At 55.5% G+C, this 47,086-nt stretch carries 29 protein-coding genes, 1 tRNA gene and 20 pseudogenes; 30 read left to right on the forward strand and 20 right to left on the reverse strand.

Features of this window, described 5'->3' with window-relative positions; genetic code table 11:
• Positions 1–661 (reverse strand): annotated as a pseudogene (locus tag ACTBDU_RS06035) (transposase); the annotation flags it as partial.
• Positions 662–1,022: 361 nt separating this feature from the next.
• On the opposite strand from ACTBDU_RS06035, the pseudogene ACTBDU_RS06040 reads away from it, so the two are divergent.
• The 3 genes and pseudogenes from ACTBDU_RS06040 (at position 1,023) to ACTBDU_RS06050 (ending at position 2,143) form a co-directional block, all read left to right on the forward strand.
• Positions 1,023–1,345 (forward strand): annotated as a pseudogene (locus tag ACTBDU_RS06040) (YqcC family protein).
• A pseudogene (locus ACTBDU_RS06045) lies at positions 1,338–1,514 on the forward strand (tRNA pseudouridine(65) synthase TruC); the annotation flags it as partial. The pseudogenes ACTBDU_RS06040 and ACTBDU_RS06045, both read left to right, overlap by 8 nt.
• A 182-nt stretch (positions 1,515–1,696) precedes the next feature.
• Entirely contained in the window at positions 1,697–2,143 is a 447-nt protein-coding gene (locus ACTBDU_RS06050; protein WP_438805873.1) for a flavodoxin, read from the forward strand.
• Between the two features lie 268 nt (positions 2,144–2,411).
• Here ACTBDU_RS06050 and ACTBDU_RS06055 read toward each other — a convergent pair whose 3' ends face one another.
• The 4 genes and pseudogenes from ACTBDU_RS06055 to map all read right to left on the reverse strand — a co-directional run bounded on the left by ACTBDU_RS06055 (position 2,412) and on the right by map (position 7,243).
• Complete coding sequence (locus tag ACTBDU_RS06055) at positions 2,412–2,801, reverse strand: DUF3461 family protein (protein ID WP_438805874.1); 390 nt, start codon at positions 2,799–2,801, stop codon at positions 2,412–2,414.
• A 124-nt stretch (positions 2,802–2,925) separates the two neighbouring features.
• Positions 2,926–3,750 carry a 2,3,4,5-tetrahydropyridine-2,6-dicarboxylate N-succinyltransferase gene (dapD, locus tag ACTBDU_RS06060; protein ID WP_438805875.1) on the reverse strand — a complete coding sequence of 275 codons (825 nt, stop codon included), beginning with the start codon at positions 3,748–3,750 and terminating at the stop codon, positions 2,926–2,928.
• Positions 3,751–3,796: 46 nt separating this feature from the next.
• Positions 3,797–6,334, reverse strand: a pseudogene (gene glnD, locus ACTBDU_RS06065) ([protein-PII] uridylyltransferase).
• 114 nt (positions 6,335–6,448) lie between these two features.
• Positions 6,449–7,243 (reverse strand): type I methionyl aminopeptidase, encoded by a 795-nt coding sequence (gene map, locus ACTBDU_RS06070; RefSeq protein WP_438805900.1) that lies wholly within the window; start codon positions 7,241–7,243, stop codon positions 6,449–6,451.
• A 338-nt stretch (positions 7,244–7,581) separates the two neighbouring features.
• On the opposite strand from map, the gene rpsB reads away from it, so the two are divergent.
• The 9 genes and pseudogenes from rpsB (at position 7,582) to bamA (ending at position 17,623) form a co-directional block, all read left to right on the forward strand.
• The gene (gene rpsB / locus ACTBDU_RS06075) at positions 7,582–8,307 is read left to right on the forward strand and encodes a 30S ribosomal protein S2 (RefSeq protein WP_438805876.1); all 726 of its coding nucleotides are present in this window, start codon (positions 7,582–7,584) and stop codon (positions 8,305–8,307) included.
• Positions 8,308–8,422: 115 nt separating this feature from the next.
• Positions 8,423–9,280 (forward strand): translation elongation factor Ts, encoded by an 858-nt coding sequence (gene tsf, locus ACTBDU_RS06080; protein WP_438805877.1) that lies wholly within the window; start codon positions 8,423–8,425, stop codon positions 9,278–9,280.
• Between the two features lie 140 nt (positions 9,281–9,420).
• Positions 9,421–10,146 (forward strand): UMP kinase, encoded by a 726-nt coding sequence (gene pyrH / locus ACTBDU_RS06085; protein ID WP_438805878.1) that lies wholly within the window; start codon positions 9,421–9,423, stop codon positions 10,144–10,146.
• Between the two features lie 68 nt (positions 10,147–10,214).
• Positions 10,215–10,777, forward strand: a pseudogene (frr, locus tag ACTBDU_RS06090) (ribosome recycling factor).
• 79 nt (positions 10,778–10,856) lie between these two features.
• Positions 10,857–11,957: pseudogene (gene dxr, locus ACTBDU_RS06095) on the forward strand (1-deoxy-D-xylulose-5-phosphate reductoisomerase).
• Positions 11,958–12,152: 195 nt separating this feature from the next.
• Positions 12,153–12,914 carry a (2E,6E)-farnesyl-diphosphate-specific ditrans,polycis-undecaprenyl-diphosphate synthase gene (ispU, locus tag ACTBDU_RS06100; protein WP_438805879.1) on the forward strand — a complete coding sequence of 254 codons (762 nt, stop codon included), beginning with the start codon at positions 12,153–12,155 and terminating at the stop codon, positions 12,912–12,914.
• 12 nt (positions 12,915–12,926) lie between these two features.
• Positions 12,927–13,784 (forward strand): phosphatidate cytidylyltransferase, encoded by an 858-nt coding sequence (gene cdsA / locus ACTBDU_RS06105; protein ID WP_438805880.1) that lies wholly within the window; start codon positions 12,927–12,929, stop codon positions 13,782–13,784.
• A 19-nt stretch (positions 13,785–13,803) separates the two neighbouring features.
• On the forward strand, positions 13,804–15,162 hold the full coding sequence (gene rseP / locus ACTBDU_RS06110) for a sigma E protease regulator RseP (protein ID WP_438805881.1): 1,359 nt from the start codon (positions 13,804–13,806) through the stop codon (positions 15,160–15,162).
• A gap of 34 nt (positions 15,163–15,196) precedes the next feature.
• On the forward strand, positions 15,197–17,623 hold the full coding sequence (bamA, locus tag ACTBDU_RS06115) for an outer membrane protein assembly factor BamA (RefSeq protein ID WP_438805882.1): 2,427 nt from the start codon (positions 15,197–15,199) through the stop codon (positions 17,621–17,623).
• 28 nt (positions 17,624–17,651) lie between these two features.
• Here bamA and ACTBDU_RS06120 read toward each other — a convergent pair.
• From ACTBDU_RS06120 to ACTBDU_RS06135, 4 genes and pseudogenes are all read right to left on the reverse strand, one after another.
• Positions 17,652–18,772, reverse strand: a pseudogene (locus ACTBDU_RS06120) (IS3 family transposase).
• Positions 18,773–18,890: 118 nt separating this feature from the next.
• Positions 18,891–19,283 (reverse strand): annotated as a pseudogene (locus ACTBDU_RS06125) (UDP-forming cellulose synthase catalytic subunit); the annotation flags it as partial.
• Between the two features lie 19 nt (positions 19,284–19,302).
• Positions 19,303–20,102: pseudogene (locus ACTBDU_RS06130) on the reverse strand (cellulose synthase operon protein YhjQ/BcsQ).
• Positions 20,103–20,774: 672 nt separating this feature from the next.
• On the reverse strand, positions 20,775–21,002 hold the full coding sequence (locus ACTBDU_RS06135) for a hypothetical protein (protein ID WP_438805883.1): 228 nt from the start codon (positions 21,000–21,002) through the stop codon (positions 20,775–20,777).
• Positions 21,003–22,028: 1,026 nt separating this feature from the next.
• Here ACTBDU_RS06135 and ACTBDU_RS06140 point away from each other — a divergent pair.
• The 5 genes and pseudogenes from ACTBDU_RS06140 to ACTBDU_RS06160 all read left to right on the forward strand — a co-directional run bounded on the left by ACTBDU_RS06140 (position 22,029) and on the right by ACTBDU_RS06160 (position 25,529).
• Positions 22,029–22,148, forward strand: a complete 120-nt coding sequence (locus ACTBDU_RS06140; RefSeq protein ID WP_438805901.1) for a hypothetical protein — start codon at positions 22,029–22,031, stop codon at positions 22,146–22,148.
• 148 nt (positions 22,149–22,296) lie between these two features.
• On the forward strand, positions 22,297–22,527 hold the full coding sequence (locus ACTBDU_RS06145; RefSeq protein WP_438805884.1) for a hypothetical protein: 231 nt from the start codon (positions 22,297–22,299) through the stop codon (positions 22,525–22,527).
• Between the two features lie 148 nt (positions 22,528–22,675).
• Positions 22,676–23,242 (forward strand): hypothetical protein, encoded by a 567-nt coding sequence (locus ACTBDU_RS06150; protein WP_438805885.1) that lies wholly within the window; start codon positions 22,676–22,678, stop codon positions 23,240–23,242.
• Positions 23,243–23,302: 60 nt separating this feature from the next.
• Positions 23,303–23,803 carry an EAL domain-containing protein gene (locus tag ACTBDU_RS06155; RefSeq protein ID WP_438805886.1) on the forward strand — a complete coding sequence of 167 codons (501 nt, stop codon included), beginning with the start codon at positions 23,303–23,305 and terminating at the stop codon, positions 23,801–23,803.
• Positions 23,804–24,083: 280 nt separating this feature from the next.
• Positions 24,084–25,529 (forward strand): annotated as a pseudogene (locus ACTBDU_RS06160) (insulinase family protein).
• A 22-nt stretch (positions 25,530–25,551) separates the two neighbouring features.
• Here ACTBDU_RS06160 and ACTBDU_RS06165 read toward each other — a convergent pair.
• Positions 25,552–26,035: pseudogene (locus tag ACTBDU_RS06165) on the reverse strand (PfkB family carbohydrate kinase); the annotation flags it as partial.
• A 287-nt stretch (positions 26,036–26,322) separates the two neighbouring features.
• On the opposite strand from ACTBDU_RS06165, the pseudogene ACTBDU_RS06170 reads away from it, so the two are divergent.
• Positions 26,323–28,078: pseudogene (locus ACTBDU_RS06170) on the forward strand (AsmA family protein); the annotation flags it as partial.
• Positions 28,079–28,124: 46 nt separating this feature from the next.
• Here ACTBDU_RS06170 and ACTBDU_RS06175 read toward each other — a convergent pair.
• The 5 genes and pseudogenes from ACTBDU_RS06175 to ACTBDU_RS06195 all read right to left on the reverse strand — a co-directional run bounded on the left by ACTBDU_RS06175 (position 28,125) and on the right by ACTBDU_RS06195 (position 33,993).
• Complete coding sequence (locus tag ACTBDU_RS06175; protein WP_438805887.1) at positions 28,125–28,901, reverse strand: CDP-diacylglycerol diphosphatase; 777 nt, start codon at positions 28,899–28,901, stop codon at positions 28,125–28,127.
• A gap of 116 nt (positions 28,902–29,017) precedes the next feature.
• A pseudogene (locus tag ACTBDU_RS06180) lies at positions 29,018–30,345 on the reverse strand (MFS transporter).
• Positions 30,346–30,888: 543 nt separating this feature from the next.
• Positions 30,889–31,538 (reverse strand): annotated as a pseudogene (yhjD, locus tag ACTBDU_RS06185) (inner membrane protein YhjD); the annotation flags it as partial.
• A gap of 182 nt (positions 31,539–31,720) precedes the next feature.
• Positions 31,721–33,064: a glutathione-disulfide reductase gene (gene gorA / locus ACTBDU_RS06190; protein ID WP_438805888.1), complete on the reverse strand. Its 1,344-nt coding sequence runs from the start codon at positions 33,062–33,064 to the stop codon at positions 31,721–31,723.
• A gap of 98 nt (positions 33,065–33,162) precedes the next feature.
• A pseudogene (locus ACTBDU_RS06195) lies at positions 33,163–33,993 on the reverse strand (23S rRNA (adenine(2030)-N(6))-methyltransferase RlmJ).
• Positions 33,994–35,066: 1,073 nt separating this feature from the next.
• Between ACTBDU_RS06195 and ACTBDU_RS06200 the strand changes: the two are divergent.
• Positions 35,067–36,230, forward strand: a complete 1,164-nt coding sequence (locus tag ACTBDU_RS06200; protein WP_438805889.1) for a purine-cytosine permease family protein — start codon at positions 35,067–35,069, stop codon at positions 36,228–36,230.
• Positions 36,231–36,267: 37 nt separating this feature from the next.
• Here ACTBDU_RS06200 and ACTBDU_RS06205 read toward each other — a convergent pair whose 3' ends face one another.
• Positions 36,268–36,936 carry a MarC family NAAT transporter gene (locus tag ACTBDU_RS06205; protein WP_438805890.1) on the reverse strand — a complete coding sequence of 223 codons (669 nt, stop codon included), beginning with the start codon at positions 36,934–36,936 and terminating at the stop codon, positions 36,268–36,270.
• Positions 36,937–37,112: 176 nt separating this feature from the next.
• Between ACTBDU_RS06205 and ACTBDU_RS06210 the strand changes: the two genes are divergently transcribed.
• The 3 genes from ACTBDU_RS06210 to ACTBDU_RS06220 are packed head-to-tail and all read left to right on the forward strand — an operon-like array spanning position 37,113 to position 38,130.
• On the forward strand, positions 37,113–37,493 hold the full coding sequence (locus ACTBDU_RS06210; RefSeq protein WP_438805891.1) for a hypothetical protein: 381 nt from the start codon (positions 37,113–37,115) through the stop codon (positions 37,491–37,493).
• Positions 37,494–37,498: 5 nt separating this feature from the next.
• Positions 37,499–37,711, forward strand: a complete 213-nt coding sequence (locus ACTBDU_RS06215; RefSeq protein ID WP_438805892.1) for a hypothetical protein — start codon at positions 37,499–37,501, stop codon at positions 37,709–37,711.
• A gap of 44 nt (positions 37,712–37,755) precedes the next feature.
• A complete protein-coding gene (locus ACTBDU_RS06220) occupies positions 37,756–38,130 on the forward strand; it encodes a hypothetical protein (RefSeq protein ID WP_438805893.1) in 375 nt (124 codons plus the stop codon).
• A gap of 142 nt (positions 38,131–38,272) precedes the next feature.
• On the opposite strand, the pseudogene ACTBDU_RS06225 reads toward ACTBDU_RS06220, so the two are convergent.
• A pseudogene (locus ACTBDU_RS06225) lies at positions 38,273–38,690 on the reverse strand (DoxX family protein).
• Between the two features lie 284 nt (positions 38,691–38,974).
• On the opposite strand from ACTBDU_RS06225, the gene prlC reads away from it, so the two are divergent.
• Genes prlC through ACTBDU_RS06245 form a run of 4 tightly spaced genes read left to right on the forward strand, consistent with a single transcriptional unit; the run spans position 38,975 to position 41,687 of the window.
• Positions 38,975–41,017 carry an oligopeptidase A gene (gene prlC, locus ACTBDU_RS06230; RefSeq protein WP_438805894.1) on the forward strand — a complete coding sequence of 681 codons (2,043 nt, stop codon included), beginning with the start codon at positions 38,975–38,977 and terminating at the stop codon, positions 41,015–41,017.
• Between the two features lie 5 nt (positions 41,018–41,022).
• Positions 41,023–41,151 (forward strand): hypothetical protein, encoded by a 129-nt coding sequence (locus ACTBDU_RS06235; RefSeq protein WP_438805895.1) that lies wholly within the window; start codon positions 41,023–41,025, stop codon positions 41,149–41,151.
• Positions 41,152–41,154: 3 nt separating this feature from the next.
• On the forward strand, positions 41,155–41,430 hold the full coding sequence (locus ACTBDU_RS06240) for a class I SAM-dependent methyltransferase (RefSeq protein WP_438805896.1): 276 nt from the start codon (positions 41,155–41,157) through the stop codon (positions 41,428–41,430).
• Positions 41,431–41,474: 44 nt separating this feature from the next.
• Positions 41,475–41,687 carry a class I SAM-dependent methyltransferase gene (locus ACTBDU_RS06245; protein ID WP_438805897.1) on the forward strand — a complete coding sequence of 71 codons (213 nt, stop codon included), beginning with the start codon at positions 41,475–41,477 and terminating at the stop codon, positions 41,685–41,687.
• Between the two features lie 686 nt (positions 41,688–42,373).
• On the opposite strand, the gene uspA is transcribed toward ACTBDU_RS06245, so the two are convergent.
• The gene (uspA, locus tag ACTBDU_RS06250; protein WP_438805898.1) at positions 42,374–42,835 is read right to left on the reverse strand and encodes a universal stress protein UspA; all 462 of its coding nucleotides are present in this window, start codon (positions 42,833–42,835) and stop codon (positions 42,374–42,376) included.
• A gap of 441 nt (positions 42,836–43,276) precedes the next feature.
• Between uspA and uspB the strand changes: the two are divergent.
• Positions 43,277–43,614, forward strand: a pseudogene (gene uspB / locus ACTBDU_RS06255) (universal stress protein UspB).
• A 54-nt stretch (positions 43,615–43,668) separates the two neighbouring features.
• Here uspB and pitA read toward each other — a convergent pair.
• Positions 43,669–45,282 carry an inorganic phosphate transporter PitA gene (gene pitA / locus ACTBDU_RS06260; protein ID WP_438805899.1) on the reverse strand — a complete coding sequence of 538 codons (1,614 nt, stop codon included), beginning with the start codon at positions 45,280–45,282 and terminating at the stop codon, positions 43,669–43,671.
• 272 nt (positions 45,283–45,554) lie between these two features.
• Here pitA and ACTBDU_RS06265 point away from each other — a divergent pair.
• Together ACTBDU_RS06265 and ACTBDU_RS06270 are read left to right on the forward strand one after the other, a co-directional pair.
• A pseudogene (locus ACTBDU_RS06265) lies at positions 45,555–45,719 on the forward strand (NAD(P)/FAD-dependent oxidoreductase); the annotation flags it as partial.
• 74 nt (positions 45,720–45,793) lie between these two features.
• Positions 45,794–46,229: pseudogene (locus ACTBDU_RS06270) on the forward strand (transposase); the annotation flags it as partial.
• 414 nt (positions 46,230–46,643) lie between these two features.
• Here the strand turns inward: ACTBDU_RS06270 and ACTBDU_RS06275 are convergent.
• Positions 46,644–46,719 (reverse strand) — tRNA-Lys (locus ACTBDU_RS06275).
• 117 nt (positions 46,720–46,836) lie between these two features.
• Between ACTBDU_RS06275 and ACTBDU_RS06280 the strand changes: the two are divergent.
• Positions 46,837–47,086, forward strand: a pseudogene (locus ACTBDU_RS06280) (transposase); the annotation flags it as partial.

The raw sequence follows: 47,086 nt of genomic DNA on the forward strand, positions 1-47,086 counted from the left end.
GTTTGGCTCCGTTACAGCGAACTGGCGCTCAAGATAATTCGGGATCGCAACATCCTCCTGACCGCCACGCTTATACCTGTGCGTCGGCTGCTGACAACTGACCAGCCCCAGCTCTTTCATGAGCCTGCCTGCGAGCCAGCGCCCCATCTGGAAGCCTCTCTGGGTTGCCATGGTGGCGATACTTCTCGCGCCAGCTGCACCATGGCGATACTGTGCAGTTTATGAACCTGACTGCGCAATACCGTTCGCCTGCCGTCTGGCCTGTCAGGCCGACTTTCCCAGTATTTGTAACTGCTGCGATAAACCCTGAACACGTGGCAAAGTGTGGCCACAGGATAACGCGCTCTAAGTTTCCCGATTAACGAGAACTATTCAGGGAGTCTGACATCAAAAGCGCTGTAGCCTTTTTTAATATTTCGTTTTCCATTTTAATGCGTTGTACCTTCTTCTTGAGCTCACGTATTTCGATTTGTGCCGGGGTTATGGGAGAGGCTTTTGGCGTTTTCCCCTGTCGCTCATCATGCAGTTGTTTTACCCATTTCGTCATCGTAGAAAGGCCGACGTCCATGGCTTTTGCTGCTGGCGCGGCAGTGTAATTTTGGTCGACAACCAGTTGAGCGGATTCGCGTTTGAATTTAGGACTAAAATTTCTTCTTTTCATTGGTGCACCCGTGTTGTTCTGAGGTGAGCATATCACCTCTGTTCAGGTGGGCAAATTCAGTGCGCCACTACACCCCTTTTCTTTGACGCCGTTTCCGGTGAAAGAAGGGTAAAATGGGGCCGTCATGGCGCCGACACGTGCGTAAGCAAAGCGCGGTAGCAGGGAATCGCTGGGGTGAATAACGCGGCCGTTTTTCCCAAAGAAATCATCACTCTTGACAATAAAACTGTTTGCGTTCTGTCAACGAGTTTTCCTCTCTTGCGCGTTTTGCGACCATAATTAGCACTGGCACCGCGGTGATGATATTCTTTGCGGCTTTGCATTGACGGCGCCGGCGGGTCCGGCGCCGGGGGAGGATCAGATGATGTTACATCAACAGGTTCGTCAGCGGCTGTTCGACATTGAGCAGGCCATGCACGACGCTGAAATATGGCAGCCCACAGCCACCGGAGCGCGCGGCCTTCGACAGCGTGAAGCCGTTCTGCATCGACACCATGGAAGCACAGCAGTGGCTGCAATGGGTTTTGCTGCCGCGCATGCATGCGCTCCTGGATCGCGACGCGCCATTGCCGGAACGTTTCCCCCCTGACGCCGTATTTTGAAGAGGCACTGCCCGAGGCAATCGCATTATTGATGCAATTACGCCAGCTTGATTGTTTGCTGGGCGGTGACGCGCATAATTGAGATATGTTACCAGGATCAGTACCTGGTGGCGGTCAATAAACCGGCCGGCTGGCTGGTCCACCGCAGTTGGCTAGATCACAAGGAAAAAGTGGTGGTGATGCAGACGGTGCGCGACATGCTGGGGCGGCACATGTTTACCGTGCACCGGCTGGATCGCCCACAGGCTGGCGCATCCGGTTACCGGCAAGCCGCTGGTCATTAATGCTCGCTGGGACGACAGTTGGCAGCAATTAATGGAACAATTCGGCTGGCGCGGCCTTCTCCCTGCATATGAAAGGGTTGAGTTTGCCGGGCCTTCGAGTCAGGATAAAACCCTTGATTACACGACATAGGTTAGGGGAGTCGAGCGCTATGGCGCAGATAGGTATTTTTGTCGGTACGGTTTACGGTAACGCGTTGTTGACCGCTGAAGAAGTGGAGTCGGTTCTGACAGAGCAGGGCCATCAGGTGACGCTGTTTGAGGATAGCGCCCTTGAGCAGTGGCAGGCGTATGCCGAACGGGTGATCCTCATTATTACTTCCACCACCGGACAGGGAAGATTGCCGGACAATATCGTACCGCTATTTCAGCAGGTGAAGGATAAGCTGGGGCATCAGCCGGCGCTGCGCTATGGCGTTATTGCGCTGGGCAACAGTAGTTATGATACCTTTTGCGGCGCAGGGCACGCCTTTGATGCGCTGCTACAGGAGCAGGGGGCCAGGCGGGTGGGCAGTCTGCTGGAGATCGATACCGTGGAGTATCCCGAGCCGGAAACGCTGGCCTGTCGCTGGGCGGCGGAGTGGGGCGCATTGTTATAGGCGCTCACGCCGGGCGGCTGTGCTATACCGGCATGCATCGTGCTGTGGCGAGAGCAACGCGGCAGTAGGCGTTGTGTTACGGCGGGAGGGCATTGGGCGGTAAACCGATGCAGACCTGTAGCCCGATGCCGCCCGTTAAATAACGGGCGGCGATGCCGTGTCGATTACCGCGAGCAGGGATGCGGTACCGGGTACCCAGGCTTGGGTACCGGCGCCGGCGGCGCCCTCTATGGTCCCTGACGCGCGCGAGTGCCGCCCGTACGGCTAGTTATTTCTGCCGGGTCAATTTTTCCAGATCGGCCTCGATCTCGGCAATTTTATTGGACACCACGCTTTCCAGGTGGCGCAAGTCATCCAAGATCTTGTTCTTCAAATCCACTTCGGTCTGATCGCACAGACAAATTTGATCCAGCTCGTCGATCACATCGCGCAGATTGGGGCTGATTTCATTGATTTCCCGGTAGCCTTCCGCCGCGTTGTCCGACACCACGGTTTTACGTTGCCGGGGATATTTGAATTTGACGCTTTTGGCGAAAAATTCCCCTTTGTCACGGCGGAAATAAATTTTCAGGATGTCGTTATTGGCTTCCTGGCGCAGGCTGTAGCGGTCGATATCGTCCGGATGATTAACGCCAAGGCTTTTCAGATTATCGTACATGCTCGTCCCCTGGTGATGTGCGGTATGGGTAAAATTATGACGCCGTCAGGCGTCATAAGCTGTGACTTACGGCCGGATTTACCGCCGTACTGACCGGGCGCGAACGCTACCGCCGTGGGTAATATTAGTCGATAGTACGTAATAACTCATTGATACCCACCTTACCGCGGGTTTTAATGTCGACCTTTTTCACTATTACCGTGCAATAAAGGCTATAACGCCCGTCTTTGGAGAGTAAATTGCCAGATACGACCACCGACCCGGCCGGTACGCGGCCATAATGCACTTCGCCGGTCTCGCGATCGTAGATCTTGGTACTCTGGCCGATGAACACGCCCATGGAAATGACTGAACCTTCCTCCACAATAACCCCTTCAACCACTTCGGAGCGGGCGCCGATAAAACAGTTATCTTCGATAATGGTCGGGTTGGCCTGTAGCGGCTCCAACACGCCGCCGATGCCCACGCCGCCGGACAGGTGAACGTTTTTGCCAATCTGCGCGCAGGAGCCGACGGTGGCCCAGGTATCCACCATGGTGCCTTCATCCACATAGGCGCCGATATTGACATAGGAGGGCATTAACACCGTGTTGCGGGCAATGTAGGCGCCCTGACGCACGCTGGCCGGGGGCACGACGCGGAAGCCTTCGCGCTGGAAGCGTTCGCTGTCCCAGCCGGCAAACTTCATTGGCACTTTATCGAAAAAGCGCGTTTCGCCGTTCTCGATCAGCTGATTGTCGGCGACGCGAAATGAGAGCAGTACCGCTTTTTTCAGCCACTGATGGGTGACCCATTCACCGTTGATTTTTTCCGCGACGCGCAACGCGCCGCTGTCGAGGGCGGCGATAACCTGATTCACCGCGTCGCGGGTGGCGGCGTCGACGTTAGCCGGCGTAATTGCCGCGCGTTGCTCAAAGGTGGTTTCAATAATCTGCTGTAATGACTGCATCCTGTCCTGTCTGTCGGCTCAATAGGAGTTCATAACGTTACTTGTATCACACTTTATCGTTTGGGTTGAGCGCCTCTGTCAAGCGTCGCCGTCTGCCAGAATGAACAAGTCCACCACCCGTTCGCCGATGGTGGAAATGCGCGCGCCTGCAGCGAAATGCCCAGATCGACGAAGACTTCGCTGACGCGGCTCAGCAACCCGGGCTGAGCAAGCGCCGTCAGCTCCAGGTAGCTGCGACGTTCGGTCGGCGAAGGCAGAAACACCACCGAGGTGTCCACGTTGAAATGACGCAGCTCGGAGGACGGGCAGCGCACCCGCGGGTGGGCGGTAGTCCCCCGCCTGCAGGATTTGCAGCAGCGCCTGACGGGTGACCGGGTGACGATCCGACGACAATAAACTGCCGTCTGGCTCAAGTACCACGAAGGTGTCCAGCGCCATACCGTCCCGCTTGGTAAAAATCTGCGCGTCGTGCACGCTGAGATTGCGGCGATCCAGCTCGCCCGTGACCGCGGCGAACAGATAAGGGCGATCCTGGTTGCGGATGAAAATTTCGGTGCCACCGCGGGTGTCCCAGCGGGCTTATCAACACTAACGGCTCCATATTTCTTGCAGGCGCTGTTCGTCGTTGCCCTCCATACGCAACAGCGCCAACGCCTGACGGCGGTTGTGGCGTACCCGCTCGCGCACGTCCGGCGATACGTGCATACCGCGGCGCCGCTGCTTCTCGGTGGCGAAGAACAGCTCGCGCAGCAGGCTTTGTTTCCAGCTGTTCCATAGCGTCTCGTTGGTGGCGCAAATATCCGCCACCATCAGGCATAGCAGGTAGTGCAGGCGGCTCTCGCTCTGCAGCTCGCCGGCGAACTGAACCAGCACGTCCGGATTCTGAATATCCCGCCGCTGGGCGGTGACCGACATGACGAGATGACTTTCCACCAGCCACGCCACCAGTTAGGCATCCTCGGCAGGCAAATCGCGCAGCGCCGCAAATTCCAGCACGTCGCGGGCGCCAAGCTGGGAGTGATCGCCGCCGCGGCTTTTGGCGATATCATGAAACAGCGCCGCCACCAGCAATAAATGCCGCTGGCCCAAACGCGGAAACAGCTCGACGCACAGCGGATGGTACGGCCGCTGGCTTTCGTCGGCGAAGCTTTTCAGCTTCAGCAATACCCGAATGGTGTGCTCATCGACAGTATACGCATGGAACAGGTCAAATTGCATCTGGCCGACGATATTGCGCCACTGCGGCATGTAGGCCCACAGCACGCTGTGTCGGTGCATCGGCAGCAGGGCATGTTTTACCGCGCCCGGCTGATGCAGAATCCGCATGAACAGCATCCGCGCCTCGGGGATCGTGCACAGCGGCGCCGTCAGGTGCCGACGGGCGTAGCGTAGCTGGCGCAGGGTGGCCGAATAAATGCCCTCGATATGTTGGTTGCGCACCATTTGCCAGAACAGGCGTAAAATGGCCTCCTGTTGTCGGCTAAACAACGTCTCGTCGCGCAAATCAATCAGGTTGCCGCGCAGCTGAAACTTGTCGTCCAGCGGCTGGGGTTTTTCATCGGGCGCCAGGGCGAGGATCGCCTCATCGAACAACTGCAACAGCATTTAGTTCAGCTCGCTGACGCGGCGGGTGACGCGGAAAAAATCCTTCATCATCCGCTCCACCGGCAGGTTGCCTTCCCCCTGGTAGCGTAGCAGCTGCGCCACGTCCTGCTGGCGGTCGAACAGCAGCCGATTATCGTAGCGATTTAGCACCAAATGCAGGGCGAAGCGGATGCGCCACAGAAAGCTCTGGCATTCGTTGAGTTCATCCTGCTCGGCGCGGGTTATAAAGCCAAAACCCACCATTTCATCCATCAAGGTGGCGCCGAAATGGCGATGCGCGACCCAAAGCAGGGTATGGATATCTCGCAGGCCAGGCCGCCGCGGCTGCTTTTGATATCCGGCTCGAGATTATAGCTGGTACCGTGATAGCGCGAATGGCATTCCTGCTGCTCGGCGAGCTTGGCGGGAAAAAACGCCTGCGAGGGCTAAAAATCATCGCTGAACACCTGTTTTTGCAGGGTCAGAAACCGCGCCAGATCACCGCAAATCAAGCGCGATTCGATGAGATTGGTCGCGACCGTCAGATCGGCGCGCCCCTCTTCCAGACACTCGGCAATACTGCGCACGCTGTGGCCGACTTCCAGCTTGAGATCCCATAACAGCGTCAGCAGCTCGCTGATATGCTGCTGTTGCGGCGGCGTCTGCGGCGCCTGGCTTAGCACCAGCACATTGATATCGGATAACGGATGCAGTTCGCCGCGGCCGTAGACCCACACCGCCACCAGCGCGGTATGAGGTGCGTGGGCGAGGCCGTGGTAGTGCCAGAGCTCGGTAAAAGCTGATCGATATACAGCGTGCGGGCGTCTACCAGCATTTCAGCCGTCTCGCCGGGATCGAAAGCGTCGGCCAGCCAGCGGTGGAATTCGTCCAGCCGTTCTTTCAGAAAAGGGCGGTTGAGGGCGTCGTCCGGCCAGGTGAGGGGAGATGAGGGTTTGACCGACGGCTGGCGCAGCACCGGCAGATGGGTAAATTGAAGAATTTAGTTCGGCATGGGGTCGCCCTGCATAGTAGGGCAGCCTGGCGTGCCAGCTGGCTTACCGGGGCTGCCCGCGAAATTAACGCTCGCCTGCGTCCGGCCAGGCGGCAAGCGGTTTTAGGCCAGGTGGTGGATTACTGTCGGCAAGGTATCATCGGCGCACAGCGTCATGATCTCACAACCGCCCTCGGTCACCACGATCGTATGCTCATACTGTGCCGACAGGCTACGATCCTTGGTTTTTACCGTCCAGCCGTCTTTCATGGTCCGGATGCGGTAGTCGCCGGCATTGACCATGGGCTCAATGGTGAACGCCATTCCCGGTTGCAATACCACACCGCCGTCGTCGGCGTCATAATGCAGCACCTGCGGCTCTTCATGAAAGCCTTCGCCGATACCGTGGCCACAATACTCCCGCACCACCGAGAAGCTTTCTGCTTCAACGAACTGTTGAATCGCTTTACCCAGCGTGCGCAGGCGGATGCCCGGCCGGACCATGCGGATTGCCAGATACAGACTTTCTTTCGTCACCCGGCATAGCCGTTCGCCGAGGATAATCGGTTTGCCGACAATGAACATCTTTGAGGTATCGCCGTGGAAGCCGTCTTTGATAACGGTGACGTCAATATTCAGAATATCGCCCTCTTTAAGCTTTTTTTCATCGCTCGGGATACCGTGACACACGACTTCATTGACCGAAATACACACCGATTTCGGAAAACCGTGGTAGCCGAGCGACGCGGAAACGGCGTGCTGTTTCTCGGTGATATGCTGATGGCACAACCGGTCCAATTCGCCGGTACTAACGCCGGGTTTGATATAAGGTTCAATGATTTCCAGCACCTCGGCGGCCAGCCGGCCGGCAACGCGCATCTTTGCAATATCGTCTGCTGTTTTGATAGGAATGGCCATGTAGAGATCCACAGTCGGCACCAAGGTCGACAATAATAATATAAGCTAAATTAGCGAGTGGGATTAATGGTATCAGTACGGCTGGGCACTGCCCAATTATTATTTTCCCGCAAGCTTCGGAAAACATTTGGTGGAGTCCGTGCGTGGTTTATGGTAAAAAGCGCGCCGACGGTAGGCGCCAGGATTTTTCAAGCCGCGCGTCGATCGCTACAACGAAACTCAATTGTGTTATTACACACACGTATCGGCACATGCGCCGGGGTGCTCTGACCACAAGGTCGGGGTCGGCCGTATGGGATACGTGGAGGCATAACCCCAAACAGACATAGAGGTTTATCATGGCAACTGTTTCCATGCGTGACATGCTCCAGGCCGGCGTGCATTTCGGTCACCAGACCCGTTACTGGAACCCGAAAATGAAGCCCTTCATCTTCGGCGCCCGTAACAAGGTTCACATCATCAACCTGGAACAAACCGTACCCTTGTTCAACGACGCCTTGGCCGAGCTGAACAAAATCGCCTCGCGTAAAGGTAAAATCCTGTTTGTCGGCACCAAACGCGCCGCAAGCGAAGCGGTAAAAGAAGCGGCCAACAGCTGCGATCAATTCTTCGTCAACCATCGCTGGTTGGGTGGGATGTTGACCAACTGGAAAACGGTTCGTCAGTCCATCAAGCGTTTAAAAGACCTGGAAACCCAGTCTCAGGACGGTACGTTTGAGAAGCTGACCAAGAAAGAGGCGCTGATGCGCACTCGTGAACTGGACAAGCTGGAAAACAGCCTGGGCGGTATCAAAGATATGGGCGGTCTGCCGGACGCGCTGTTTGTTATCGATGCGGAACATGAGCACATCGCTATCAATGAAGCCAACAATCTGGGTATTCCGGTTTTCGCTATAGTTGACACCAACTCCGATCCGGACGGCGTAGACTTCATTATCCCGGGTAATGACGACGCCATCCGCGCAATCAACCTGTACCTGACTGCCGTTGCCACCACCGTGCGCGAAGGCCGTTCTCAGGATCTGGCGGAACAGGCTGAAGAAAGCTTTGTGGAAGCTGAATAATAAGGCATGCTCTCAGGAGCCCTTATTAACCAAGTTTTAAATATGTTGGTTAGAGGGCCTGTCATCAGGCCCTCTTTTTTACCTATCTCCAACACGGAATAACGAGGAAAAGATAATGGCTGATATTACCGCCGCCCTGGTTAAAGAACTGCGCGAACGTACCGGCGCAGGCATGATGAAATGCAAAAAAGCGCTGGTTGAAGCTCAGGGCGATATCGAACTGGCTATCGACAACATGCGTAAGTCCGGCCAGGCCAAAGCCGCTAAGAAAGCGGGGCGCGTCGCGGCAGAAGGCGTCACTCTGACCAAAATCGCCCAAGACGGCAAATACGGTGTCATCATCGAGCTGAACTGTGAAACCGATTTTGTTGCCAAAGACGGCGGCTTCAAAGCCTTTGGCGACGAGGTCATCAACGCCGCGCTGAACGAACGCATCACCGACGTCGAAGCGCTGAAGGCCAAATTTGAAGAACAGCGCATCGCGCTGATAGCCAAAATTGGTGAAAACATCAATATCCGCCGCCTCGGCGTTCTGGAAGGCGACGTGCTCGGTTCTTACCTGCACAGCGCGCGCATTGGCGTCATGGTTTCCGCCGCCGGCGCCGACGAGGAACTGGTGAAGCAGGTCGCCATGCACATTGCCGCCAGCAAACCGGAATACGTCAATGCGGATGATATCCCGGCCGACGTAGTCGCCCGAGAGCATCAAATCCAGCTCGACATCGCCATGCAGTCCGGCAAACCGCATGAAATCGCTGAGAAGATGGTGGAAGGCCGTATGCGCAAGTTCACCGGTGAAATTTCTCTGACCGGCCAGCACTTCGTGATGGACCCGAGCAAGACCGTTGATCAGCTACTGGGCGAACACGGTGCTAAAATCAACAGCTTCATCCGTTTTGAAGTGGGCGAAGGCATTGAGAAAGCTGAAGTCGATTTCGCCGCCGAAGTGGCCGCGATGGGTAAGCAGTTTTAATTAAGTTGTTCGGAACCGCCTGCTGGCGGTTCCGCTTTAATGAGCTGGAATAATGTCAGACGACGTGTGCCGCACTCATCAGCCGGGCGCGGCACCAGGTCAATTCCATCCCATCAAATCGCTCTCAAGGAACAGATCAAATGGTAACCAACGCAAAACCCATTTACCGGCGTATCCTGCTCAAATTGAGCGGCGAAGCCCTGCAGGGCGCCGACGGTTTCGGTATCGACGCCAGCGTGCTGGACCGCATAGCCCAGGAAGTGAAAGAACTGGTGGAGCTGGGTATTCAGGTGGGCGTGGTCATCGGCGGCGGCAACTTGTTCCGCGGTGCGGGTCTGGCGAAGGCCGGTATGAACCGCGTGGTGGGCGATCATATGGGAATGTTAGCAACCGTGATGAACGGTCTGGCGATGCGCGACGCATTGCACCGCGCCTATATTAACGCCCACCTGATGTCGGCGATTCCGCTGAACGGCGTCTGCGATAATTACAGCTGGGCCGAAGCCATCAGTCTGTTGCGCAATAACCGCGTCGTGATTTTCGCCGCCGGTACCGGCAATCCCTTCTTCACCACCGATTCCGCTGCCTGTCTGCGCGGCATTGAAATCAAAGCCGAAGCCGCGCTGAAAGCGACGAAAGTGGATGGCGTCTTTTCTGCCGATCCGGTAAAACATCTGGATGCTACACTTTACGATCAGCTGAGCTATCAGGATGTGCTGGAGAAAGAATTGAAAATCATGGATCTGGCCGCCTTCACTCTGGCGCGGGATCACAATCTGCCGATACGCGTGTTCAATATGAACAAGCCTGGCGCGCTACGGCGGGTGGTCATGGGTGATAAAGAAGGCACCTTGATTACCAAGTAATGCATAACGGGGCCTGGCAACCAACGGCCACGGTCCGCCCGGATAACCAAGTCTCAAGGGTCCGCAACGTGATTAATGAAATTCGTAAAGATGCCGAGATTCGCATGGAAAAATGCGTCGACGCGTTCAAAAGCCACATCAGCAAAGTCCGTACGGGCCGCGCTTCCCCGAGCCTGCTTGACGGTATTCAGATCGACTATTACGGCTCGCTGACGCCGCTGCGCCAGCTGGCCAATATTATTGCCGAGGATTCCCGTACCCTAGCCATCACGGTCTTTGACCGCACACTGGCACCGGCGGGGTGGAAAAGGCCATCGTGGCCTCCGATCTGGTGCTCAATCCGTCTTCCGCCGGCACGGTGATTCGCGTACCGCTGCCGCCGCTGCCCGAAGAGCGCCGCCGCGACCTGATAAAGGTCGTGCGCGCCGGGGCGGAACAGGGCAGGGTATCGGTGCGCAATGTCCGCCGCGATGCCAACGACAAGGTGAAGGCACTGTTGAAAGACAAAACCATCGGTGAAGATGAAGACCGTCGTTCCCAGGACGAGATCCAGAAGCTGACCGCCGCCTGGATTAAAAAGCTTGATAGCGTCCTGGCGAGGTGCTGTCGCTGCGGCGCTTTTTTTGTGTAAGCCGCCATAGACAAAACGGCGCCATCGTCTCAGACTAGACGTTTCCTTCATATTTCAACGCGGTATAAAAAGTAACTTCATGCGGCATTTGACGATTCTAGGCAGTACCGGCTTCATTGGCACCAGTACGCTGGAGGTGGTAAAGCACAATCCCGATCAATACACCGTGCACGCGCTGGTGGCGGGCAATAACGTTGCCTTGATGACCGAGCAGTGCCTGGCTTTCGGTCCCGCCTACGCTTGTATGGCTGATGACGCCGCGGCGGGGGCGCTCAAGGCTAATCTGGCCGCGGCGGGCGTCGCCACCGCCGTACTGTCGGGGGCGGCGGCAAGCGGGTTTTGCTGGCCAATAAAGAGTCGCTCGTCACCTGCGGTCGGCTGTTCATGAACGAAGCGCGTCGCCATCATGCCCAGCTACTGCCGGTGGACAGCGAACACAACGCAATTTTTCAGAGTTTACCTGAACCACTTCAGCGTGAGTTGGGTTACGCTTCCCTGGCGGAACATGGGGTGTCGCGTATCCTGTTGACGGGCTCCGGCGGCCCCTTTCTTTCGCCAGACGCTGCTGGCGGCGCTGGCCACGATGACGCTGGAGAAGGCCTGCGCGCATCCTAATTGGTCGATGGGCCACAAGATTTCAGTGGACTCCGCCACCATGATGAACAAAGATCTGGAATATATCAAAGCGCGCTGGTTGTTCAATGCCGCGGCAGAGCAGATGGAAGTGCTGCTGCATCCCCAGTCCATCATTCACTCCATGGTGCGCTACACCGACGGCAGCGTGCCGGCGCAATTGAGATCCCCCGATATGCGCACGCCCATCGCTCACTCGATGGCGTACCCCAAACGAGTGCCGTCCGGCGTCGCGCCGCTGGATTTTTTACGCGTCGGCACGCTGAGCTTTGCGCAGCCGGACGCCGCACGCTATCCCTGCCTGCAACTGCCTGTCGACGCCAGCCAGCAGGGGCAGTCGGCGACGACCACGCTCAATGCCGCCAATGAAATCGTGGTGGCGGCGTTTTTGCACGGCGATATTCGTTTTACCGATATTGCCGCCGTGAATCAGCGGGTGCTGGAACAGATCAATCTGCCTGAACCGGACAGCGTGGAAGAAGTGCTGGCCATCGACAGCCAGGCGCGGGAAAAGGCCCGCCAGAGCGTTATTCATTTTGGACGGTGAGGCGCCGGAGCGCCGCGATGGCTGATTTGTTCGTTGACCGGCAAAATGATATAGTCTGCGCCACTTATCCCGTCGATGAAGGCCAGCCGGGCAAAATCAGTTACAGGGCGTGTATGCACACGGCTTTTTTGCGCGTTCGGGGCCCTTTGTTCCGGTAAGACAGTGGTATTCTCAGTGAGGAAATGCGTAAGCGTGATGTCGTCCGAAAATCAGCAAGAGCCAAAAGCGTTGCCTTCCTCCTCACCACGCCATGTGGCTATTATTATGGATGGCAACGGTCGCTGGGCTAAAAACCGGGGGAAATTACGTATCTTCGGTCACCAGGCCGGCGTCAAGTCGGTCCGCCGCGCGGTAATCTTTGCCGTCAGCCACCATTTCGACGCGTTGACGCTGTATGCGTTCAGTAGTGAAAACTGGAACCGACCCAGCCTGGAAGTGTCCGCGCTGATGAAGCTGTTTGTCCGGGCGCTGGATAGCAAAGTGAAAAGCCTGCACAAGCATAACGTCCGGCTGCGGATCATCGGCGACACCTCGCGCTTCGGCATGCGTTTGCAGGAGCGGATCCGTCGTTCCGTGGTGCTGCCCTGCAATAATGACGGGTTGACCCTGAATATTGCCGCGAATTATGGTGGACGTTGGGATATCATTCACGGGGTACAGCAACTTGCCGCCCGGGTGCAAGAGGGTATCCTGCGACCTGAGCAGATAGATGAGGACGCCTTGTGCCAGGTAGTCTGCATGAACGAGCTGGCCCCGTTGAATCTCGTTATCCGCACCGGAGGGGAACATCGCATCAGTAATTTTTTGCTGTGGCCGATTGCCTATGCAGAGCTGTTTTTTACAGACGTGTTATGGCCGGATTTTGACGACGCTGTTTTTGAGGGTGCGCTGAACGCTTTTGCTCAACGCGAGCGGCGCTTCGGTGGAACAACACCTAATGATGCCAACGCATCCTAGGGGGGGGGATTTTTGCTGAAGTATCGCCTGATTACTGCCTTGGTCCTGATACCCATCATTATCGCCGCACTGTTTTTGTTGCCGCCGGGCGGCTTTGCCCTGGTCACCCTCGCGGTGTGCATGCTCAGCGCCTGGGAATGGGGCCAGCTTGCGGGACTGGCCTCGCGCAGCCAGCGCATCTGGCTGGCCATTCTCTGCGGCCTGCTGCTGGCGCTGATGATGCTCACCGTGCCGGTCTACCGGCCGTTCGTGACCGTCTGGCAGGCGCAATATGCCCTGTGGGCCGCCCTGGCCTGGTGGCTGGTGGCGCTGCTGCTAGTGTTGTGCTACCCTCGCTCCGCCACGCTATGGCGTGAATCCCGACCGCTGCGGCTGGCGTTCGGCATCCTGACCATTTTGCCCTTCTTCTGGGGCATGCTGGCGCTGCGTCAGCACCATTATGATATTAACCACTTCACCGGCGCCTGGTGGCTATTGTATGTCATGGTGCTGGTGTGGGGCGCGGATTCCGGCGCTTACATGTTCGGGTGCGCGCTGGGTCGCCATAAGCTGGCGCCAAAAGTCTCTCCCGGTAAGACCTGGGAAGGGTTGGTGGGCGGGTTGGTCACCTCCGCGGTCATCGCCTGGCTGTTTGGCAAGTATGCGCCGCTTGACGCCGCGCCGCTTACGTTACTGGTCTGCTCAATCGTGGCGCCGCTGGCGTCGGTGTTGGGTGATTTAACTGAAAGTATGTTCAAACGGGAGGCCGGCATCAAGGACAGCGGCCGTTTAATCCCCGGCCATGGCGGCATTTTAGATCGTATAGACAGCCTGACCGCCGCAGTGCCGGTGTTCGCCTGTCTGATGCTGCTGGTCTTTAACGCTATTTGAGTCGGGACTGGGAGCGCTTATGCTGCACTTTTTCTGGAGTCTTGCCGCGTTTATCGTGGCACTGGGCGTGTTGATAACAGTGCACGAGTTCGGCCATTTCTGGGTGGCCCGCCGCTGCGGCGTGACGGTGGAACGTTTTTCCATCGGTTTCGGGCGCGCGCTGTGGCGTCGGCGCGATAAACGCGGCACGGAATATGTTATCGCCGCTATTCCCCTGGGGGGCTATGTCAAAATGCTGGATGAGCGGGTAGACACCGTCGCGCCCAAACGTCGTCATGAAGCGTTCAACCACAAAACCGTCTGGCAACGTGCCGCGATTATCGCCGCCGGCCCGGTATTTAACTTCCTTTTCGCTATTTTTTCCTACTGGCTGGTATTTCTTATCGGCGTGCCGAGCTATCGGCCGGTGATCGGCGAAGTGGCCCCGCATTCTATCGCGGCTCAGGCCGAAATTTCTCCCGGCATGGAACTTAAGTCGGTTGAAGGTATCGAAACACCTGACTGGGATTCGGTTCGTCTGCAGCTTATCGACAAGATTGGCGACGATGAAACCACCCTCGGCGTCGCCCTGTTCGGCTCCCAAAGCGCCGAGCGGAAAAGGCTGGATTTGCGCGACTGGCAGTTTGAGCCGAACAAGCAGGATGCGATCGTGGCGCTGGGTATTATTCCACTGGGTCCGCGCATCGAACCGGTGCTTGCCGAAGTCCAGTCGAACTCGGCGGCGATGAAAGCAGGTTTGCAAGCCGGCGATAGGATCGTTAAAGTCGATGGTCAGCCGGTCACCGCATGGCAGTTGTTTGTGACCCGCGTACGCGACAATCCCGGTCGGCCACTTCACGTGGGTATTGATCGACACGGCGAGGCCAGGGATATCACCCTGCAACCCGACAGTAACCCGGTGGGCAAGGGGGAAGTAGAGGGGTTTGCGGGCGTTGTGCCAAAGATTATCCCGCTATCGGCGGAGTACAAAACCGTTCGGCAGTACGGTCCGCTACCGGCCCTGGCCCAGGCCGGCGAAAAAACCTGGCAGCTGATGCGGCTTACGGTCAGTATGTTAGGTAAATTGGTAACCGGGGATGTTAGGCTGAACAATCTAAGCGGGCCGATTTCCATCGCCCAGGGCGCAGGGATGTCAGCGGAATATGGTTTGATTTACTACCTGATGTTTCTGGCGCTGATAAGCGTCAATTTGGGGATTATCAATCTGTTCCCGTTACCGGTGTTAGATGGTGGCCATTTGCTCTTCCTGGCGATAGAAAAGCTCAAGGGAGGGCCGCTGTCCGAACGAGTGCAGGACTTTAGTTACCGTATCGGCTCCATTTTGCTGGTGCTGCTAATGGGTCTGGCCCTTTTCAATGATTTCTCCAGGCTATGGTAGCCTAAAATTATGTTAGGAAAAACGCATAACCGCGATGGCGATGAAAAAGTTGCTCACAGCGGCGCTGCTTCTTAGCAGCGCTACCGTATACGGTGCAGCCGGGTTCGTAGTGAAGGACATTCATTTCGAAGGACTGCAACGGGTCGCCGTCGGTGCGGCGTTACTCAGTATGCCGATCCGTGTTGGCGACACGGCGACCGATGAAGATATCGGCAATACTATCCGCGCGCTCTTCGCTACCGGAAACTTTGAGGATGTCCGGGTACTGCGTGACGGAGATTCACTGGTCGTACAGGTCAAGGAGCGTCCGACCATTGCCAGCATTACCTTCTCCGGCAACAAGGCGGTGAAGGAAGGAATGCTCAAGCAATACCTGGATGCCCAGGGCGTTCGGGTCGGCGAGGCCCTTGACCGCACCACCATTTCCAATATCGAAAAAGGTCTTGAGGACTTCTACTACAGCGCCGGAAAATACAGCGCCACGGTCAAGGCGGTGGTCACGCCGCTGCCGCGCTACCGCGTTGATCTCAAGCTGGTCTTCACCGAAGGTGTATCGGCCAAAATTCAGCAAATCAACATTGTCGGCAACCACGCCTTCACGACCGATGAGCTGATTTCACGCTTCCAGCTGCGCGATGAAGTGCCGTGGTGGAACGTGGTGGGCGATTGCAAATACCAAAAGCAAAAGCTGGCCGGCGACCTGGAAACCCTGCGCAGCTTTTATCTTGACCGCGGCTATGCCCGCTTCAATATCGACTCCACGCAGGTCAGCCTGACGCCGGATATAAAGGGTATCTATATCACCCTGAATATCACCGAAGGCGCGCAATACAAGCTGTCCGGTACGGTGGTCAACGGCAACATGGCCGGCCACTCCGCCGAAATCGAGCAGTTGGCCAAGGTACAGCCGGGCGAACTGTACAACGGCGTCAAGGTCACCAAGATGGAGAACGACATCAAGCAATTGCTGGGTCGTTACGGCTATGCCTATCCCCGCGTGGCGACGCAGCTGGAAATCAACGACGCGGATAAAACGGTCAAGCTGCACATTAGCGTCGACGCGGGCAACCGGTTCTACGTCCGCCACGTACGTTTTGAAGGCAACGATATCACCAAGGATTCCGTGCTGCGCAGTGAAATGCGCCAGATGGAAGGCGCCTGGCTCGGCAGCAATCTGGTCGATCAGGGTAAAGAGCGCCTTAATCGCCTGGGCTACTTTGAAACCGTAGACACCGAGACCCAGCGTGTGCCCGGTTCGCCGGATCAGGTGGACGTGGTCTACAAGGTGAAAGAGCGCAACACCGGCAGTATCAACGTCGGCGTCGGCTTCGGGACCGAGAGCGGCGTCAGCTTCCAGTTCGGTATCCAGCAGGATAACTGGCTGGGGACCGGTAACTCCGTCGGCTTTAGCGGCACCAAGAACGACTACCAGACCTATGCCGAGCTGTCGATGACCGATCCGTACTTCACGGTGGATGGCGTCAGCCTGGGTGGCAAGATCTTCTACAACGACTTCAGCGCCGATGATGCGGACCTATCCGATTATGATCTGCGCAGCTACGGCGTGGGCACTACGCTGGGCTTCCCGATAAGCGAGAACCATTCACTGAATTTCGGCCTGGATTACGTGCATGACGATCTGACCAATATGCAGCCGCAGGTGACGATGTGGCGCTATCTGGACAGCGTCGGCATCAATCCCAAGGTGGTTACCACCAATAAGGCGGACAGCGACGCCGATTTCAGCCCCGATAATTTCTTCTTATCGATGGGCTGGAGCTACAACAATCTGGATCGCGGCTACTTCCCTACCGCCGGTTCGCGCGTTAGCCTGACCGGTAAGGTGACGGTGCCTGGCTCTGATAACGAATATTACAAAATCACCTTCGACGCCAGCCATTACATCCCGCTTAGCGAAAGTGGCAACTGGGTGCTGATGGGCCGCGCTCGCGCCGGTTACGTCGATGGTCTGGGCGGCAAGGATGTGCCGTTCTACGACAACTTCTATGCGGGCGGTTCCAATACGGTGCGCGGTTTTTGTTCCAATACTATTGGTCCGAAAGCGGCGTATTATAAGTGCAATAGCGGCAATACCCGCTATAGTGATTGTCCGGTGGACAAATCCAGCGACGCCGTGGGCGGTAACGCCATGGCGATTGCCAGCGCCGAACTTATCGTGCCGACGCCGTTCTTGAGTGAGAAGTATGCCAACTCGGTGCGCACTTCGCTGTTTGTCGATGGCGGTACCGTGTGGGATACCAGCTGGCAAAATACCAGCGCCACCCGCGCTGCCGGTATTCCGGACTACAGCGATCCGGGCAATATCCGTATTTCCAGCGGTATCGCCCTGAAGTGGATGTCGCCGCTGGGGCCGTTGGTATTCTCTTATGCGCAGCCGGTCAAGAAATACGATGGCGACAAGTCAGAGCAGTTCCAGTTTAATATTGGCAAAACGTGGTAATATTACCCGGGATGATGTGCTGTAGTGGTCAACTAAAACTGGCCACCGCGTTAACGTTTTTCCAGTATCTATTTTCTGATTCGTTTGGTGGCAACCCACCGTTATATTCATGCGACCTGAGTGCGCTGTAATATCCCACGATATAGTCGGTAATTTTATGAGCTGCTTCGCTGAAGCTTATGTAGCCCGTTACCGGTATCCACTCGTTTTTCAGACTTCTGAAAAAGCGCCCCATCGGACTGCTATCCCAATAGTTACCACGCCGACTCATGCTTTGTTTGATCCGGCAACGCCACAGCAACTGTCGGAACTGCCTGCTCGTATAGTGGCTACCCTGATCGCTGTGGAACACCACTCCAGCCGGTTTACCACGCGTTTCCCATGCTATTTCCAGTGCTTTGATGGTCAGTCTGCTATCCGAGGAGAACGACATAGCCCAGCCCACCAGTTTCCTCGCGAACAGATCAAGAACAACTGCAAGGTATGTTCAGCGTTTCCCGGCCCAGATATAGGTCACATCGCCGCACCATACCTGGTTTGGCTCCGTTACAGCGAACTGGCGCTCAAGATAATTCCGGATCGCAACATGCTCCTGACCGCCACGCTTATACCTGTGCGTCGGCTGCTGACAACTGACCAGCCCCAGCTCTTTCATGCGCCTGCCTGCGAGCCAGCGTCCCACCCAGAAGCCTCTCTGGGTTGCCATGGTGGCGATACTTCTCGCGCCAGCGGCACCATGGCTGATACTGTGTAGTTCATGAACCTGACTGCGCAATACCGTTCGCCTGCCGTCTGACCTGTCAGGACGACTTTTCCAGTATTTGTAACTGCTGCGATGAACCCTGAACACGTGGCAGAGTGTGGCCACAGGATAATGCGCTCTGAGTTTCCCGATTAACGAGAACTGTTCAGGGAGTCTGACATCAAGAGCGCTGTAGCCTTTTTTAATATTTCGTTTTCCATTTCAATGCGTTGTACCTTCTTCTTGAGCTCACGTATTTTGATTTGTTCCGGGGTTATGGGAGAGGCTTTTGGCGTTTTCCCCTGTCGCTCATCACACAGTTGTTTTACCCATTTCGTCATCGTAGAAAGGCCGACGTCCATGGCTTTTGCTGTTTGTGCGGCGGTGTGATTTTGGTCGACAACCAGTTAAGCGGATTCGCGTTTGAATTTAGGACTAAAATTTCTTCTTTTCATTGGTGCACCCGTGTTGTTCTGAGGTGAGCATATCACCTCTGTTCAGGTGGCCAAATTCAGTGTGCCACTACATATCTACCGTCGGCCATAGCGAAATATCCTCCGGCATCGGTTCAATACGACGTTTTAGCGGCCAGGTGGTCTGCAAATAACCGAGGACCAGAATCACCCAGGCATAAAGCTCGGCGAGAAAAAGTCCGATACCCAGACAGGCTTCCACCGAGGAATTAAAATGCAGGGTTTCGGTGGCGCGCCAGTAGATATAGCGCGTTGACATCAGACATAACATAACCACCAGCACGACATTTACAAAGTGGCTTTTACTGATACCGAGTAATAACATCAGCCCCACGCTGGCCAGGCCGAAAAAATACTGTTTATCACTGTCCATCGGCGTAATCACTATGATTGTGGCGATGGAGAGCATTAATAGTAACAGCAGATAAAACAGTGCCTTATTTATATCCTGACCTGCGATAATGTCAAATGCCCGTATTGGGCATGGCATAAAATTCGCCATCTCCTACTTTGACCCCAACGATAGCGGCGACTTTTTACTGATAAGTTCAATATTAAATGCCGCCGCAGACACCGGGCTAAACTCGATAATCGAACGCTGGGACGCGTTGGCTTCCGGCACACATTTATCGCGATGAATCATGTCCAGCAGCTTGTCCCCTAGCCGCTGTTCAAAAAAATGGGATACGTCACGGCTGAGATTACGGCGCATATCGCTTTGATTGACGACGTCACATTCCCCCAAACGCTGATTGAGCGGCGCGCCAAGAAATTTGTGATTTTCTATCTGCGGCAACAGCGACAGCGAGGCGGTGTCCGCCAGCGTCATGGCGATATGCAGATCGGCAATGTTCTGTACGGCCTTCAGCGCCGGCACCGACCCCGGTGAAAAATCGGCGATAACTACCAGACCCAGATAATTCAACACCGTATTCAAACCGCGCTGCAGAAAGTGCGGATCGTGGATGATGGCGTTTTCAAACGCCAATCGCTGCTCTTCTTCCGCGCCGCCATAGGGCAGAACAAACAAATTGACGTCTGCTTTTAAAATAAACTGGCTCCAATCCATGACCGTGGTGGCCTGCGCAACATAGCCGCGGGTGTCGGAAATCGGCACGCCGAAATGCAGTCGCAGGGCGTTTTGTACGTCAAAATCAATGGCCAACACTTTGCTGCCGCTGCGGGCCATGGCATAGGCTAAATTGGCGCTTACGGTGGTTTTGCCCACGCCGCTCTTCGGCGAACAGACGCAAACTAACAGCATAAAGCGATATTCTCTAAAAGAAGTGAAAGGGGGACATCGCGGCGGCCGTGGAGGTCAGCAGGGGACGCGGGGCTACGGTTAAATAAGTTTTTAAAGCGCATACCCGCGCTGCCGGGGATGTCTTGCGACGCATTCGGCACCGCAAACGGATTACCCCCTGTGGCGCATAAGCCTCGTGGGCGCGGGCCGCTGCCGGCGTAGGGGGCAGCGAGGTTTTGCATTTGGCGAAACAGAGGCGCAAAGCGCGACTGGTGTTGGGCCGTCAACAGGCTGCCCGGCGGCACATAAGCTTCACGGGTGTGGGCCGGCGGCTGGGTAAACGGCGGCGCACCAGGCTTTTGCGCCTGCTCGTCGGTGGCTAGGCTGGACGGCGGGAGGCCGGCAAAAGGGCCGCAGGGTCTTGCAACGGTAACGCCTGACCTTCCGGCGGCGCGGGAACGAGGGCGGTCTGGGGCGCGCGGGTATCGGCTCCCGCCTGCCTGGTTAATTGATCAAATACCGAGCCTGGCCGATGAGTAGTCTTAGTGCCGTCGATGGCACCGAATGGCAGAGCGCAGCCGGTTGCTGTCTGCGGCGGCAAGGCGTTTTCCACCGCATTGAAAAGCGACGATGCGTCGGGGGACCATAGGCGGGGCGCTCAGCTGCGGCGGCGGGCGGCCCCCTCCGCCATTATCAACGGACGGGGACGCTGAATTCTTGTTGTGATATCGGCGACGGCGGCGGCAAGGTCGAATGACCTTGCTCCAGCGGGTGGGACGGTCGATTGGCATTGACGATCTGTCGAATGATGGTCCAGCTGGAAGCGGAACTATTAGGATTACTTTTAGCGATTTCTTTATAATCAAAATCTTCCATATTCAGCTTTTCTTTGAATCGCTTAATGTCATCATAATTATTCATGGCTCACCTTAGGAATGACGTGTGGCAGAACTGCACCGGCGCGTTTTCGCTAGAGGCAAGCGTAAGGCGCAATCGGACATTATAAGCGTTGGGCGCATATGAAAAAAAAATGACGAAATCTATTAGATAGGCTAATACAAGTATGATTTATTTACCGATCTTAATCGGCGCCAGCGCTTAGGTAATAGCGATAGGTCGTCATCGCACTGCGGGGTTTGCCTATCCGGCACCTTGCTCGCGCGCGACTTTAAACATAGACCATATTATTGGAATTGCCGGATAAAATTTCCCGCAGGAATCCCATGCCAAATGCCATTCGCTGCTGCTTTTTAAATAAAAGCCTTTTAAAAGGCAATATTTATTTTTCCCCTCGTTAATAACAGTTTAAAACCACGGATTTTTGATAAAACAGCCTATTTTCTACGACGGGAAGCAGACTTTATAGTGAAGTTCTTGCTTCAAGGTTTATGTAAAAGTAGCGTAATGGTCTTAATGATTACGTTACAAAAATTGATCATTTGGACAAAAACCAAAGTTAGGCATAATGAAAGCCATTTCATTACCACGCCTCTATCGCATAAGATTTGGCTGAATTGCCCGTTTTGAGGCATAAAACACGCGATTAAATCGGTTATATTAGGCGGGATAATCGGTGCGACTAGCGTAAGCCCTGTTGCGTCATTCACCGGCATTCGGCTACCGACATGGCGGTGTTCTGGTATGTGGTCAGCGGTGGGTACCACCGCCCGCGTTATGACCTGTCAGCCATAAATAAAGAAAAGTTTGCGGATCAGACGTTCTTTAACGATTAAACAAATGGCAACCGTGTCCGGTGTGGCATTGGTGACCATTTGCCTTTTTATCGTGATCCAGCTTTTCCATTTCCTTCAGCAGCGCCGTGAAGATTACACTCTGTAATTGCAAAATATCGCCTCGTCGGTGCGCCAGCCGCTATCCAACGCGGTGCTGTAGGCCGATATTCCCCAGGCGGAGCAGATCCTGGTTACCCTTAAGCGCAGCGGCATACTGAGCCGCGCCGATGTGGTACTACCGAATGATGTCCAGGTTTTGCACGGCGATTTCCCGCCCGAGCGGCCGGTGCCGGCGCTGATAAGCCGCGTGTTCCGTCTGGCGGTTGAGGTGTAGGTGTGTCGCTCTATTCCCTCCCGCGGCCTTCTCATCCCCAGGCGCTGGCTTACTTAGTGCTGTAGGCGGACTCGTACCGCCTTTATCAGTTTATTGTTAGCGCCATTGTCTCACCACGATAACGACGTATCTGCTTATGGCGCTTATCATGACGGTCGCCATCACCTGGTATATCAATCGCCTGATGGTGCATCCGCTGCGCGCGATTGCCCGCGAGCTGGAAAATCTGGCGCCGGAGGAAATTCCCTCTCACCAGCTTACCCTGCCGAATATGCACCGGGACGATAAATTGGGGGTGTTGGTGCGCAGCTATAATCGCAACCAGCAGGTCACCGCGCGCCCGGCAGGAGCTCGAACGGCGGGCGGCTCGCCACCCTGAAACCGGCTTGCCCACCCGCGCGCGCTTCCTGACGATGCTGGATGCCCGTCTGGCGGCGCAGAAAGAATTCCGACCCTGATGTCTGCTGGTTATCGCGGTCAGTTCACTATTGGAGGCGGCGGGGGCGTTAACCGAATCGCAGCGCGCTTTGCTGCGCGCCGCGCTGGCGGATCAACTGCGGCTTGATCACGGCGAAACCGGATTGCTGGCGCAGTTAAGCCCCCATGAGTTCGCCTCGTGCCATTGGGAGACGCAACCGCCGTTTCAGGCCATGCCCCTGGCCCAGCGCATGTTATCCCGTATCCAGCATCCGCTTATTACCCTCGGGACGCTGACGCTGCGACCCGCGGCCAGTATCGGCGTTGCTATAAGGCTATCGGGTGACGAAAACGCCGAGAGCTTACTGCGCCGTGCTGCGTCCGCCGCGCTGTCGGTGGCGGCGCGGGGTAAAAACCAGATTGTGTTTTTCGAGTCCGGCCAGGCGGAGGCGGAGGCGCGTCGTTTGACGTTTGCCCACACGTTGCTGGACGGGATTGAACATGGGCGCTGCACACTATTTTTCCAGCCGCAGGTTGATATGCGTGATCAGCGCCTATTAAGCATAAGCGCCGAAGCTCTGCGGCGCTGGCGCCAGGACGATGGCAGCTGGAGCCTGGCGGAGGATTTCATCTGCCAGGCGGAGGCGGGGGGCGTAATGGTCCCACTGGGCAACTAGATACTTGAGGAGGCATGCCGGGCACTAGGCGCTTGGCAGGCGCGCGGTATCGACCTGCCGTTGGCGGTCAATTTGTCCGCGCTCCAATTGCAGGAAAATGGTCTGGCGGCGTCGTTGCAACATTGGCTGGCGCGCTATCAGGTCAGAGGCGAGCGATTGGTGCTGGAAGTCACTGAAACCGCCTGCATTACCGAATTCGACACCGCGTTCGCCGTGCTGCGCGATCTGCGTAATCTTGGTATCGTTATTGCGCTGGATGACTTCGGTATGGGCTATTCCAGTTTATATTGCCTCGATCGTCTGCGGCATTTGCCCGTCGATATGCTGAAAATCGATCGCAGCTTTATCGCCACGCCTCCCGGCGACGCCGTCATGTTGCAAGTGGTGAGCGCCATTGCTGGCGCACTCGGCCTGCCGGTTATCGCCGAAGGGGTGGAAAATACCGCACAGTGCGATTATCTGCTGACGCATCATATTCATCGCGGTCAGGGTTATCTGTTCTCCGAGTCGCTGACGCAGCCGGCGTTTGAACAACGCTTTCTTCACTTGCAGACCCCCTGACTCTCCCCCTTGTTTCCTGTTTCTTGGTTTTTATCCTTTGGCTCTTGGCACTTGCCTCTTGCGCCAGGGGCCCGGGGCCGACGCCCATTTTTTTGCCCTGTCCTGCCCCACGAAGGTAATATTTTCTGCTACAGGGTGACATCTGCAAAGGCCCACTGTATAACAACATGGTACACTTTGCGCTACACTTTTTCGGCGGAAAAGTAAAACGATGCAAACACAGCTAACCGTCAAAGTAAGAGTCAGGTTTTTCCTTGGTATTGATTGAGTAGGGGTTCACATGCAGGGCACCGGAATTCGTCTTTTCTTGAGTGGTGTATTACTGCTGACGTCGGGAGGGTGGGCACAGGCCGAAGCATTATAACCTGATGCCGCCTGGCAGCAGCGAAAACTCAGCAATGGCTTCGCCTGGTAAATTCTAACGACGCCGCAGCGGCCAAACGATCGTGTTGAATTGCGGCTAATGGTCAATACCGGTTCACTGGCGGAAAACACCCAGCAAACCGGTTTCGCACGTCTTCTTGCCCGTTTGGCCCTGACGCACAGCGAGAATTTCACCACCGCGCAGCTTACCTCCTTATGGTAGCAGGGCGCGAATGAACAACGGCCACAGCCGCCTGCGCGCGTTTCCTATGAAACGACATTGTATAGCCTCAGTTTGCCAAACGGTCGGCCGGATTTAGTGAAAGAAGCGCTGAAATGGATAGTCAATACGGCCGGCCACCTGTCCATTACCCCAGCGACGGTACCGGAGAACCCGCGTAACAGCTGGTGGCACTACCGCCTGAAGGGGTCGCTGCTGGTGTCCCACAGCCCGGATGCGGCGGCGAAATCACCGGTGGATGCCGAACAATTGCAGCATTTCTATCAACGTTGGCACACCCTTGACGCCATGACGTTGTATGTGCTGGGCAACGTGGACGGGCGCGCCCTCAACGAGCAGATCGTGAAAACCTTCTCTGCGCTGCAGGGCAAATGCGATACCCCGGCTACCATGCCGACGATGTCGCCGCTACCGCATCAGCCCGTGAGTCTGTTCAGCGAAGAAGGCGGCTATGAGAGTCTCAAACTGGTCTGGGACAGCCCGTGGCAGCCTATACGCGATTCGCAGTCGTTGAATCGTTATTGGCGCGGAGATTTGGCGCGTGAGGCGCTGTATATGGATTTGCAGCAGGCGCTAAAGGAGAGCGACCTGAAGCGGACCAATTTGCGCTTTGACTACAATGTGAACTATCTGCGTGCACAGTGCGCGATTCACGTCGATACGCCGGCGGACAATTTGACGCCGTCGATGACTTTTGTTGCCCACGAGCTGGCCAACGTGCGCAACCATGGCCTGAGCCAGGCGGAATTCGACGCGCTTATGGCGCGTAAAGCTGGGGAACTGAGCACCTTGTTCGCCACTTATGCCCGTACCAGCACCGACGTTCTGATGAGTCAGCGTTTACGCTCGCAGCAAAATGAAGTCGTGGATATTGCACCGGAACAGCATCAGAAACTACGCAGCGTTTTTTTAGGGGGACTGACGCTGCAGATGCTGAATCAGGAATTACGCAGTCAGCTGTCGCAGAACGCCACGATGGTGCTGATGCAGCCGAACGGCGAGCCGGAGGTAAACATGAAGGCGCCGCAGGTAATTTACGAGCACATCATGGATCCCAGCCCGCTGCCGGCGACCATCGACGAGAGCAAGCCGGAAGTCACCGACATACCGCCGGCCTCATAATAGTGGAGGCCACTTCCGTGTCGCCGGTCAGTCGAACCGCCAGATAGCCGGCGCTGAAAGAGTCCTCGGCGGCGGTCGTATCGACCACTTTCTCTTTTGGCAATTTTACCGCGGGCACTTCCTGCACCGCCTCGTTCGCTTCCGCTACCAGACAGGCCTCGGCGCCGCATTTGATGACAATTTCACTGACGTTCAGCGCACGCGTGCGCTTAAGTACGGCGTCCATCTGCTGTTCACCCCACAGCATGTCTTCGTCATCGAGCGTCAGGAAGGCGATGTCGGTACAGGCAAGAATGTCGCGATAGGCCGCCTGGGTTTCTTCCCGGCTTTGCCACAGACGCGGGCGGTAATTATTGTCAAAAATGACTTTTCCGCCATTGGCACGGCAGGTCCGCAACAGGCAGGGCCAGCAGCTATTCGCGGCTTTGCGGCGAAAGGATGGCGATGCTGATCCCACTTAAATAAAGGTAATCAAAATCTGCCAGCGCTGCGCAAATGTCGGCTGACGACGCCCAATTGACTATAGCTCGCGCCTTGTCAGCATGAGTTGCGCCTACACCGCACCTTGGGCACGATGCCGCTGCGGTGTAACTCACTGGCGACACGTCAATTTTGCGCCTGATCTCCCGCCGGTTTGCCCCGCCGAATCTGGCAGGTGCGTAATCCTCAACTATTATTAATGCATCGGGGAAGACTAACGAGGATATCGACACATTCATGACACGGACCAAAAAAGTGATAGGTGGGGTCGTGCTGTTTCTGCTGCTGCTCATCGTGGCTATTGTGATTTTTATCGCCACAAGATGTACCGGGCGACTACACTGCCCGGCTTAAACGCATTGAGGCCAGTATCGCCCCCTTAGCGCTGCTGCACCGTGAAGTGTATCTGCCGCGTATTACTCTGGTCAGCCCTGATGCGTCGTTGAAACGATTAGCGAACGGCAAGAATAACTGGACTTTTAACCTGGCCAACAGCGACGAGAAAGACAGTCAAAAACCCGTTTCGCCGTGGTCCTTCCAGGTAGATGATATCGTTTTCGATCGGGGTAAGATCGATTATCAGAACGCTGTCGCCAAGGCGGATATCTATCTGACGGTAAACCCGCTCGGTAAACCGGTGGCATTCGCCGAGCTGACCGGCAGCAGCGACGATAAGCAGGCGGCGGTGAAAAATGACAACAACTATATTTTTGGCTGGAAAGCGGAGGGGACTACAACAATGAACCGCTTAGCGGCTCGGAAAAAATTAGTGGCATGCTGGCGGTGCGTAACGCAGGCCCCCGTTCCCGCTGCAGGCGGATGTGCGCTCGGGCCGGACCCGCGTGGCGTTCACCGGGACGCTTGAGGATCCGCTCAATTTCGGTGGTCCCAATTTGCGACTACGGTTTGCCGGAGAGAATCTCGGGGATTTGCAGGGGCTAAAACCGGGGTGGTGCGCTGCCCGATTCGCCGCCCTACAACACCGATGGCCATCTGGTCGCCAATTTTAAAGGCAAAAATGCGGGCCGTTACCGTTACGAGAAGTTCAACGGCAAGATTGGTCAAAGCGATATCCACGGCACGTTAAAATATCGCCAGGGCAAACCGCGGCCGTCGCTGAGCGGCGAACTGATCTCCAACCGGCGGCGCTTTGCCGATTTGGGGCCGCTTATCGGTGCCGATTCCGGCACCGATAAGCGGCAAGCAGGCAGCCAAGAGCAAATCAATACAGCCCTCTGATAAGGTGCTGCCGTATGACAAATTTGATACCGCCAGCTGGTCCAAGATGGATGCCGATGTGAAGTTTACCGGCAAGGATATTGAGCACGGCGATTCGCTGCCGTTAAACGATCTCTATACCCACCTGAAGCTGGATAATGGCGAGCTGTTGCTGGATCCGCTGCGCTTTGGCATGGCGCGCGGCACGCTTAACTCGACCATTCGTCTGGAAGGGCAGCGCACACCGATGCGCGGCCGCGCGGATCTTCATGCCCGTGGTCTGCAGTTGAAAGCGCTATTTCCAAGCGTCGAGGCGATGCGCAATTTGCCGGTACTGGCAATTCCGTGGCGGCGCGCTATTGGGCAGCAGCAATGGCAATCAACGTCTGTTGACGAACGATGGTATTATCAGCCGTAATTTGATGGAAATCGCCGGTCTTAACGTCGGTAACTACGTCGTCGGTAAGTTGTTTGGCGACGAGCAGGTGAAAATCAACTGTGCCACGGCGGACGTCAACGTGAATAACGACCTGGCGCAGCCACGGCTATTCCTGTTCGACACAGAAAACGCGGTCATACATGTTGACGACACCACCAACCTGGGTACCGAACGGCTGGATTTGTCGATCAATCCCGACAGTAAAGGCGCGCGTATTGTTACGCTGCGATCGCCGCTGTATGTGCGTGGCACCTTCAAAAATCCTTCCGCCGGCGTAAAACCCGGGCCGCTCATCGCTCGCGGCGCCGCGGCTGTCGTGCTGAGGGGGGCGCTCCTGGCGCTCATCTCCCCGAGCGGCGGCGATGATAATCAGTGCGCGCTGATCTTAAGAGAGATGGATATCAAAAAATGACCGGTTACCCGGCACGGCGGTGGGCGCTATACCGCCGCCGGGTTGGTCAATGGCCGTTTAGAATGGGGCAACTATGATCCTGGATCTCTTCGACCGATCCGACATTACGGTGCAGCAGACTGCGCTGGCTGGTCAAAAGCAGCAATGAGCCATCGGGTAGCAGCGTAAACGCCATACCGTATTCTCCCATTTCCTCAGAAGCATCCGGTACCTCACGCGCCGGCAGTAAAAACGGGCTTTGCGCCGCCAGGCCCGCCGCGGAGATACGCCTGGCCAGATATTTATGGCCTAGAATCGGCTGCGCCAACGGTTGCCAGTCGGTGCTGATATTGGCGGCATCGTTATCCAGCCGCTCGCGGATATCCGGACGCAGACAGGAAATATGAATATGCAGCTGATTTTGCGTCCGGCCATAGGCGGAATTGATCGCCAGCGACAGAAAACGGTCGCCGACCGCATTACCCCGCCTCTCGGATAAAAAATATCTGGCCTGCCAGGCAAGATAAAAGAAATTGGGCGTTGAGGTAGCGAGTAAACGCGGGCTTTCAATACCGCTGATTTTATCGGTGGGCATCAGTAAAAACTGCAGCGGCCCGACAAAATCATCTTTAAGCATTACATAGTCGGCGGCGGTATTGACTTCACTGCACAGCGCCGGATCTCCGCGCTGAAGTTGATTGGGTACGCATTTCTCGCTCACTATCCGCCATAGGGCGTCGGGGTGTTTCGGCGAAAAAGTCGTGTAATATTGCCCCGCGCCGAGCGCCGCAACCAAAATAACAATCACCAGCAGCAGCGCATATTTGATCTGTTGCCACGTCATAGATCATCCTCTTCATGTTCTCCACGCCGCATTAAAAAAACGGGCCGCATTTACCAGGATGACAGCCCGTCATTACCGTTATCTTAACCGGCCGGCCGGCCGCTTAGCTGTGCAAATTACAGCGCCCGGTGCCGTGTTTTACGCGCCGCCAGTCGCACCAGTAATGTCAGGCAGGCCATCGCCGCCAGGTAAATACCCACGTAAAATAATCCGTAATTGGCGGTAAGCCAGGCGGCAATGTACGGGGCGACCGATGCGTCAATGATTGACGCCACATTATAGGAAAAAAACGCTGGTATAGCGAACTTCGGTGGGAAACAGTTCCGGCAACAGTGCGCCCATGGGGCCGAACGTGGAACGTGAGGCCCATCACCATAAACCCGCACAACAAAAACCCCATGACCACCCAGACATTCCCCGAACCCAACAGCGACGGGAACACCAGCGCAAACGCCATAATCAAAACGGTAATGGCTATCATGGTGTGTCGGCAACCGAATTTATCCGCCAGTTGACCCGCGATGGGCACCATCAGACCGAAACCGATAACGCCAATCATCAGCATCAGCAGAAAATCGTTGCGCGAAAATCCCAGACCGCAACGGCAGTGGGGCCGTACCGTAGGTCATGGAGAATACCGTCATGATGTAGAACAGGGTATAAGTAGCTAGCATAATAAAGGTGGCGATGATGGTCATTTTCAAATGCTGGTTAAGCAGGGTACCAATAGACATGCGCACCTGCGCCTTGGCTTTGGCGATTTTGGCGAAAACCGGCTTTCATGTAGCGAAACGCGCACATACAGCCCAATGAGCACCAGAACGACCGACAGCAGGGATGGCACGCGCCACCCCCAGCTCATAAACTGTCCGTCGGTTAGCAGCCAGGAAAGCAGCAAGAACATCCCGTTAGCGAAGAAGAAACCGATAGGCGCGCCCAACTGCGGGAAGGAGCCATACAAAGCACGTTTATGCGCCGGTGCATTTTCTGTCGCCAGCAGCGCCGCGCCGCCCCATTCACCCCCCAGGCCAAGGCCCTGGCCGAAACAGGCCAGCGCCAGCAGCAGCGGCGCCATAACGCCAATCGTCTGGTAGCCCGGCAATAGGCCTATTACCATCGTTGAGATGCCCATGGTGAGCAATGAGGCCACCAGGGTGACTTTACGGCCGACGCGATCCCCAAAATGGCCGAACAGCGCCGAGCCAATCGGCCGGGCGATAAACGCGATGGGGAAAGTCGCCAGCGATTGTAGCCTGGCAGCGGTAGCGTCCCCCTGCGGGAAGAAGATTTGCGGGAAAACGATAACCGCGGCGCTGGCATAAATATAAAAATCGAAAAATTCGATGGCGGTGCCGATCAACGAGGCAACAATCACTTTACCCCGTGAATTAACGGGAGGACCGGCTACGTCGGAATCCAGAGTCGGTGCTGCTGAGGCTTGCATAATTGTTTCTTATCGGTCAACTACGGAAAAGATAGGCATCTTAGACAGAGAAATAAGGCATTTCAATGGCTGAATTTTGACCAATTAGTCATTTCCTACCGTCAGCAGCAGATCATTCCTCCTCATGATTTTCCCGCAGGGAAAGCCGCCGGAGAAAGCGTTTGCAGCAGAGTTAATTTCTGTAAAAACCCGTAAGAAAAATTTCTCCTCAGCAATAAATGCTGGGTTGTAGTTATAAAGATCTAAAAGTTGGTGCACAACACCGCTTTTTGATCATTTACGCGGAATATCACTCTGACATAATAAATAATTCCGACATATCCAACAGGAGTGTGCCGCGTACGCGCCCGCTTACCGATAAGTCCTGGAACGGCGGATTGACGGTCTGCAACGGGCGCTGGCGGCACCGCCACGTCGTTTGGTTTGCGGTGATAGCCAATATTTCCCCCGCGTTAGTCTTGACTCTGCCCTGGCAACGGCTTCAGGCAGCGCCGTACCGGTCACCACCATTATCGGTCGCAGCCAGGTGACGGTGTCGAGTCACAGCGCCTTGATAATCTAATCTTGAGCGCCGGCGAAAATTGACATCAGCGACAGCGTGACGATCAGCGTTACCACCAGACCGATTAAGGAAATCAGATCGCGCAGGTATTTCAGGTAAAATTTCTCCTGCTCCTGGGGATTGCGCTCCCATTCATCACGCAATTGGGCACGGATGGCTTCACGCAGGTTGCTCATCCAATTCAGCTCCGAATAAAGCGCGACCAGCAAACCGGTGATGCCGACCGTGGTGCGCTGTTGCACAGCCGTGCGGACCGTATTTTTTAAGGTCGTCGCCAGCGTTTGTATCGCTGATACTGTCGGCGATTTTATTAATCAGGTCGGTCAGGATATCCGGATTGGACGCTAGAAAAAAACCGACGCCGGCAAACGACCCCATCAAAATGGGGATCAGGGATAAGGAAGGAAAAATAGGTTATCGCGGCGCCGAATTGACTCCCCATGCGATCGCTAAACCGTTCCGCGGCGCGGATCATATGCGCCACCATCGGGTACGCGCTAATCTTTTCAATCATCCGTCCAGAACGGTGGGCAATTTTATCAATCGACTCATGACCGGTATGAGGCGTAGTGAGCGGAGTGGTGATTTCTGGCTCCCCGGCGGTCGCGGCATACGTCTTTTTTTCGGCCATAGTCCCCCTCGAAGTCAGCTTATCATTAAAAGCTCTAATGAAAATAATTATAGCCAATGATTCCGCCGGAGGGGCTGGTATTCCGGCATCATGGTGCGAGTAAGATTAACAGCCGGCTGAAATGGGAACGGGGAAAAAACACACGGGCAACTTCGCAGTCCCGTGTGAGAGGGACAATTAGCTTAACGCATTGTCACTAGCTCTTCCGCTGCGGTCGGGTGAATTGCCACGGCATTGTCAAAATCCTGCTTGCTGGCACCCATTTTGATGGCGACGGCGAAACCCTGCAGCATTTCATCCATACTGAAACCGATGCCGTACAGACCGACAATTTTCTCTTGCGGACCGACGCAAACCAGTTTTATACGGCACGGTTGACGATGCCGGGTGACCGCGGTGTACATGGAAGTAAAAGACGTTCTGTAGACTTTGACCTCCGTTTCACCGTATTTTTCCTTGGCTTCGGGCTCAGTCAGACCAATGGCGCCGATAGGGGGATGGCTGAAGACCACCGTCGGGATGAAATCATAGTTCAGATGCTTTTCCGGCTTGTTGTTGAACAAGCGCTCCGACAGCCTGCGACCGGCGGCGACCGCTACCGGCGTTAACTCGACGGCGCCGGTATTATCGCCAACGGCGTAAATACCCAACACGTTAGTGTTTTGGTATTTATCCACCTGAATGTGGCCGTTATCATCGGTTTTTACGCCCGTCGCCGCCAGATTGAGATTATCGGTGGCCGGCTCGCAACCGATGGCCCAAATCAACGCGTCAACGGTAAATTGCTCTGCATTTTGCAGCGTCAGCGTCAGGCTGCCGTCCGGGTTTTTCGCCACCGATCGCGGCACCGAGCCGGTATGTAGCGCCGGCCCTTCCGCCTGCATGACCTCGACCAACGTCTCGACAATGAGAGGATCAAAGCTGCGCAGCGGCGCGTGTTTGTGAACAAACAGATGGGTCTGGGCACCTAGGGCGTTGAGCACACCTGCGATTTCCACCGCGATATAACCGGCGCCTACTACCGCGACGCGTTCCGGCGTGGCGTCCAGCGCGAAGAAGTCGTCGGAATCAATGCCATATTCCGCGTCCGGAATAGCCACATTGCTGGGACGGCCGCCGGTCGCTATTAATATGTGATCGGCGGTGACGTGCTCGCCGTTCACCTCCACGGTATGCGCATCAACAAAACGAGCGAAGCCGTGAATGACATCAACATGATTATTGCCCAGCACCCGTTCATAGGATTGATGGATGCGATCGATATAGGCGCTGCGGCTCTCGACCAAGGTGCGCCAGTCAAATTTTTCAACGGTCGTGCTAAATCCGTAATACGGCGCATACAGCCTTACCGACTCGGCAATTTGCGCGGTGTGCCACATCACTTTCTTCGGAACGCAACCCACATTGACACAGGTGCCGCCAAGGTATTTGGCTTCAATCAGCGCACATTTACGGCCGTATTGAGCAGCGCGATTAATCGACGCAATGCCGCCGCCGATGGCGAGGTAATCGTAATGTCGGATCATTCGGGCGTTTTCTTCAGCAAAATCGTTGACACAAGTGTCACGTGCAAACGCCCATTGTCGCAAAGATTGCGTCAATCTTTATGATAAATGAAACGCCGTTACTCCGGTACCTGCCCGCGCGCGAAAGCGTGGCCCTGGCCGGTGGGGACCAGCGTCTGATGCAGCCAGGGGAACAAGGCATTCATTTGCTGTTCCAGTCTCCAGGGGAAATTGACGACAATCATGCCGGAGGCGGTCATGCCGCGCCGATCGCTATCGGGACGGACGCCAGCTCAATTTGCAGAATTCAACGAATAGCGCCGACAGCGTGCGCTTAATCTGCTGGCGCAGCACGACCGGATACCACAGCGCATAGACGCCGGTGGCAAAACGCTTGTAGCCATTCCTGAATGGCGCTGACCACCTCCTGATAATCCGTTTTCATTTCATAAGGCGGATCGATCAGCACCACGCCGCACCGGGACGCCGGTGGCAATTGAGATTTCAGCTGCTGATAGCCGTCTGCCCGCAGTACCGTGGCGCGGGCATCTTTGTGAAACTCGCGGCGCAGCAGGGGATAATCGCTGGCGTGCAGCTCGGTCAAATGCAGTTTATCCTCGTCTCGCAGCAGTTGGCGGGCCAATTAAAGGCGACCCGGGGTAATAGCGTAACTGCCCTGTTCGGTTGAAATGACGGACTACGTCCAAATAAGGCGCTAGCAAGGTCGGCACATCGTTACGCTGCCAGATTCGGGCGATGCCTTCCAGGAATTCGCCGGTACGCTCGGCCTTTTCACCGGAAAGCATATAGCGGCCCGCGCCGGCGTGGCTGTCCAGATAAAGGAGGGGTTTTTCCTTTTCCTTCATCGCGCTCAGGATGAGGCTGAGCACGGTATGTTTGAGCACATCGGCGTGATTACCAGCATGGAAGCTGTGGCGATAGCTGAGCATAGGTTTGATATCTACTTAATAATGAACGGTTATTTTATGAATGCTGCTGCCGTATTTTACTCGTGTTACCCACATAGGTTCTCGGGGCCAGCGTACCTGACCAAAGACCAGCAAAGGGACAATAACTTTGACGGAGGATTATATCAGGATGCGGAGGCAATGGGTTAAATGCATTCCGGCCTCTCAACGTTAGCGGCGCCAGTGTTCGGAAACCGGCCTCCTCTTTCTACCCTCGTTACCCGGAAACGATGTTTCCCCCCAACCCGTCCGCCGCGTGGTAAATGAGCTAAGGCCCGACGAGCAGGAAAAAGTGAAGCGGAAAGAGCTCGCCGCGGGTTGACGAGCTAAAAGTCCGGAAAGTCGGAGAAAGCAAGGTAAAAAAGGACCGTTTCGGGGATCTTATGGGTATATTCCTTCGTTTTACAGTTATTGTTATCTCTCATTATCGTCCATACGGGCGTCGCATTGAGGGGGTAAAGGCCCCATCCTGTAAATGTGAACAGGCCAGCCAGCGCGCTGACCGCGGTAGCCGGTTGAAGCCGTAGCGGGAGCGGTTCTTGATGCCAGACGCGGTGAGTGGCGCATGACCAGGCGGGGGCCCCTATAGTACCTTAGCATCCGTTAATGAACCGCTTGTGAGCGCATGATGCCGGTGTCTTGCTGGGGATCCCTCTCTTGCGTTTTGTGACGCCACGGTTTGGTGGTAATGATTATTCAATAATAGTATTATATTTTTTAATATGAATGATGTGGACTTGCATTAAGCTGAAATACGTCAGGTGTTGAAATGCTTATTGATATGCTTCATTATATTCCGGTTGTCGCTTCAGATTTAAATCATTTAATATTCATATTATTTAATGCATTCAAAATCTATCCGCGCCAGGAAACGACGCAGTAATAAGCCTCAGGGAGAGGTATTATGCACGAAGCAGAAATTCATAAAAATGACCATGCCTATAACCGGGTGGCGGCAACGTCTCGGGCAAGTCTATTAAATGCCACGCTGGTACGAATGGGGCTAATGACCTCCTTATCGCAATTCATGGTTGGCGCGACGCTGGGGACACAGTATGACTTTCGGGCAGGCCATGCTGGCAACGGTGCTCGGTAGCCTGATACTGGAAATGGTGAGTTTGGGAATGGGGCTGGTCGGGATGAATGAAGGGTTATCCACCAGCCTGCTGGCCCGCTGGTGCGGCTTCAGACGTGTCGGTTCGTGTCTGATTGGCATTGTTATCGCCTTAAGCCTGATAGGCTGGTTTGGCGTGCAGAATTCCGTGCTGGCGGACGGATTGGTGCATGCATCGCAAGGGATCCTTAATTTTCCCGTCGCCGCCATTTTAGCCGGATTGATCATTACGTTATTAGTTTTATACGGTTTTTCCGCACTCAGCTGGACGGCGAAAATGTCCGTACCGTTATTTTTCCTGGTGGTGTTGTATATTTTGTATGGTGTTGTCAGCGGCGCGGACGTGCTGAATTGTCTAAATGAGCAGCCTGGTGGGCCGGCGATGTCATTAAGTGAGGGGGCGACCATGGTGGCCGGTGGCTATATTGTCGGGGCGCTGATTTCTCCCGATATTTGCCGCTATTGTAAGAATAAAAATCATGTTTTATTTATGGTGACGTCTTCGATTATTGTGGGTGAGATAATTATCAATTGCCTGTCCGTTATTGTCGCCCACGCGTTAGGAACGGCGGACGTTGTCACCATCATGACCCACAGCGCCAGCGGGATAGGCCTGGTTAGCGTGATTCTCTCCGCCATAAAAGTGAATGACGTCAATTTGTACTCCGCCAGCCTTGGCATGGCAACGGCGCTCGATGCGTTGATCCATCGCAAGTGGCACTACCGTTGGCTGGCGCTGCTGTTGGGACTAACCGGCACTACATTATCGGTAATGGGTATTATTGCCCATTTTATCGACTTCCTCATTTTGCTGGGCGTGCTGTTCCCGCCGATCAGCGGCATTATGCTGGTGGATTACTACGTGCTGCGCACGCATCGCGCATTGCTTGATGCGACCCGCGCACGCCACGCTTTGCCCGACGCGTCGGCAACGCCTGTGATCGGCTGGTCAGCCGTGGCGGCCTGGCTGGGCGGTAGTGCGGTGGGCCTCACCTGCCAATTGGGGATCCCGTCTCTGAATGCATTGCTGGCAGGCTGCCTGCTCTATTGGTTGATGGCGCAGGTGAAACAAAGGATATCAGACCGCTGCCGGTCTGATGGCTAAGCGTCGCCGCGCCAGGACAGGGGCGCCAGCGACAGCATCAGGCGTGGTAGTCGGCTATAATCTCCAGTACACCGTTGATAACGAACTGGACGCCCATACACACCAGCAGAAATCCCATCAGCTGTGAAATCGCTTCAATAGCGCTGGCGCCGATCACATGCATAATGGCGCCAGAACTGCATAGCGCTATCCAGACAACCACGCTGATGGTCAAGAAAACCAGCCCCGGCGCGAGCGCGGTAACCCAGGAAGAAAAGTAGACGTCTTCATTAACGGTCGAGACCCAGCTGATGATCATGGCGATGGTGCCCGGCCCCGCCGTGCTCGGCATGGCCAGCGGTACGAAAGCGATGTTGGTGGTTTTGTGCTTATGCATCTTGCGTGCCTTGCTTTCGGCAAGGCCGGAATCGTCGTCGGTTTGCGCCGGAAACAGCATGCGAAAACCGATAAAGGAGACGATAAGTCCACCGGCGATACGCAGCCCCGGGATGGAGATACCGAAAGTATTCATCACCAGCGTACCGGCATAAAAGGCGACCATCATAATGGCGAAGACATAGACCGACGCCAGCCGAGCCTGCTGATTTCGTTCCGCCGCGGTCATGTTCTTACTGAGGCTGAGGAATAACGCCACGGTGGTGAGCGGATTCACTAACGGCAGTAGCACCATCAGGCCCAAGCCGATTGCTTTGAAAAGTTCAAACATACACGCGGCCTCCAGACCGTTTTTTCCGGCCGCCGGGGCACTGAAACCGACGAAAGGAAAGCAATAAGTCATTAATTTTACAGGTATTAACCCTCATCAGCCAACTGATAAATTGTAAGTACACATAACAAGAATGATTTAGTCACTTTCGCCCAGCTCACAGCCAAGGAAAGCACATGAATTTTGCATTGTTCAATCCCCTTAACGGTGCACCAGACCCCACCCGCGCGCTCAGCCTGTTCCCCGCGTTAACCCCCTCCTATCAGGAGTTGGGCAATACTCCCCTGCAACCGGTGCCCAGCCCGCCGGGGGGGGGGTGGCCGTATTTTGGCGAAGTTCAAGTTTGTCAATCCGTTCGGTTCGGTTCGGTGAAAGATCGCGCGGCATTCGGTATGTTCTGTGAAGCTATCAATCAACATGATGTTAACCGCGGACCGCTGAAACTGTTGGTCGCCTCCGGCGGCAATATGGGCAAAGCCCTAGCGAAACTGGGCCAGCTGTGCGGCATTCCAATACATTTGATCATCTCGGATAGTTCGCCGCCGGCGCTGAATTAACAACCGTGGGAAGCGGCTTTTTTCTGCTGGGACTCATCAGCCGTGCCCAGACGATAGGTTTGCACGATCCCGGCTGGACACTGCTGTCACAACATCTTAATTCGGTGAATGTGACGGTTCACCAATACCAGACCGGGCAGGAAATCCGCCGCCAACTGGCGGCTGAGAAAGCGGACGGCTGGGTGGCGGCGGTGGGAACCGGGGGGGGGGGACCTTAAGCGGCGTCTATGCAGCACTGACCAAGAACAATCCGGCACTGAGGGTGCTCGGCACTACCCCTAGCGAATTGCCGTTTGGTACCTATGATCCGCCCAATGATTGCGATAAATTCGGAGGCGCGGGCAGGATGGGCTTTGGTTTCCGCCAACCTTTTCTCGCCCATGTGGGGCTGGAAGATGTCCCGTTCAATGACGTCAGTTGGCAGGCATCGCTGAGCGCGATGTATGAATTTCACCGTTTGACCGGTATCCGTATTGGCGCGTCCGCCGCGGCCAATTGGCGCAGCGCTTATCGGCTGGCGCAGGAAATGACGCCAGCGCAGTGCGTCATTACGCTGTTTGCCGATGCCGGCAGCGACGCTGAGCGTGACCGAGGTGAGCAGTATTTCCACGAGCTGGGTGCGCTGCATCCGGTTTAGGCGGCATTAGCGTCACGGTTCGCCGGCATAAATTGCCCCTCGCGGCGAATCCTATTAGCTTTAGCGCCAACGAATCCCTCTCATCGTCTCCCTGGAGCGGCCCGCTCTCCACGCCCTGATGCAGCGTGGCAGCACCCTATCGCTAGGTAGGATTGCTCATCACGCTATAGCGGCCGCAGCCCAGCAGCGCGATGGCTAGCCCGGCAATAAAGATAGACGGCGATATTCTCCAGTCCCCAGGCGCCCACGTTCGTCAGGGTAAAAATGATGCCGGGTTCGGTAATCAGCCAGGCAAACAGCATGGTGAAAGCGAAAATCAGCGCTGCCGGCTGCACCAGAATGCCGAAAATAAACATCAGCGGCACAATGATCTCACCCAGGAACACTTTGTAAGCGACGATGGCGGGCATACCATAGGCCTGAACCATCCCGATGATGCCATCAATGCCGAACAGCAGTTTGTGGATGCCGTGAAACAACATCATGGCGCCAAAGGTAAACCGCAGCAGCAATTTCCCCAGATCCGGCTTATCCAGCATTCGGTTAAAGGCAGTTAGCATGATGATGCCCGTCCTCAGATATAGCGTGGTGAAGGATTAACTATAAGTAATAACTATTCAACTCCTTATTACTGAACATTTACCTGCCACAGATCAAGCAATTAAACGCTAATTGAGACCAATTAGCTGGAAACCCTCAACGCATCACCTCTTAGGTTGCCTGAGCAGAGGGAAATTGACCAGTCGCGTCGCACGGCAGTTGTTACGCTTCGCTCGGCATTGATTTTCGCTATAGTTAGCCTCATGTTAATTTCATTGGCTTTCACGATAATCAGGACTGCGCTATGACTAATCCGTTACTGACCTCGTTTTCCTTGCCCCCTTTTGCCGCTATTCGTCCTGAGCACGTCGTGCCGGCGGTAAAAGCCGCGCTTGAGCACTGCCGCCACACCGTTGAAGAGGTCGTGGCGCAGCCCGGCCCGTTCACCTGGGAGAATCTCTGCCAGCCGCTGGCGGATGCGGATGACCGATTAAGCCGGATCTGGTCGCCGGTGGGCCATTTAAATGCGGTGAAGAACAGTCAGGAATTACGCGAAGCCTATGAACAGAACCTGCCGCTTCTGTCTGAATACAGTACCTGGGTAGGGCAACATAAGGGGTTGTACCAAGCCTACCGTAATCTGCGGGACGGCCAACACTACGGACAACTGAGCGTGGCGCAGAAAAAAGCGGTGGATAATGCGCTGCGCGATTTTGAATTGTCCGGTATCGGGCTGCCGGCGGAAAAACAGCAGCGCTACGGGCAAATTGTCGCCCGGCTGTCGGAGCTGGGATCGGCCTACAGCAATAACGTGCTGGACGCCACCATGGGTTGGAGCAAGTTGATAACCGATGAGCAGTCGTTGGCCGGCATGCCCGAAAGCGCGCTTGCCGCCGTCCGCGCCCAGGCGCAGGCACGCGGGCCGGAAGGCTGGTTGCTGACGCTCGATATCCCCAGCTACTTGCCGGTGCTCACCTATTGCGATAACGCCGCGCTGCGTGAGGAGCTTTACCGTGCCTATAACACCCGCGCCTCCGATCAGGGGCCGGATGCCGGCAAATGGGATAACGGCCCCATCATGCGCGAAATTCTGGCGCTGCGCCATGAGCTGGCGCAACTGCTGGGATTCGACAGCTATGCCGATAAATCCCTGGCCACCAAAATGGCGCAGGATCCGCAACAGGTGCTGGATTTTCTCACCGATTTAACTAAGCGCGCACGGCCCCAGGGCGAACAGGAGCTGGCGCAGCTGCGCACCTTCGCGCAACGCCACTTCGGCCGCGATACGCTGGATCCGTGGGATATCGCTTATTACGGCGAAAAACAAAAACAGCACCTGTTCTCGATCAATGATGAACAACTGCGTCCCTATTTCCCTGAGCCGCGCGTCGTTAGCGGTTTGTTCGAGGTAGTCAAGCGTATCTACGGCATCACCGCCAAAGAGCGCACCGATGTAGATACCTGGCATCCGGACGTTCGCTTCTTCGATCTGTTCGATGAGCATGGCGAACTGCGCGGCAGCTTTTACCTGGATCTGTACGCCCGCGATAATAAACGCGGCGGCGCCTGGATGGATGACTGTGTCGGCATGATGCGCAAGGCCAATGGCGAACTGCAAAAACCGGTAGCCTATCTCACCTGCAACTTCAACCGCCCGATAAGCGGTAAACCGGCACTGTTTATTCATAATGAGGTGACCACGCTGTTCCATGAGTTCGGGCATGGGCTGCACCATATGCTGACCCGTATTGACACGCCCGGGGTGGCCGGTATCAGCGGCGTGCCTTGGGATGCGGTGGAGCTGCCGAGCCAGTTTATGGAGAATTATTGCTGGCAGCCTGAAGCGCTGGCGTTTATTTCCGGCCATTATGAAACCGGCGAGCCGCTGTCCGATACGCTATTGAGCAAGCTGCTGGAAGCGAAAAACTACCAGGCGGCGCTCTTTATTCTGCGCCAACTGGAATTCAGCCTGTTTGATTTCCGCATGCATTACCAATACCAGCCTGAGCAGGGCGCGCGCGTGCTTGACACTCTGGCGGAGGTGAAAAAACAGGTGGCGGTGGTACCGCCCGTGCCGTGGGGACGATTCCCCCACGCCTTCAGCCATATTTTCGCCGGGGGTTATGCGGCGGGATATTACAGCTACCTGTGGGCGGATGTGCTGGCGGCGGATGCCTGGTCGCGTTTCGAGGAGGAGGGAATTTTCAACCGGGATACCGGCGAATCGTTCCTCGATACGATCCTTTCCCGCGGCGGTTCCGAAGAGCCGATGGTGCTTTTTGCCCGTTTCCGCGGCCGCGAGCCGCAGTTAGACGCTATGCTGCGCCATTACGGTATTCGGGAATAGGGAGCTTGAGCATGGTCTTTTTGGACAGTGAGGCCGGCATCGACCCTCAATCTTTGCAGACACTGGCCGCGCGCTGGGGGTTGATAAGCGATCCCAAGGCCGCCTTGGCGCTGGTCATGACCTCCGAACGGTAGGAGTTGCGTAAACGGGACGAGCCCAAACTGGGCGCGCTGTCGCCGTGGATTTTATCACCGGCGCCATGGCGCATCGGCGCCGCTACGGCGGCGGGCGCGGTGAAAGCGGTAGCCAAGGCGGTGGGTATCAAAGGCCAAGGGTTGCCGGACGTGGTGGACGCCACCGCCGGTCTGGGGCGGGATGCTTTTGTACTGGCTTGTCTGGGCTGCCGGGTGCAAATGTTTGAGCGTCATCCGGTCATGGCGGCGCTGCTAAAGAATGGCTTGCGACGCGTCTGACGCTGCATCACGGCTCCAGCCTGAGCGCGCTGGTGAAAAAGGAAATGCAAGTATTTCAACTCCTGCTGGGGTCCGATAAGGATGCCGACAAGCTACTAGCACCTGCGCGGGCGCTGGCGCGGCGCCGGGTGGTAGTAAAAAGGCCCAACTATGCGCCGCTGCTGACGGGTGTGCCGGCGCAGGCTTCTATCACCATCAAGAACCATCGTTCTGATCTTTATCCGACACGGGCGTCCCCGCCAGAGGGGAACGACTAAAGGCGAAACACGCCGGGGAAATAGCGCGACGTCAAAGAACATTCCTGCGACGCACTGGGTGCCGGAGCATGACGCTCGAATATCGCTGAGCAATCCTGTGGCCGGGCTCGGGTAAAAATGCGGCGAGCTGGGTGTGCTAGTGCAGGACGGTCGATCATCGCAAACAACCTTGCGGGCGGGTGAGAGTAAAAGTGTAGTGGCACACTTTTAGTAAGGCGAGTCCTGTGCAGCATTGTCGCCTGATGCGAAGGGCTTGAATCTAGCGGGTTACCACCTCGTCGCTAAGACGATCGACGCGTGCCCTCACCTGCTCTCGCCACAAGCCCGTACAGACGCAACCGAGGTTTTGCCAAACCGACATGGCCCACAGAGCAGGCCATTAAACGGCAGGATAGATGGCATGAGTGGCGGCCTGAAACTGCCTTTAAACTGAGCGCGCGCAGAGTGACAAGGGTGATACCTTTTTTGGGTTGACGCTAACCTTTCTCGCGACATTAACTTCGCCGCCGCGCAAGCAGCGTGGCCAGTGCCGTGAGGTTGAGCAAGGCCCCGCCGCCAGACAACGTGCTCACAACGGCCACAGGCTTGCACCAGGCAAAGCAGTGCGCGCCCTGACGTCTACCCATTGTTTTGCCTGGCGTTTTGCGCCCTTATTCGCCCCTTTTTATGCCGTCACGCCGGGCAGGTCAGGCGATATCATCCACATCTTCATCATCATCGCCGTCATCTCTGAGCGGAACGATGAGCATATCCACATGAACCGTGTTGATGAGCTGGCGTGCAGAAGACATCAACTTACTCCAGAAGTCCTGGTGATGGCCGCACAAAACGAGATCCACATCGTATTTGTTAATGGCGTCCACCAGCACCTGCCCCAGATCACCGCTGCCGCTCAGCGTTTCGGTGATCGGATAGCCAGCGTTTTGCGACAGCTGGGTCATCGCGTGCTGCGTTTCTTCAGATATGCGCTTTTGCATATCGCCGAGATTGACGTCGATAAGACCGCTATAAAGGTCGGAGTAGTTGACGTCAACGTGGATCAGGGAAACTTTGGCGTTATAAGGTTTGGCCATCGATACGGCTTTTTCGACCAGCACGTTACTTTCCGGTGAAAGGTCAACGGCTATCAGGATATGTTTGTAAGCCATAATCAGACTCCTTGCAAAATGTTACTCGTCTATTCTCGTCGCAATGTGCGACCCCGGCGACAGCGGGCGCACTATCTCCAGTCTTGATGTTCCTCTTTCAGTATAGCCGTACTCGCCCGTGGAACGAAGCGGCTAACCTGCGCAACAGCGAGAAGGATCACGATATCTTCCCCCGACCGGGCTGACGGCGTCCGCTTGATGCGAGGGTAAACCTTTTTTTGCGAAAATGCATAATTTCTATCGCTTCGGTTGGCCGCTTTTGTCAAAATTTTTCTACACTGAACAGTATGCCATCTTACAGTTCTCTTCCGCGCCGCTCGCATGCGCATAGCAACAAACTTCAGATGTCTGTCAGTCGTGAGCTTACATATATCGGTATAACCGCTGTCGTCCCGCGGACGTCAGGCTTTGTGGCGGTTTTGGATGTTGCCGGGAGGACTTATCATGAACACTGTTGCGCTGTTCTGGGCTTTATGTGTCGTATGCCTGATAAATATGGCTCGTTATTATTCTTCATTGCGTGCGTTGCTGGTGGTGCTGCGTGGCTGTGATCCGCTGCTTTACCAATATGTCGACGGTAGCGGTTTTTTTACCACCCATGGTCAGCCCGGCAAGCAGCTGCGTCTGGTGCGCTACATCTTTTTACCCAGCGTTACCTGGATCATCACGACCCGGAATTCATCCGCCGCTGTGAACGCGTGCGCGGGCAGTTCATGTTGACCAGCGCATTATGTGGTCTGATTGTGGTCAGCCTGATCGCTCTGGCTATCTGGCACTGAACGACAGGCAAAAAAAAGACGGCCAGCTGGCCGTCTTGCTGCGTGCGGCGGCGGCTAAATCAATTTCAGCGCCAGCCAGTAAAGACTACCGGCCAGAATAATCGCCACCGGCAGCGTCAGTACCCAGGCCAAAAGGATATTCTTCACGGTCTTGCCCTGCACGCTGCCGTCATCCACCAGCATGGTACCGGTGACCGCAGATGACAGCACGTGGGTGGTGGAAACCGGCATGCCAGTATAGCTGGCAACGCCGATGGAAACCGCCGCCGTCATCTGCGCCGACAGCCCTTGGGCATAGGTCATGCCTTTCTTACCGATTTTCTCGCCGATGGTGGTGGCCACCCGACGCCAGCCCACCATGGTGCCCAGCGAAAGCGCTAGCGCTACGGCGATAATGATCCACATCGGCGCGTACTCTACCGTATACAGCAGATCCTGGCGCAGATTCGACAAGAAGCGTTTATCCGCAGAAGAGGTTTCCGGCAGCTTTGCCACTTTGTCGGCTGTGTCGGCAATGCACATCAGCAGGCGCCGTGCGTGCGAGCGCCGATCGGCGTTAAGCATTTCATAGCTATCCAGATTGCCCAACAGCAGCGAGGCGCGATTGATGACGAACAGCGCCCGGGACAGGTCGCAATGAAACTCCTGTGGCTGGGAGGCATTTCCTTGATCCAGCCTCTGGCCATTGGCCATCGGCGCACCGCTGGCGACAGGGGGGACAGCAGGGTCGACGGCAGGCGCCGCGCCGGTAGGGGGGGCGGCGGGAACGGCATTTTGCGCGGCCGGCGGCGGCAGGGGCTGCTCATCCGGGCCAACGACGTGGGTGAACGCGCCGGGGTGCTGCGTATAATATTGCTGCAGATGATTAACCGCATCGCGGGTGCGGCTGATGTCGTAGCCGCTGGCGTTCATATTGACCATAAATTCCGCCGGCGCAACGCCTATCAATACCAGCATGATAAGCCCGATCCCCTTCTGTCCGTCGTTGGCGCCATGGGAAAAACTCACGCCGGCGGCGGAGAAAATCAGGGCGATACGCGTCCAGAACGGCGGTTTGCGCTTGCCGTCCTTTTTCTTGCGCTCCGCCGGCGTCAGATGGATGCGGCGGCATTTTTTGGTGCTGCTCCAACAACGGCGCAGAACAAACACCATCGCGCCGGCCAGCACCAAACCCACCACCGGAGAAATAATCAGCGACAGGAAGATTCCAATCAATTTGGGGATATTGAGCGCCTGAACCACCGGGCTATCGCTGACCAACGCGTTGGTCAGACCGATACCGATAATTGCGCCGATAAGGGTGTGCGAGCTAGAAGCCGGCAGGCCGAAATACCAGGTGCCCAGGTTCCACAGAATCGCCGCCAGCAGCATGGAAAACATCATCACCAGGCCGTGGGCTGAACTGACATTGAGCAAGAGGTCGGTCGGCAAGAGATGAACGATGGAATAGGCCACGCTCAATCCGCCCATCAGAACCCCGAGAAAATTGAACACTCCGGACATGGCGACCGCCAGTTGGGAGCGCAGTGCGCGGGTGTAGATGACGGTGGCGACCGCATTGGCCGTATCATGAAAGCCATTGATGGCCTCATAAACCAGAACAAAAATTAATGCGAGCACCAACATTAAACCGGTATGGAATTCCAGGCCGGTGAATAGATGTAGCATAGAGAGTTACGCCATTGTTTAAACATGAACGGGCCGCATTATCTGCGACAAGAGGGCCAGGGGAAAAGGAAAATATGACTTTTTTTTGATATTCTTGCCGCCGACAGACATGCATTTGCCTCTATAAACTTTCAAATTCAGCAAGATACGCTTTTTTACCCAATCTAGCATTTTGTTACCATAGCATTGTCCTGTTAGGCCCATTACAATCGAGCCGCGGGTTAAGCCCGCCAGGTTGGGTCGCCCATTAAGAGTATAGGCAGAGTGACATCATGGCAGAAAAGTTTGAGGTGGTTGTTATCGGCGCTGGCGCGGCGGGCATGTTTTGCACCGCCCAGGCGAGCCAATTGGGCCGCCGTGTGCTGCTGTTGGATAACTGCAAAAAACCCGGTCGCAAGATTCTGATGTCGGGCGGCGGACGCTGTAATTTTACCAACTGTATAGTGGCACACTGAATTTAGCCACCTGAACAGAGGTGATATGCTCGCCTCAGAACAACACGGGTGCGCCAATGAAAAGAAGAAATTTTAGTCCTGAATTCAAACGCGAATCCGCTCAACTGGTTGTCGACCAAAATTACACCGCCGCGCCAGCAGCAAAAGCCATGGACATCGGCCATTTCTACGATGACGAAATGGGTAAAACAACTGCGTGATGAGCGACAGGGGAAAACGCCAAAAGCTTCTCCCATAACCCCGGAACAAATCGAAATACGTGAGCTTCAAGAAGAAGGTACAACGCATTGAAATGGAAAACGAAATATCAAAAAAGGCTACAGCGCTCTTGATGTCAGACCCCCTGAACAGTTCTCGTTAATCGGGAAACTTAGAGCGCGTTATCCTGTGGCCAGACTCTGCCACGTGTTCAGGGTTCATCGCAGCAGTTACAAATACTGGAAAAGTCGTCCTGACAGACCAGACGGCAGGCGAACGGCATTGCGCACTCAGGCCGCATGAATATAACGGCGGGTTGCCACCAAACGAATCAGAAAATAGATACTGGAAAAACGCTAACACGGTGGCCAGTTTTAGTTGGCCACTACATTACCAGATGAAACTCCAGCTCCACAATTAACAAAATGCGTGTCGATAGTAATAAGGTTTGGCCCTGTGCCTTCAGCACGCCGGAATTATGGATTCTCGATTTTATGACCTACGGCATATCTGCACGTGCCAGTTGATAAGGTCGGCAGTTCCATAATCTGCATCGCCAGAAATGGCGAGGAGATACGCCCACTTTTCTCCTAATCATTTCGCTATGCACGCAGGACACTTCGGCAGCATTTTCGCAAAGTGCAGCAAAAATTCGACCCCGGGTGATTTTGGAACCCCGGGGGGGGGGATTTAACTTATTGAAAATGCTGGTAGGTCGTGTAGGGCTCGAACCTACGACCAATTGATTAAGAGTCAACTGCTCTACCAACTGAGCTAACGACCCAACGCCGCAGATTATTCTCTTAATGGGCGCCGGTGTCAAATACTTCATGTCAGTTGCAGCAAAAAAATAGTCACTCTGTAGTGGCACACTGAATTTGGCCACCTGAACAGAGGTGATATTCTCACCTCAGAACAACACGGGTGGGCCAATGAAAGAAGAAATTTTAGTCCTGAATTCAAACGCGAATCCGCTCAACTGGTTGTCGACCAAAATTACACCGCCGCGCCAGCAGCAAAAGCCATGGACGTTGGCCTTTCTACGATGGCGAAATGGGTAAAACAACTGCGTGATAAGCGACAGGGGAAAACGCCAAAAGCTTCTCCCATACATAACCCCGGAACAAATCGAAATACGTGAGCTCAAGAAG

This window comes from Sodalis sp. (in: enterobacteria) (genome assembly GCF_051710625.1).
Lineage (GTDB): Bacteria > Pseudomonadota > Gammaproteobacteria > Enterobacterales > Enterobacteriaceae > JBPESN01.

Excerpts from the sequence above, each read along its gene's own strand:
- ACTBDU_RS06050 (WP_438805873.1), top strand. The coding sequence starts at position 1,697 with ATGGCGCAGATAGGTATTTTTGTCGGTACGGTTTACGGTAACGCGTTG.
- ACTBDU_RS06055 (WP_438805874.1), bottom strand. The coding sequence starts at position 2,801 with ATGTACGATAATCTGAAAAGCCTTGGCGTTAATCATCCGGACGATATC.
- dapD (WP_438805875.1), bottom strand. The coding sequence starts at position 3,750 with ATGCAGTCATTACAGCAGATTATTGAAACCACCTTTGAGCAACGCGCG.
- map (WP_438805900.1), bottom strand. The coding sequence starts at position 7,243 with ATGGCCATTCCTATCAAAACAGCAGACGATATTGCAAAGATGCGCGTT.
- rpsB (WP_438805876.1), top strand. The coding sequence starts at position 7,582 with ATGGCAACTGTTTCCATGCGTGACATGCTCCAGGCCGGCGTGCATTTC.
- tsf (WP_438805877.1), top strand. The coding sequence starts at position 8,423 with ATGGCTGATATTACCGCCGCCCTGGTTAAAGAACTGCGCGAACGTACC.
- pyrH (WP_438805878.1), top strand. The coding sequence starts at position 9,421 with ATGGTAACCAACGCAAAACCCATTTACCGGCGTATCCTGCTCAAATTG.
- ispU (WP_438805879.1), top strand. The coding sequence starts at position 12,153 with ATGTCGTCCGAAAATCAGCAAGAGCCAAAAGCGTTGCCTTCCTCCTCA.
- rseP (WP_438805881.1), top strand. The coding sequence starts at position 13,804 with ATGCTGCACTTTTTCTGGAGTCTTGCCGCGTTTATCGTGGCACTGGGC.
- bamA (WP_438805882.1), top strand. The coding sequence starts at position 15,197 with ATGGCGATGAAAAAGTTGCTCACAGCGGCGCTGCTTCTTAGCAGCGCT.
- ACTBDU_RS06135 (WP_438805883.1), bottom strand. The coding sequence starts at position 21,002 with ATGAATAATTATGATGACATTAAGCGATTCAAAGAAAAGCTGAATATG.
- ACTBDU_RS06145 (WP_438805884.1), top strand. The coding sequence starts at position 22,297 with ATGACGGTCGCCATCACCTGGTATATCAATCGCCTGATGGTGCATCCG.
- ACTBDU_RS06175 (WP_438805887.1), bottom strand. The coding sequence starts at position 28,901 with ATGACGTGGCAACAGATCAAATATGCGCTGCTGCTGGTGATTGTTATT.
- gorA (WP_438805888.1), bottom strand. The coding sequence starts at position 33,064 with ATGATCCGACATTACGATTACCTCGCCATCGGCGGCGGCATTGCGTCG.
- ACTBDU_RS06200 (WP_438805889.1), top strand. The coding sequence starts at position 35,067 with ATGACTTTCGGGCAGGCCATGCTGGCAACGGTGCTCGGTAGCCTGATA.
- ACTBDU_RS06205 (WP_438805890.1), bottom strand. The coding sequence starts at position 36,936 with ATGTTTGAACTTTTCAAAGCAATCGGCTTGGGCCTGATGGTGCTACTG.
- ACTBDU_RS06210 (WP_438805891.1), top strand. The coding sequence starts at position 37,113 with ATGAATTTTGCATTGTTCAATCCCCTTAACGGTGCACCAGACCCCACC.
- prlC (WP_438805894.1), top strand. The coding sequence starts at position 38,975 with ATGACTAATCCGTTACTGACCTCGTTTTCCTTGCCCCCTTTTGCCGCT.
- ACTBDU_RS06245 (WP_438805897.1), top strand. The coding sequence starts at position 41,475 with ATGCAAGTATTTCAACTCCTGCTGGGGTCCGATAAGGATGCCGACAAG.
- uspA (WP_438805898.1), bottom strand. The coding sequence starts at position 42,835 with ATGGCTTACAAACATATCCTGATAGCCGTTGACCTTTCACCGGAAAGT.
- pitA (WP_438805899.1), bottom strand. The coding sequence starts at position 45,282 with ATGCTACATCTATTCACCGGCCTGGAATTCCATACCGGTTTAATGTTG.